Below are 57671 nucleotides of genomic sequence, written 5' to 3'. Positions count from 1 at the left end.
TCGATTTTTTCGTACCCTTGCACGTGAAACGCAGCTTCTGTAGCTTCAAACGATGCTTGAACATTATTCATGTTTGTTGACCTTTATTACAACTAAAAAATTGTGAGATTTCGGTAATAATTCCGATTTACCCTAATGCATGCCCACAAAAAATTATGCTCTTTATCGTTTTAGACTAAAGGCATGACAAAATTAGCTTTCAATAAAAAGCTAACACTTATTGCAGACTAGCAATGTTATTAAACAACATCATCCATTTGAGTAAATTCTGTAAGTGGGTTAACCTCTCATTCGGCTTAACCTCAAGCTAGTCAACTAGTCCCATTAGCAATATCTTGTCATAACACTGCACTCTTCCGGGATTATTGACTTTAAATTTGGGAAATTTATCTGAATTCAGATTTATTCCACTATGTTTAACTCTAGTGGCTTTCCAAATGTACGATTCCGCAAAAATTCTAGCCGACAAAACTTCTCGTATCGTTGATCTCCAAGCTTCAATTTAAGATTAGAACCCTGATTAACCGTTAGCTCGCTGTTTTTTAACATTAGCATCAAACCTTATATCACTAAACTCGCTACATTCTGTTTAAGTCAGAATGACAGTGGATTTTAAGGAAGTTAACTGGAATTTAAATTAACTCCACTCATTAGATTTTGGAAAACTCCTATCTTAAGAAACTATTCATATTGTCTATTTCCAGGCTTTCATTTGAGATTACAGTCATAATTACCCCTCAAATCGCTATTTTTAGCATTAGTCTCGACTATAAAATGGCTAAAAACGAACAGAACTCACTACACTCTATTCAGAATGAGAGTAAAGTTCAGTTACTACTTAGTAAAATTACTGCTCAGTACTCAAATACATACGTCAGTAACTCATAAAAACTCAGAATTTAGATATATTCTGAGTTGTTAGTAATAAAACTTCAACTCTATTAAGGAGCGGTTGTGTGTAAAAAAAAATTTAACCTAGCTGATTTGGCTTTTTCGGTCTAAATTTAAGCTGTTCAAGCTTAAACCAGCAAATAATCTACTGGTTGTTAACTTAGAAGCACAATACAAATCATAACATTAGAACAATACAAATCATAACATATGCAAATTAATTCAAGTCAATCCACCATCTGGAGTGTACTAGTTAAAAATATTTCTTTTCTAAAATGTGTCTATGGCTATATACTTTTATACAATGTTTGTATCTAAAGAAGTATTGGTTAACATTACTAATTGTGATATGTGCGTTTAGTAAATGAAGTGTGAAATTACGGGTCTAAAGGTGTTGGAAATGAAAGAATCCAGGAGTCAGAATACTCCATACTTGATTCAGGGGTTGCAAGTGTGGATATCTTTTTTTTGTTCTCCACGATTCATCCATCCTGCGAGTGACGCTCCTAACTTAGCTACAGCTACGAAGATAGGCAGTTCTTTTATGGCTCTTAACCCGTCTACCGGACTGCTTTACCAGTCGCACAAAATACCTTTCCTGTTATTCTGGCTCAGCTCGGCTGCACCCTTAAGAGCGGGACGCTACGCGTAGCTTGCTTCCCCGGAGGGGTACGGCTAGGCTCAGGACAGGCTTGGTGACCACCTGACTTATAAATTCTTTTTCGGTAAAGAATTACTTCTTTCCCTGTACCCTTTATTTCATTCGTCAGATTAGGATAAGCCTAATTTAGAATTTATGTTTCTAATTTTTCGTAAGAATACGTAATAATTTACACGTTTCTCTTAAACAAGAACTATTATATAAACCCATTAGTTGTCTGAAATGAGGTCTTGCTGGTGTTGCAGAGATTTTTGGCTGAAACTTATTACATATAAGCTATCGTATATAGTTATACAATTATTTTGCAAAGTACCCTGCGAGGTACTGTTCATTCTCAAGAGACCTATTTGAAAATACTGAGTAAGTAATTTACTTTAGACGACAAACCAAGGAGACACCGTTTGTATTTGTTTTTCTACTGCTTGCAAAAGTGGAGTTAAAGCCACGTACACCATAACTTAGTTTCAAAAGGACAATATCTTGGATGGCTCGAAACAAAAAGAAATCAGGTGCATTGAAGTGTGAGCATCCACTGTACTCTAGATGCCCGATTTGTTGTATCGTCCCGCCGCATATGCTGGAGAATGTCGCTGTAAACGGTACTCAAGACCAGCGTACTTGGGCTTTTCACACATTAAATGTGTCGGCACAACTTCGGGGTAGACGAGACGTTGTAGGTAACGTCTCATTTGCACCGTCTCCTGGTGTGAAGCGTCGTACTATCTACGATGCTAAAAATGGTCAGCAACTCCCTGGTACACTCGTACGAGGAGAAGGCGATCCTCCCAGCAGTGATGAAGCAGTGAATGAGGCTTACGATGCTGCTGGTGCTACTTATGACTTGTTTTATGAGTTATTTGATCGCAATTCTATTGATGATAAAGGACTGCGTTTAGACTCTACTGTGCATTATGGAGTCAAGTATGACAACGCCTTTTGGAATGGCGACCAAATGGTTTACGGTGATGGAGACGAACAAATATTCCAGCGTTTTACTAAATGCATTGATGTGATTGGACATGAGCTTGCTCACGGTGTGACTCAGTTTGAAGCGGGGTTACAATATTATGGCGAAGCAGGGGCGCTCAATGAGTCTTTTTCTGATGTTTTTGGCTCCTTGGTAAAACAAAAGGCAAGAAACCAGACTGTTCAAGAGGCAGACTGGCTCATTGGAGAGGGTCTTTTAGCTCCGACTGTCAAAGGTATCGGCATTCGCTCTTTGAAAGAACCAGGAACAGCATATGATGACTCTGTGCTGGGTAAAGATCCGCAGCCAGCCCATACAAAAGAGCAGTATACGGGGGTTGAGGATAATGCTGGTGTGCATATTAACTCAGGAATTCCCAACTATGCCTTTTATTTAACAGCAATTGAGATTGGCGGCTATGCTTGGGAGAAAGCTGGTAAAATCTGGTACATAAGTCTACGCGATCGCTTGCGTGCTAAAGCAGATTTTAAAAAAGCCGCTAATACAACTATCCAAGTCGCTAGCGAACTCTACGGCAATGGCAGTCTTGAGCAGAAAGCAGTACAGAACGCTTGGCAAAAGGTAGGAGTTTTGTAGATAGGGGTCAAGGGTCAAAAGTCAAGAGTCAAGGGTCAAGGGTCAAGGGTCAAGAGTCATTACTTAGTATTTATCTAGAACGGCAAAACTAACTGGAAAGGTGAAACTAAAGGCTTAATTACGTATGCGTCTTAGAAAATATCAAACGAGTTTACTATGCTTCAACCTACCTCTAGCAAGTTTTACCGCTCTAAGTATTTATTACCCTTGTCCCCCACTCTCCCACTATCACGCTCAGCACTGTTAAACTGGCAATTGTCCCCCTTGAAAGCACGACGGAGAGCAAAAAATGCGGATCTCGTTTGAACGCACAGGCGGCTTTGCAGGGATAAGCAAGAAAACAACTGTTGATACAGCCAATCTTCCATTTAAAGAAGCTAAAGAACTGCCTCAATTAGTAGAAGTTGCTGATTTATTTAGACTACCTGAACAAATTACCTCACCTAACCCCCAGAGCGATCGCTTTCAGTATAAGTTGACGGTAGAAGATAACGGTAAACAGCATACTGTGACAGTCAGTGAGGCAGCATTACCAGGAACCTTAAGACCGTTGATTGAATGGCTAAATAACATTGCACAGAAAAAGTAGGGAGATGAGAAAGATAAGGGGAAGAGGAGCAGAGGAGTAAAGGAGCGGAAGGGAAAAAGGCTGCAAGAGAAATTAGCATATTCCCCTTATCTCCTTTGCTTCCTATTCCCCATCTTATTACTGACTCCTAACTCCTAACTCAGCACGCTGCTCAACGTTCCGCTTCCGCTAACAGCACTCTCAACGCCCTTACAAAACTTCCCAAGCGGTTCCTTTGTAGCCGTATTGAAAAATTTCTGGATGCAAAATTTCTGCCAAAATTTCTAAGGAATCTACAAGTCTTGGCCCTGGACGGTTGAAGTAAGAATTGCCATCAGTGATGTAAACTCTACCTTTTTTGCTGGCTTGCAATTTTTCCCACTCTGGAAGTTTGGTTAACAACTCGGCTTCTTGCTGAGTACGATTTAAATCAAAACCGCAAGGCATAAAAATAATTATGTCTGGATTGCTTGTTATGAGTGTTTCCCAAGGCAAGATAGGAGAAGGTTTACCTGTAACGCTAAACAGTGATTGTCCTCCTGCCAAGTTGACTAATTCGGGAATCCAATTCGCAGCAGTCATTAAAGGATCAGTCCACTCGATACAGGCAACGGTGGGCAGTTCATTTAAAGCAAGCCCCTGAATCTTTTGTTGACAAATTTTAACGCGAGCTTCTAAATTTTCTAGTACTTTTACGGTGTCTACCCCGAAGGCGTTCCCCACGCGTTCAATATCAGCCCAAACATCTTTAAGAATATTAGGTTGTAGGGAAATAATTTCGGGTTTGCTGTCGATGAGTGTGGCAACAGCTTTTTCAACTTCGTGTAAACTGACGGCACAGACATCACACTGGTCTTGCGTGAGAATATGGGTAGGTTGCAATTGCTCTAAAACATCTGTTTTGATCTCGTAAATACTCAGTGCAGATTGCAACAAATTATTCACATCATTGTGAATTTCGCTGCTGGAAGCATTGCTGTTTAACCGTGCTTGGGTACAAATAGGTCGATTTTTGATTTCTGGAGGGTAGTCACATTCGTGCGATCGCCCTACAATAGCATTCACTAACCCCAGTGTCGCTAAAATTTCTGTTCCACCAGGAATCAGCGAGACGATTCTCACACTACTATCGGTCATTGCTCCAGCTCCACAACAGCTAAATATTGCCTCAATTTTGGCAAAGTTCAAGTCATTCTGTATCTTTCTTCAGGAGAGTGCTAGGTTTTTGCTAGCCAGTACTGAGCAGCAAATTAACTTTACTGCGAATTAACTGAGTGAGCGTAAGTAAGTAGATATAATTATACCAATTTGAAAAAAGAATGTGACAAATAGACCATCTGTAGAGACGCGATGAATCGCGTCTTCATCCAGGGATGTGTTGCAATCATTAATTGAATTGGTATTATCACAAAAATCAGGCTTAGCAGTCAACAATAGTTGGATTTTTGTAGTAAATATAACTAAAGAAACTTGTTAAAGAAGTTACATACAATTGATATTGTATTCATCGTGGGTTGTAGAGATATTGTTGATAATTAGTTTTTGTACTCAACCAAATCATCCTAATTTACGTTTATAAGAGAATATATTACTTTTCCATCAAGCGGATATGAAGCAGCTTTTTTCCTGAGCCTATTTGTGAAGCTGCTCTATTGGTGACAAGGATGACATATGAATTAATCAAGATTCTGCTATTGTTTGGCAACTATAGAGAAATTGGAGCGACAAACCCAACTGCTCCCAAATTCAGCAGCAATTTTGGTTTAGTGCATTCGATGCTTTCTGAATTAGGGCAGAACGACTCTAAATCCCAGTTCGAGTTTCAGCTGATTCAGGCTGAGGAATTACCGGAGGGAATGTCTGCTTTACAAAGCACATCTATCGATGTAGTTATCTTGAGCTTATCATTCCAAAATGCTCAGGATTTAGAAATTATCTCTTGTGTGCGATCGCTTGCTGCCAATATTGCAATTGTTGTACTGAGTGATATCGAGGATGAAGCTCGCGGCTTACAAGCCATAAGCATGGGTGTACAAGATTATTTAGTTATCAGCGATACAACACCTAATATATTGAGATGGAGGTTGCTTTGTGCAATTAAGCGACAGCGCCATCAACACCAAGAAAAAGAAAACACTCTCGCTCAGCCGCATAGAAGTGATGAGCTAACACATTTATCTAACTTGCATGACAATCAAATTAAGCCACATCGCTTATTGGATGCAAATCTCCCTGGTATATTTCTGCACAAAGAAGGTACTATTTTAGACGCTAATTATAATCTAGCAAAAATGACTGGCTATGAAGTTGCAGAACTGATTGGCAAAAACAGTTTGGAACTCGTTACTCCAGAATCACAGAATTTCTTAAGAAGGAATATACTTTCTGGGTATGAAAAACCCTACGAAGTCATTGTAGTTAGAAAAGATGGTTCTACTTTTCCCGTAGAGATGCAAAGCAAAATTACTTCTGTCAGAGAGCAAGCCATACAGGTATTAGCTGTTAAAGATATTACAGAGCGCAAGCAAGCTCAAGATGCTTTACATAGCAGAGAAAATAGATGGCGAAAACAAAGCCAGACGCTTGTGGAACTGGCAAGAAGCAAAACATTTCAGCAAGGCAATCTCAATGCGGCATTAAGAGAAATAACGGAAACTGCGACTAAAACGCTTTCATTGGATCGAGTTGGCGTGTGGCTATACAACGAAGACCACTCCAAAATTGAATGTATCGATGTGTATGATAGAAGTACTAAGGAGCATACGTCTGGTTCGTCGCGTTTGCGGGCAAATTATCCTGCTTATTTCCAAGCTTTAGAAGAGGAACATAGCATTGCCGCCGAGAATGCCCAAACTGATATAAGAACTAAAGAATTATCTCAGTCTTATCTTTCTGTGTTGGGCATCACATCTCTATTAGAGGCTCCGATTTGGCTGGAGGGCTGTTTAGTAGGTGTAGTGTGTTATGAACATATTGGCAAAGTTCGCCAATGGACTTTAGAGGAAGAGAATTTTGCTGGCTCGATTGCAGATTTTGTGACACTGGCAATAGAAGCAAGCGAGCGCAACGCTGCACAAGAAGCATTGCAACAGAGTGAGGCTCAATTTCGAGCGATTTTTGAGCGTTCCTCTATTGGCATTGGACTTATAGATATGAAAGCACAGATAGTAGATACCAATCCAGCGCTGTGTAATATCTTGGGATACTGCCAAGAAGAGCTACGGGGCAAGCGCTTTATAAATTACATTGCAACACAACGGGGAGATTTAGAGCTTTACAAACAACTGATATCCGGAATTCGCACAGATACAGAGCGGGTTGCCGCAAGACATCGCATTGAGATGGAACGACGCTGCCTGCATCGAGATGGTAGTTTAGTTTGGACTCATATTTCTGTTTCTATCATTCCCGACAAAAATGGTGAACCGGAGTTGTTTCTGGCAATGATTGAGGACATTACTGAGCGCAAGCAAACAGAATTGAGACTGCGTGCGTCTCAAGAGGCAGCAGAAGCCGGAAGTCGAGCAAAAAGTGAATTTTTAGCAACTATGAGCCACGAACTACGAACGCCTCTGAATGCAATTATGGGTTTGTCACAGTTGCTACAAGAAGCAATGGTTGGCTCTCTGAATGAAAAACAAAAAGAATATATAAATTGCATATATAGTAGTGGTGAACACCTGCTGGAACTGATTAACGATATCCTGGACTTATCTAAAATAGAAGCAGGCAAAGAAGAACTATTACTGTTACCTTTGTCAGTGTCAGAGTTATCTAATTATGCTATATCGGCAGTACGCGATCGCGCTTTAGAAAAGGGATTACAACTCACCTGTGAAATTGATCCAAAAGTAGATATTTGCATTGCTGATGAGCGACGTATTAAGCAAATGTTGCTAAATCTGCTCACTAATGCCATTAAATTTACCCCAGCCGGTCAGGTATCGCTGCAAGTGAAAAAAGTAGTGCAAGGTATTGCTTTTACAGTGTCAGATACGGGAATTGGCATCGACTCAAGTCAGTTTCAATTTTTATTTGAACCTTTTCAACAGCTTGACAGCCACTTAAATCGTCAATATGAAGGAACTGGTTTAGGTTTAGCCTTAACGCGTAAGCTAGCACGTTTGCACGGTGGAGATGTGACTGTAACATCGACTTTAGGACAAGGCAGTCAGTTTACCCTATTCATACCCAATTCAGAGCATCAGGTAGAGAGTGAAAGTGAATTGCTGCACTGCTTTCTCCCCTCCTTTTCCACTCCCACGACTCAACGCATTTTACTTATCGAAAACGAGGAAAACACCGCCATATTATTGCAAGATTATCTCCAAACAATTGGCTATCAAACCGAATGGATAGATAATAGTAATAATTTTTTGAACAATGTGCAGAACCTACAGCCTGATTTAATTTTCTTGGATATCGAGTTAGTAGAGGATATTAGCGGCTGTAATTTACTCAATATTCTCAAATAAGAAGCTTCTTTACAACATTTACCTGTGGTAATAATTAGCTCTAGTAACCCATTTGATAAAGATTTTATGCTACTAGCTGGTGCTAATGACTATCTAATTAAACCAATTCGCATAGTTCAACTAGAGTCAATACTGATGCGATATTTAAGCTAAATATTATGTCTTTTTTATTAAATCGGATGAATCTAATTTTCTCCTCATGATCACATGAAGAATACCAGCTTCTTCAAAAACTTCTCCTTCTTCTACGAAATTCAATTTTTGGTATAAATTTTTTATATACTCTTGGGCATGAATCACGACTTCTAGAATATTTTTGCTAGCTATTACCTCTAGAGCCTTTTCCATAATTTTTTTACCAATACCTTGACCTCTAGCTGTATGCAAAACGGCAAGCCTTTCTAGCTTGGCAGTTTTACCATCTAAATATCTAATCCTAGCAGTACCTACAGCTTGTTGATTTAAATAAGCAATCAAATGCTCAGAAATTTCATCTTTGCCATCAAATTCTAAAGCAGGATCTACTCCTTGTTCTTGTTGGAAAACTGATTTTCTAATTGCTTGAATTGCCGGAAAATCTTGAGGTAAATCTGCGACTCTTATAACTAAATTACTCATCTAGCGATATTAGTAGTTGAATTATAAAATTCTCCTTAGTGTCTTCGTGGTTAAAAATAATTTCTACCACAAAGACACTAAGAAAAATTATTTAATCTGCACCTTCAATTGGTGCAAAGCCTTGGCGTTGAATATTTTCTGTGATTGTGCGCGGTTCCAAGAATTGTAAGAGGTAATCAGGCCCTCCTGCTTTAGAACCAACACCAGAAAGTTTGAATCCGCCAAAAGGTTGCCGAGCAACTATAGCACCCGTAATGGTACGGTTAATGTAAAAGTTGCCGACTTCAATCTCTGTTTGCGCTTGCTCGATGTGAGAAGGTGTTCTAGAGTAAAGTCCTCCAGTCAAAGCATAGTTAGTGCCGTTAGCAACTGTTAACGCTTCTGCAAAATCTTGCACTCGAATCACCGCCACCACAGGGCCAAAAATTTCTTGCTGAGAAATTACCGCATCTGGGGGGACTTCGCTAAAAATCACAGGCCCAACAAAATATCCTTGATTTGGTGCAGATAACTCCAGTGCCACTTGTGCTTCTGCTTTACCTTTCTCAATATACTCGCGAATGCGATCGCGGGCATTGGCATCAATTACTGGCCCTACTTGCGTACTTGGTAACTCTGCTTCCCCAATATTCAAAGATTTGGTCGCTTCCACCAATCGCCGCATAAAAGTATCATAAATCGGTTGCAGCACAATCACCCGCGAACAGGCAGAGCATTTCTGCCCACTGTAACCAAATGCCGATTGTACGACACCAATGACTGCTTGGTCTAAATCAGCACTTTCATCGACGATAATTGTATTCTTACCGCCCATTTCTGCAATCACACGTTTCATGTGCTTCTGTCCAGGCTTTAACGTTGCTGCTTCAGCGTAAATTTTACAGCCCACTTCTTGAGAACCTGTAAAAGCAATTACATGAGTATCAGGATGATTTACCAAATAAGCACCGGCTTGAGAACCCTTACCAGGAACGTATTGAAATACACCTTTAGGAATCCCAGCATCTATTAAGACTTCAGTGAGTTTGGCGGCAATTACAGAAGAAGTTTCCGCAGGTTTCAGGAGAGTACAATTGCCAGAAACCAAAGCTGCAACTGTCATTCCACAAGCGATCGCCAGCGGAAAATTCCAGGGAGAAATCACCACAGCAATTCCCCGTGGTTGGTAGATATAACGATTCGTCTCTCCAGGAATGTCGTAATTAACACCTTTATCCAGCCGCTCTATCTCATCAGCATAGTAGCGGCAGAAATCTATTGCTTCCGAAACCTCTGCATCAGCTTCCTTAACTGGTTTTCCAACTTCCAAAACTATCCAAGCTGAAAGTTCAGCCCGGCGTTCTTCCATCAAATCACCAGCCTTCCGCAAAATTCCAGCCCGTTCGCTAGCTGGTGTTTTCCGCCAACCAGGAAATGCCGCCTTAGCCGCCTGCATCGCCTGTTCTGCCTGTTCAACACTAATCAACCCAACTTTCCCAATTACCTCACTGAAATTAGAAGGATTAAGAGAATCAACAAACTCTGGTGTATTAACATACTCTCCATTAATCAACGGCAGATAAGTTTTCCCAAATTGCCGACGAACCCCTTGAAAAGCCAGCCCCGCCTTCCTTCTCTCCTCCTCCTCCGCATAATCAGTATCCGTCGCGCCGAGGAAGAGAGGGGGAGAGGGGGGGGAGGGGGAGAGGGGGGGACTGTTTTAATATTGGTGGTGCTAATAATTCCTCAACAGGTCTATTTTCCAAATTTTGCCGTAAAAAAGAACTATTCGCCGTATTTTCCAACAACCGCCGAATCAGATAAGCCATCCCCGGCAATAACTCACCATAAGGACAGTAAACTCTTACCCGATAACCTTTATCAACCAACGCCTTCGCTACCTTATCCCCCATACCATAGAGAACTTGCAACTCAAAGCGACGACGAGGTACATTTAAGCTTTCAGCGATCGCAATAGCACGAGCGTGCGATCGCACATTATGGCTACCAATGGCAGAATAGACATATTGATGATTTTCTAACAACAACTGAGTTATTGCTTCAAAGTTAGCATCCGTTGCCGCTTTATCGTTATAAACTGGTTGTGGCCAATGTTTCTGTGCTGCTTTGATAGTTTCCTGATCCCAATATGCGCCTTTAACTAAACGAATTGTTAAAGGATAACTACGCTGTTTCAACCAAGAAATTATGTCTTTGGCATCTTGCTCACTGTCGCGCAAATATGCTTGAATTGTGATGCCAATATCTGTACGTTGCCTAAACTCTTCTTCTAATAACAGCTTTTTCAAAATACTCAGAGTTATGTCTTTATAGGCATACTGTTCCATGTCAAAATGAACAGCTGCACCTAACTCTTTGGCACGACGTAAAAGGGTGCGAATGCGATCGCTAACTTTTTCTTCACTACCTTTAGCATCTAGTGGGTCAAATTGGGAATAAAACGCCGTTAACTTAACAGAAACCTGGACTTTTGGCAGCTTTTCGCCATCTGCTTCATCAATAGTCGGGACAGCTGCCCAATTCTTTGATGCTTCCACCAATTGTTGCATCAATTCCAGATAGCGTTCTAGATAAGACTGCGCTTCTGCTTCAGTAATTACCGCCTCACCAAGTAAATCGATGGTGAAAGCCATTTTTTCCTTTCGTAGTCGTTCAACTGTTTTGATAACTTGTTTAATATTTTCCCCAGCAATATATTTATGAGCAAGAGTTTCCACCGCTGTGCCAACAGTTGTTGCAGCAACTTGTCCTGGTATCGAGTCGGGGTTTGCAAAGTTTAGCATTCCCTTCAAGGCTGGCGGTAATTCTACAGATTCCTCTCCAAGATATTCTTGTAAATGCGCCGCAATTTCTGATTTACTTTGCAATGCAGGTAGTGTATCTATAAAGCGAAATAGTTGCACCCGTAATCCAGGATTGCTCATCGCCCAAGCCAGTAATTTATCATCCCAGCGCATTTGATCGCGCAGGGAAGCAAAAAATGAACGATTTTCTTGAGTTACTGCTAGAAGTTGTTTAGCAATTTCTTGGGTTTTAGCTTCGTAGGTGCTTGATTGTACTTGTAATACCACTGATAGTAAACTCCATATTCAAGGCCAAGCTTTTGTACAAAGCCTGTGTCTTCTATTTTGACTTAGCAGCTAGTGAATGGGTTTAACTATGAGCAAGTACAAAAGAGTTTACCAAAGATCACATTATTCGTGGTGAGGTAGTGATGGGAACACCAGAAAACCTTACAGATATCTTATTTTCTTCCTGGAGATACACACTCCAGGCTTTTAATGTTGACCAAGTAACGACAGAGAAAGCCTTTACTGAATTGGTTGTAGCCTACTCTACTCCTGGCCGTTATTACCATACACTCAAACACATTCATCACGTTCTCAGCACAATTGAAACTTTGCAAGCCTATAGCAAAGATTTGGCTGCTGTGCAACTTGCTGCTTGGTTTCACGATGTAGTATATGACACTCAAGCTCAAGATAATGAAGAAAAAAGCGCAGACTATGCTTCTCAGTTGCTGAGTAGTTTGGGGATTCCAGATAGTACTATAGTCACTGTTACTCGTCTGATTCTTAACACCAAACATCACGAAGCTGCGGTAGATGACTATGATAGCCAAGTCTTACTCGATGCAGATTTAGCAATTTTGGCTGCTAATCCAGTTCAATATCAAGAATACGCCGATGCTATTCGGCTGGAATATAACTGGATACCAGAAGCCGAGTATATCGTTGGTCGTCGACGTGTTTTAGAACGATTTTTACAGAGGGAGCGTATTTATTTCACGGCTTTGATGTTCGAGGTTGCTGAACAATCTGCACGTGACAATATCCAGAGAGAAATTCAGTCTTTATTGTCTAGTTAATTTTGAATTGTTTAGCGTTTTCTAATATCAATTCAATTAATTCTTACAACGTGTACTTAAACTTGATTGTGCGATCGCCTGTTGGGCTGATACAGTACCTAGACGCATACCCTGTGATTAAATGTATTCCATGATCAATTAAATAAAATGCTTCATGCGCCGAGACTCAATTTTTTACAAACTATTTCAACAATCTCCAACTTTACTATTTGAACTATTGACAAATTCTCCAACAAATGCGGATGCTTACCGATTTGATTCGGTAGCTGTTAAAGAACCTAAATTTGAAATTGATGGTGTATTTCTGCCGCCAGAAAATGCCAGCCCGGGGATTGTATATTTCTGCGAAGTTCAATTTCAGAAAGATGAACAGCTATACGAAAGGGTATTTGCAGAATCATCGTTATATTTCTATCGTAACCGTGCGAGATTCAGCGATTGGCAAGCAGTCATAATTTACCCATCTCGCAGTCTCGAACAAATTGATATTAATCCCCATCGCTCATTACTCAACGGTGAACAAGTACATCGCATATATTTAGATGAGTTGGGAGACATTCGTCAATTACCTCTATGGGTAGCACTGATGGTATTAACTACATTAGATGATGAACTTGCACCAGAAGAAGCTAGATATTTGCTAACAAGAACCAGTCAAGAAGTGTCTGAAGAGGCAAGTCGCGCCATAATAGAGATGCTGACTACCATCATGGTGTACAAGTTTGAAACACTAACTCGAACTGAGGTAGAGTCGATGCTAGGAATAACGCTCAAGGAAACAAGAGTTTACCGAGAAATCAAGGAAGAAGGACGCGAAGAAGGACGCGAAGAAGGACGGCAGCAAGAGGCTGCTAACTTGGTTATTCGGCTGTTGACTAAGCGGTTTGGAGAATTGTCTGTGGAAATGCGATCGCCAATTTTGGGTTTACCTTTACCTGTTCTGGAAGATTTGAGCGAAGCACTGTTAGATTTTGCTAGTTTAGCTGATTTTTCAGTTTGGTTAGAAGCATCGCTATCCTCTGAAAGTTGATAATGGCTGAATCAGAGGCGCTTGCTTTACGTATTACAAAATCAGCCCGGAAGGATTTAGTCGATTTGCAACCGAAGTTTTCTAAGCAGGTTTGGCAAAATCTTTTAAATATAAATAATTTCTTGAGGTTGTTGCTGCTGTATTTTTCGCTGCGCCAACCGTACACGTGTGCGAACTCCAAGATCCACATCTGTACTGACCATTTGCTGAAAATGCTCTGTAATGCGCGAGATTTTATCAGGTAAAGTAGTTACTATTGCTAATGCTTCCAAACTCGTGACTACTGCATAGCGCACCACCCACTCTGGATCTTCAGAAATTACTAGTAGTGCTTCTAGTACCTGAGTTTTAACAGATTCCAGCTTTTCAGGTGGTAGTTGATGCCAGCGCAAAGTGCCTAATCCCCTAGCAGCAGCCCTGCGTACACTCAAAGAAAAATCGTTTTTTGCTGCCTCTAGCAAGGTATCCAGCGCCCGCGTATCACCAATTCCTGCTAAAGCCCGAACCGCCCAAGCCCTAGCACCATAGTTGTAGTTATCAATTAGTTCTAACAGTGGCTGTACTGCTGGTTCCCCGATCGCAATCAGTCCATCTACCGCAGCTACAGCAGCCCCTGGATTGTTATAACCTAAAGCTGCAATCAGAGTGGGAATAGATTCCTCTAAACCAGATGCTGCTAACTGCTTGACTGCATCTAGTAAGCGATCCGATGAATCTGCTTCTTCTACAGCACGGATCAATTTTTGGGCGTTAATAGTCATTAGTCAATAGTCATTGGTCATTAGTCAATTGTAGGGTGGTAAATACAATTGCGTTTACCACCCTACATATAACTCAGTACTATAAAAGCGAATCCATTAAATTCATTACTTTAATAGCACCTTCTGACAAAGTGTTTGCTGTTGTCAGATTAACTTGGTGTTCTAGTAATCCTTTCAGGGAAATTAGTTTTAGACTGTTCTCAGCCAGAGTCTGGGCGATCGCTTCTGCTGCGGGTAAATAGCCAATCGCTCCTATATCTGCTAATACAGCCCGGCGCAATTGCAATTTATCACCCGCCAAAGCCTGGACTAATCGTTCTCCATAAACTGGCTCTTGGGTTAGCTGATACAAAGCTCGTGCAGCAGCGTATTGCACCAACTCTATTGGATGCTCAAGGAACGGCTTGATTAAAGGAATAAACTCAGTAGCCTGTAAGCTTCCCAAGGCTTCTAAAATAGCCTCGTAGGGTTGAGATAAATCAGGCTGTTTTGATATTAACTGCTCGCCCTCCAAGCCTACTTTTAATAGCTTGATTAAGGCGGGAATACAAACCGGATTGCCTAGCATCTCTAAGGATTGAGCTGCTGCTTCTCGCACATACACATCTGAGCAGTCTAAACACGCAATTAAAGGTAATACTGCTTGGCGATCGCCTATTTTACCTAACGCTCTAGCTGCATTCCGCCGCAGGGGATATCCGCCTTCTGGTGTTCTGTCGGCTTCATCTTCTAACGCTTTGATGAGTTTTGTAACCGCATCTGCTTCACTGATGCGAAACCTACCTAACCACCAAGCAGCATAAAATCGCAGACCTAAATCTGTACTTTCAAGATTAGCGATCGCCTGTTCCAGTGTTAAAGATTCACCACCGATAGCTAACTCTGTCGGTGGTGAATCTTCAATTTTCTGCGGATTGGGATTCATCAGAAGAAGGAGCGTTTTGTTGATTATCTGTGTCACCAGAATTTAATGGCTGAATGCTGACTATTTTGCCACCCAACCGACTAATCCGCTGCATTTCTTGATTCATCCGGTTCTCAGGCACTGTAATAAACACAGTGGCACTAGAACGAATGGGATAGTTTGTTTTATCTGTTTCTTCGTTTTGGCGTATACCAACTACTTCATACCGAAAGTAGCGATTACTAGTTCTACCACCGATAACTTGTCCTAGCATAAATCTATTCCAAATTCTAAATGGTCATTTGTCCTTTGTTATTTGTCATTTGTCATTTGTCATTTGTAAATAACTAATGACCAATGACTAATGACCAATAACACTAAAGTGGAGTCACACTCGCAATTTTACCGCCTTGCTTTTGTACTCTTTGGAAGTAGCCAGATAGCTCTTCATAAGGTATAATCACTGCCTGATTCACACGGCGTGTTTTCGGATATCCAGCACCAAAAACGCCAGCAACTTCAATGCGGTAGAGTCTACCTTCTTTACCAAAAGTTCCTGCACCACCGAAAGTGCTGTTGGGGGTGACGCCTTTTTCGGAAGCAACGTAGGCAAAGCCTGCTGAGGAACTTCCAGAAGGTGGAACAACGGTGGAAGCACTATTGCGACCTAGTTCGCTGGCAAGCCGAGAGGAACTACCTTTGAGTTGGGAGCGATCGCTACTAGCATAACCGCGATAAAGTTGAAATATCCGGCTAAATCCGACAGTTTTCTGTCCTGTTTGAGTTTGAAAGCCCCGATAGTACGGCACAATATTGTCACCAAAGCTACTTTGATACTCTGGCGAATCAATGTAAGAATCAATATCAGCCTCATACCCCTTGTTTTGGTACAAGTCTAAGTGATAAACCACATCAGACTCATCATAGGGAGCGCGACCCAATAAATGTTTATAATTCAGCTCAATTACGCGAGTTTGAAAATTGTCGTAGAAAAACTTCGTTTTGTAGAGTTCCGATTTAGCTACTTGACGCACAAACTCTTGTACCGAAAGCTTTCCATCGCGCAGCAGAGATTCGGCACTAATCAAACGATCAGACTCTAATATATAGTCGTTGCCCAACAACTGACGATATACGGCAGCAATTACCTTCTGTATGTCTTCTTTAGTTGCATTTGCACGCAATTCCACAGGAGCGTAATTGCTAAAAGGTTCTGTCCCCAGACGGGACGCTGCTGTTGTAATAGCCATTGGTAATTCTCCTTTTGTAATTGGTAAGGGAAATGAGCAGCAGGAAGCGGTGAAATTCCCTACTCCCTACTCCCTACTTTCTACTCCCTAACCCGATTCCCTAATTTATACGGCAGTAATACTAATTACCTTACTGCCCTTACGATTAAGCTGCTGCAATTTACTAGAAAGTTGCTCGTAAGGGACTAGCAATTCGGCAGTACCCCGCCGCACTACAGTTAAGTTGGGGGAAGCAGATTGTAAAAACCTGATCCGGTATGATTCTCCGCGACCGCCTGAAGCAGCTCCCGTCAAGGCTCCTGAAGAAACGGGGTAGATGGGTGAAGCGAGATTCTTCGCTACTTCCCAGGTTAGCCGTCCTTGTTTTTGTCCTTGAGCGCGATCGCTATTGGCATAACCACGATATAGTTGGAACAACCGACTAAATCCAACATTTTTCTGCCCTACTTGGCTCTGAAAACCACGATAGTAAGGCACAATATTTTCGCCAAAGTTTTGTTGATATTCTTGTGAGTCAATGTAGGAATCAATTTCAGCTTCGTAACCTCTTGAGTTATAAAGCTCAACATGGTACGAAATCTCTGACTCATCTTCTGGAGCGCGACCCAATAAATGCTTATAATTCAACTCGATAAACCGAGTTTGCGAATTGGAGTAGAAAAACTTCTCCCGATATAGTTCCGACTGAGCAATAGCTAGCACAAAACCACGAACTGAGATTGTACCCTGATGCAACAGTGATTCAGCACTGACAAGACGGTCTCCCTCCAGCAGGTATGCATTACCTAATACCTGACGGTAAGCCGCCCGGATGATCACTTCCACATCCGCTTCTGTCCTATCGGGACGTAGTTCTGCCAGTCCTGAGTTTTCATAGGGTGTAATCCCTAATCTTGCTGCTTGTCCCAAAGCTGCCATCTTTAACCTCCTCAGTTTTAACTGCAAAACTGAAAACTTTTTAGAAATTTTTTTTCTAGTCTTTTGAAAATAAAACTGCCCGGAGAGGAAAATAACTCCTATTACTTACTTGTCATAAGAGCTTATTTCCTCTCCGGGCTAAAGAAACACTCTAGCTCAGAGTATTGATTACGTAGTCGATGTAAGAATTTGCTTCAACGCCTGGGTCACCGCTTAAACCGTGGTTAGCTTTGATGTACTTGAGGGCTTCAATGTACCAGCTAGGAGACAGTTCAAAAGTACGGTTGATTTCAGCCAAGCCAGAAATCAAGAAATCATCCAATGGGCCTGTGCCACCTACAACTAAAGCGTAGGTGATAATCCGCAAATAATAGCCGATATCACGTACACACTTAGCTTTACCACGTGCATCAGCAGCGTAGTTGGGGCCTTGCTGTTGAGTGGTGTAGGGGAACTTATTGTAGACCGCTTGAGCTGCGCCTTCTGCCAACCGTTGACCATTGGCGCTTAACGCTTTTGCTGCTTGCAAGCTTGCAGGCGCTTGGCGAAAACGACCAAAGGCAACTTGAAGTTCGGTGCTGCTTAGGTAGCGACCTTGAGAATCAGCCGCTGAAATTGCTTCAGTTAGAGGTGTTTTTGTCATTTTGGTATTTCCCTATCACAAACTTTTGGTTGAAATTTTGTTTTGCCCTATGGACAATTATTTCAGTCAATAGCAACAATGCTTGGCTTAAGCTACAGCAGCAGCAGCACGATCAAAATAGCTAGCTATTTCAGATGCTAAAGCGCTGCAATCGCCTCTGGTGATGTTGTTTGGATCGTTGACAATTGCCAGGGAAGCTTGTTTTAGCTTCTGAATACCAACAGCAACCGACGCTCCTGGGGTTCCCAGTGCTAGATAGGTTTCACGCAAACCATTGAGGGCGCGATCATCTAGTACACTTGAATCGCCAGCAAAGATAGCGTAGGTGATATAGCGAAGAATGATATCCAAATCACGGATACAAGCAGCAGCGCGACGACTGGTGTAAGCATTACCACCAGGAGCAATCAACTGAGGTTGTTCAGCGAACAAATCACGAACCGCAGCAGCAACCAAGGCAGAGGCATTGCTGGTAATACGGTTAACAGCATCTGTACGCTTATTACCATCTTTGACTAGTTCACTCAAAGCATCCAGTTGTGCATCAGTGAGGTATTCGCCACGTGCATCAGCTTGCGAAACTACTTTGGCAAATGCATCTAAAACCATTGATTTAATCTCCTAAATTTGCTTGTCTAACAGACGTACTTGGGCATCAAACTTAAAAATTCCAGTTAAGTTTGATGTCAGACTGTCTGAGCTACTTGAGAAAGACTAACATCAGACACCCAAGGTATAAGTTTAAGGTTTCCAGGCTTATTTGTTAAATTTTTGTTTACAAAATTTCAAATTTCTAAGAACGACTGGAAAACCTGATTAATAGCTGATTATTTACCTTGGGATCTTGTTTTTCCCTTCCAATAAATCTTTATACAATGCTGCCGCGTCATTTTTTATTACAAATTATTATTATGTATTTTCATTTCCTTTACATAACTTAACGGTTTTGCCTTGAGTTATGAGAACTTAAGTACCTACTTAAATATTTATATACTAAGTATGTCTAAGATAAGTACACAAAAGCCAGAAGGCAAAAATAAGGACTCAAAATTGGAGGTTAGAGAATAATTTTTCCAGTCCCTAGCGATGCACTGAGTTTCGGCTACTTCGGCTGCACTCAACTACCGCTTGTCGTACCCAGTCCCTACTTCACAGGTGTCAATTTTCTTTCTAAATCAAATAAAAAGCCGTGGATATACTCTTCAGTCCATTCAGCACCATAGAAGCGCTTGAACATTCCTCGTGCTGGGTCTTTTTCAGACCGATATCGCAGGTATCGCAGTTGGGCTTGCTCAATGTCTGCTAAATCTTGGGAATCCGTCACAGTTTCTGCCTGTTCTACGAAATCCAGATAAGCTTTTAGATAATCCTGAAAGGCCGCGAACACCTGAGTTTCCACTACAGCAGTTTCCTGGGGACGAGTCCAAAGGAAAGCGGGAGAAAAGAAGGGTCGTGCTTCTTCTGGAAAATCGCCTCCCCAAGTCAGATGCTGTTGATGCGCGTGGAAAATTGGCAAAATTGGTTCGGTATATTTTGCTTGATATGCTAGATCATCTCGAAATAAGGGTTGCATATCCAAGGCGATGAGATGTCCTCCTGGTAACGTCACCAGATCCGCCCCAAAAAAAGGTAAGTTGTAGTTGAGGTGAGGGAAAATCACGAAATTGAGTACTTGTAGCGAATTGCCACCTTGAACATGAGCTGCGCGAATTTGCCGCAATTTATCAGTTTGAAAGGCATAACTAGTGGTGACAACCTCTTCCTGATTCTTTCCTTTGCCTACAGTAGCGCTCTTAGATTCAAACCCAGTGGGGATAGGGTAGGGTTGCAAATCCAAGCGCGATCGCATATGGCCAATAGCATAGTCAAGAAACGGTTGATAGAGCGTCATTTTGTAATTTGTAATTCGTAATTAAGAGGCGTCAAATTTTATCTAGGTGTTCCAGGAAAGTATAAACTTTCAAATTGGCACTGAGAGCCCTGAGTCCTGTTAGCGGAAGCGGGGCGTTTAGCCTGTCCTGAGTTAGGAGTCAAGAATTATATTTGTCTCCCTTGTCCCCCCTGCTGCCCTCGGTCACTGAGCGACTTGCCCTGAGCGTAGTCGTACCCCTCCGGGGAAGCAAGCTACGCGTAGCGTCCCGTAGGGAAGGGAGCCGAAGTGCTACCCCCTGCCTCTTGAATCATCTACTGGCAGGGACTGCTAAAGGAACAGCATCTTCAAATAAAAATTCGTAGAGGAAGCGTTCTGACCATTCATGACCAAAGTAACTGCTAAATAGACCAGATGCTGGATCGCGGTCTGCACTATATTGGTCATAGTCTTTTTGTGCTTTGACAATCCGCTGGATATCTTCTGGATCTTCGAGCGGTTTTGCAGTTTCTAGCATTTGCCAATACAAATTTAAGTAATCCTGAAAAGCTGCAAATACCCGTGTTGATACGGTTTCGGGATCTGTTTTAGCAAACAGTAGATACTTAGAAAAATACTGATTAGCATCGTAAAACTTCATTTCTAAGTTTTGTGCCAGTTCCGGGTACTTATCATGCAGAGATTTCAGCGGTAATATGTATTTTCTCTGATAATCTTCATCCTGAAATAAAGGCTGAAAGTCAAGAACAATTAAGTTTTTGACTTTACCAAAGGATAAAAAATCAATTCCTAATAGTGGTAAATCGTAGTGATGGTTGGGATAAACCACGCTGTTAAAAATTTGGGCGCTCTCTCCGGCATCGATGTAGGTGTAGCGGACTTTCCGCAACTCTTGGCATTGGTGACACCAACTACGAATAGTAGCTGGATTTCTGCCGCGATCGCTAACCTTGAATTCTAAACCAGGGGGAATTGCCCTACTTTCTAAATCAAACCGCTGAAGTAGCTCTTTTTCCAAAAATTCTAGGAAAGGTTTATACATGGAGCATGATTTGTTAATCCTTGGAATGAAAATAAAGGATGTGAATCATGCAAGTCTCATTTCTTAGAAACAAAGCAACATTCTGTAATGGTCAAGAGTCAAGAGTCAAAAGTCCATAGTTAATACTTTTTGACTCTTGACCGAATGGCACTAAGTTAAGCACAAACCCTTGATATAACTGGATGAGAGGGTGTGGGGTGTAGGGTGTGGGGTGTGGGGAATTAAGAAGATGTTAAACTCCGCCGCGCAACTAAAATTTAATTGTCTTAAACACGAACCTGCAACCCTACCCCCAACAAAGAGCCCTGACGAGGTTTTACATGAGTCTTAGTGCCATTCACTCTTGACCCTTGACTTTTGACTACCGTCTAGCATAATTATGATTAATCATCTGCTCTAGCACTTCTTGGGAAACACAGCGGCGCTCTGAGCAATATGTCATCAAGTTGACACCATTCATCATCCGTACGGTGCTGACTCGGACACGAAAATCATCTGTAATAAACCAGCAACGTTCTTGACCTTGGTTATTGTCATAGTTAGTATTAATAGTCAACACTCCATCATCAGCAAACTGATATCGGCTTACAACCGGAATGCTCTCAACATAGCCTTGGTTGCGGATTAGTTTTCCAGAACGCCCTGTTTCGTCGTCGGGAATGTCAACCAAAATGGCAGCATTATCAGTATTTAGCAGCTTCGTGTCCAGGTTAGCCTGCCAGCCAAAGCTAGCACCCCCTGTTGCTTGATCTGGGTCTATTCCTTGCACTTGACAAACTTCTTTGACTCTAGGGTCATCTTTTTCAAAGACTTTAATTGTTAAATTCGACTGTCCCGACTCATCGGCGGATGAGTCAAAGTGATGCACAGAGCGTTCTGTAAACCATGTCCCCTCACTTTTACGGAAGAAGCTCATCATTGTCAAAGGTGGTATTAGATGCATCTTGTTTAAAATCTCATTTTTTAAAATAATACCTTTGCCAAAATCTTTTCCGTCGTTAATTGTCGCTCTTTAGTTTAGAAATTGCATTAATTTTTGCGGCATAACCCATAGCAGACGAGGTGGAAAGTGCGATCGCAATCTTATCGATCAATATCTGCATTCTTCCGCTATGCACAAATATACTCCTTTGTATTAATTATTTTCTCGCGGAAGTATCGTTAATTATTGTATAAAACTACATTGGGAAAAGCCTGAGCTAATTTTGTTGGCTCAGATTTTTCCTAGCATATTCTAGTTGAGTTGCATTCATCCAGTTCTATTTTCTCTCAACCCTTTCAAGTACCGTTAAGGTATTGATTGGTCTTGGAGTATTTTGTTTTAGTCTGGGCAATAAAATGGATGCCTGATTTAGCTAAAGTGTAAAATAACTCCAAAAATTTTATTTTAATCAGCTGATGACAAATAGTGAAATTGAAGTTATTACTAGCGATGCCTTATCCTGGCAGAGAGGCTCCGCGAACAGCAACAGCTTTGGTGAACGCCTCAGTCCCACCAGCCGAGAAATCTTAACAGCCCTCAAAGCAGGACTTTCTCTAGCTCAGGTAGATTTGTACCAATTCAATCTTAGGGGAGCTGATTTACGCCAAGCTAACCTAAGTAAAGCCAAGCTATTAGGAGCCGACCTGAGCGAGGCGGTTTTGAGTGATGCTAACTTAAGTGGGGCGGATTTGCGAGGAGCTAATTTGCGAGGCGCTGATTTAAGTGGAGCTAATTTGCAAGGAGCCTATTTAAACCGCGCCGACCTCCAGCAAGCAAATCTCAGTGGCGCAAATTTGGAAGGAGCCAAACTGCAAGTAGCACGTTATGATCTACAGACAAAATGGCCTCAAGAATATAACTATAAAGCTTCTGGAGCAGTGGGGCCAGGCGCTAATCTCAACGGTGCTTTTCTCAATACAGCTTCTTTACGAGATGCCGAACTGCAAGGTGCTAATCTGCGTGGAGCCTACCTAAGTGGCGCTGATTTGACAGGAGCCAATTTACAAGGTGCAGCTTTGAGCGGCGCTGACCTGAGTAAAGCCTATTTGACAGGAGCTTCTTTGCGGAATGCTCGCTTGACTGGAGCAGATTTGCGGGGTGCAGATTTGCGAGCAGCTGATCTTAGTGACGCAGGGATGGAACATCTTTCTAGTATTGCTGGTGCGGATTTTACCTTAGCTCAAGGGCTTACAGAAGCAACTAAAGCCATGCTTCACAGCCGTCCGTCTTCCGAACTCGATGTTTGGAACGCCTACACCCGCAGAACAACCCGTGAGAGTTTGAGTGGTTGAGCATGGAGGTAGGAGACAGGAGGCAGAAGGCAGAAGTCAGGAATTAGAATTTGTCCCCCTTGTCTCCCTTGTCCTCCTGGTCTCCCACTCCCTTCAGCTTCACAAAGCCTGCCAGTTCTGTTTGAGGAGCGCTAAAAATGTGGCGTATCCTTCAGAAAAACCAGGTGGATCAGGTAGAACATATTGTGGAAACTCTTTATACGATCGCCAAGGTTCTGAAGCATCATGCCGCAAATATAAGGCACATTCTGAAGATTCTGGTAGTCGCCAAATCATTTGACCAGAGGGGATATTATTCACAAATGTCTCCTGATCTTAAAAAACTTTATCTTTTATTCGAGATTTTGGCAGACTAACCAGATATTTTTGCCAAATTTAATACCTTTTTGGCAATTTTTCACATGAAGGATGTATTAGTTATCATTTAAGTGGTTTTTATCAGCTTTTAAGATAGATTATTCATCCGATCGCCAATAACCCACCTACTACTGCGGCAACAAATCTTCTAAGGCTGCTCCCACAACTCGATGTTCCTCATCCTGTCTAAGTTGGTTTAAGGCTAGTTTTGCTTCTAGGTCATCAAATCGTTTGAGGGCATAGGCAACTCGCACGCGCAGCCGCCAAGATTGTGCATTCACCAACGTGAGCAATTGAGATAATGCCGCGCTATGTTGGCTAGAACCAGCTAGTGTACCGAGTGCATCAACAGAAGATTCCTCAACTGTTGGATCTTCATCTTTTAAACCCTCAACGCAGATATCAAATACTTGTTCAGAGCAATCCATTTCGACTAAAGCCGCAAGAATGCTACGCCGGACTAGCCAGTGGTCATCTTGATAAAATGCCAGAACTAAATGAGAAACTGCTACTCTACCAAATAGTGATAAAGAATTTGCCGCCTCAGCTCGGACGTTTGGGGTGTCGTCAAATTTCATAATTTGCATCAAAGCAGCAAATGATTCTGCTGACTGTTGCTTCCCCAAACCCATAGCAACAAAGGAACGCACCAAAAATTCTGAGTCATGCAGTTTACTTTTTAACAGAGGTACTGCAACTTCTGATTCATAATTCTTGAGAGCAGCGATCGCCTTTAGGCGATACTGAAAATCTGGGTTCATCAGTTCAGCTTTAATTTGATCAATTTCCATACGGCCATTTAGTAGAGTTATTTTTTACTTTATTTTACAGATGTCAACAAATGGCGATCATTATTTAGGAAGATTTGCATGGAGCATAGGGTATGGGGCATAGGGCATTGAACATTAGAAAAAAGCTTATTTCCCAATCCCCAGTCCCCAGTCCCCATTACCCCTTATCCCCAGAGGGGGCCCCACCTTCCCCAATCCCCAATCCCCAATCCCCACCAATGACTCAACTAAGTGCAACCGTTAAAGAATTAATCGCCAAAGCCAGAATTGTCAGCTTTGCTGAGTGGGAACAGTCCCATCCAAAAGCTGCGATCGCTATATTCCAAGCTGCGGATGATGCAAGCCGCTATCTAGACGATGAGGATTTACTGCAAATTAGAACCTTGTCACCTAATAATTCGGCTTTGATTCCTGTTGCTCAGTTTTTACGCGATCGCGTCACCGAAATTGTTGATGAGGCTAGAGAACAGGTTTTGGCAACCTATCCGCAAATTGTCCAGCCTGGAGGAAGTCTTTATCCACCTGAACGCGCTCAAGCTTGCTGGCGCGATTTCTGGCATTTTCTCCGCTGCATTACTTATGGCATAGCAGGCGGTCATACTACATATACCAGTTCCATTGGACTTCACTACATGAACTTGCTCTATCAAGAATTACAAGTTCCTTTGGATGCGATGATCTTAGGCTTAGAAAGTATCAAGGCTGCTAGCTTAAAACGTTGCAAACCCGATCAACAACCAACTCTTGCACCCTATTTTGACCATTTAATCACTCAATTAGCTAATTTCTAAGGAACATATTCATCAACAACTACAACATTTAGTTCCTCTCTCAATTCAGCTAAAGGCTTGTGCCAATTGTCTTCCCATTTCTGCGCCAAAAAGGGTTGGGCTTTCGCACCCAGACGATAGCCAATAGCAATTTGCTCCAGAAGCAGCCCTAACTCATCTGGAGCAGTAAATAAGGTACGTAGTAAACCTCCGGCAATTAGTAAGATAGGTAAAGGAATCCGAATTTGAGCTAGGCAAAATGCCTGCAAGCCAAGCTCACCATTGACATTACTACCTAATCCTGTGACTAAATGCCAGATATCGTGCGTTTGACGTAAGCGAGTCAATATATAGCTAGTATCATCAGTAATTGGCAGTCCTCGGTAGTAGTTTGGATCAAAGCCTGTTTTTTCAATATATTCAGCAAAACATCGTCCTAAAGAGCCTGAAGGAAGTTTTGCTAGAGAAGCCAAATCTGGCGGAGGAGCTAGATATCGCTCTTGGACAATTTCTACAACTCCCGGTACAGTTTTGACGTAATCAATTGCTAACTGAGTTGCTTTTAATTTGATCATGCCATCTTCAATGTCTGGTGTAGCATCTGCTCTACCTGGATCAAGTGCTAAAGTGACTGCTCCCTTTAAAGTCTTTAAAAAATCCAGTCTGAGATTGCTATTTTTGCCACTAAGCATAATAAATATTTAGTTCTAGAAATTTACTATTTACCGAGAATACGAGTATAACTAATGACATTATTACTCAGTTTCTTGGCAACACTATAGTCATAATTACTGAAACCAGAAAAAATCTTTGCAACACCTAGCTGTAAATCCTCATGGCTAGGTCAACACCATAAATAGCTAATTCAAATCCTGAAAAAAAGCTGAAATTCCTAATGTAACTTAACAATTTTTAACAAATATGGTTTCAGCATCGTATCAGAATAATTAAAGGCAAAAGATGCAAAAACTTACAAAAACTCAAATCATAAGGCTAAAAAGACTAATTACTCTATAGTCCTTTTTCTGTCAAGTAATGTAAAGTTTTGTAAAATCTGCTGAATATCCTTCTCATAAAAATTCTTGTTGTTAACTGGGAGATAGTTTGAATGGCTTTCGGTTCGGCATCGCGATTAGGCGTCAGCTTGTTTGACGAGACCCCCCCTCTTGAGTGGGTTCCGGGTATCTCAGTAGAAGAAAAAGAAAGCATCATTAAAGCAATTTACCGCCAAGTTTTGGGTAATGCTTATGTGTTAGAGAGTGAACGGCTTGTTGTACCTGAGTCACAACTCAAGCGTGGTGAGATTAGCGTCCGTGAATTTGTGCGTCAAGTTGCTAAGTCAGAACTTTACCGTTCGCGTTTTTTTGAAAACGCTCCTCGTTATCGGGCGATTGAGTTGAATTTCAGACATCTCCTTGGTCGTGCGCCTTTAAATCTAGATGAAACACGCGCACACAGCACCATTCTGGATACAGAGGGTTTTGAGGCTGATATTGATTCCTATATCGATAGCGACGAGTACCAGAGTACCTTTGGCGAAAACTTTGTGCCATATATTCGAGGCTACAAAACCGAAGCTATAGAGGGTTTAGTTCAGTTTACTCACTTTTTCCAACTTGTACGTGGTGCTTCTAGCAGTAGTCTCAAAGGTGACTTAGCTGGCAAACAGCCAAAGTTGAACAGTTTAGTAATTCAAAACATTGCCACCCCAGTAATTTCACCAGCCAGCAGCGGTGCGACATTCCGTACTCCAGCAGGTGCTGCTCGCACTCGTCAAGGTGTGGGAGCAGGTGATGATGGCAAGGTCTATCGCGTTGAAGTTACTGGCTATCGTTCAAATGCGGTAAATCGGATTTCCAAATTTCGCCGCAGCAACCAAGTTTTGTTCGTACCCTACAATCAGCTATCGGAATCTTATCAGCGGATTCACAAGCAAGGCGGTACGATCGCCAGTATTACTCCCGTTAACTAAAAGTTTGTCTGTTAAAAAACATAATTTGGGAGAAATCTAAATGGGAACCTTAGTTATAAATTCCCCGAAAGTGGAACTATTGCAAACTACCTCTATTGAGGAAGTCGAAGCAGTAATTCGAGCCGTCTATAAGCAGGTTTTGGGTAACGCACATCTGTTAGAAAGTGAGCGCCTAATAACTGGTGAATCGCAATTGCGCGATCGCAAAATTAGCGTTCGTGACTTTGTGCGAATCGTTGCTAAATCTGAGATTTATCGCGCCAGATTCTTTGAAACTACTGCTCCCTATCGGTTTATTGAACTTAACTTCAAGCATCTGTTAGGTCGTGCGCCTCTAGATCAAACAGAGGTTTCTGAACATATCCGTCGTAGCATTGAAAGCGGCTATGATGCCGACATCGATTCCTACATTGATAGCGTTGAGTACGAAACAGCCTTTGGCGAAAACGTTGTACCCTACTATCGGGGAAACAGCAGCCAAGTAGGACAGAAGCAAGTCGGTTATAACCGGATTTTTGGACTTGTCCGTGGTGCAGCTGAAAGCTCAAGTAGCATTAAAAATTCTCAATTAGTGTACGCGGTAGCTACTAACAGCGCTACTAAGATTAAGCCACTCAGTACAGTTGGCAGTACTGAAAAGAGATTTAAAATCCTCGTTCAGGGTGGAAAATCTGACAGCCCTCGCCGTCGGAGTACAAATGAGTACATTGTTCCTGCTAGCAAGATGACACCGCAGATTCAGCGGATTCATCGTACTAATGGGAAAATTGTTAGCATCACAGAGATTTTTTAAAAAATAGGATTGGGTACTAGGGACTGGGTATTAGGTATTAAGGATTGGGTTTTGGCAAAGTCTTTTCCTAGTTACTACTTCCCAGTCTCTAGTCTCCAGTTTTGATCAATGGTAAATAAAAAAAATTAAGATATAGTCCGAAATTCCAACTTTCCCAAGATTTTTAATGTATCAAATTAAGTAGATGGAAGTAGAGCTAAAAATAATAAATCGTGAATTAAATAAAGCAAAACAATTAATATAAATTTACAACTGACGCAAAATTACCTCTGTAAGAGGCAGAGCCAATGGAAATTTAATTTAATTAACATTTTTCAGGAGATGCTTCAATGTTACTTTGGGCTACTGATTCACCCAGGGCTAAACTGCTTCCTAAGACTACCGAAGATGAATTACAAACGCTGATTCGGACAGTTTATAAACAGATTTTAGGTAATGAGCATTTAATGGAGAGTCAGCGCTTACTAAGTGCTGAATCATTATTGCGAGTTGGTAGCATGACCGTGCGTGAATTTGTCAAAGCCGTTGCCAAATCAGAACTTTATCAATCTCTGTTTTTTAACTCTTCTTCTCAATATCGGTTTATTGAACTGAACTTTAAACATCTGTTGGGTCGTCCTCCTGGCGAACAGTCAGAAATTGCTGAACATGTGGGCATCTATAATGGACAGGGCTACGATGCTGAAATCGAATCATATATTGATAGCGATGAGTATCAGCAGAATTTTGGCGAGGATACTGTTCCCTATGTTCGCAGTACTAGTAGCCAAACCGGGATGAAGAATGTTAGCTTTAACCGGATGTTTAGCTTGTTAAGGGGAACAGCTAGTAGTGATAGCGATCGCAAAGCCAAGCTAATTACTGATATAGCAGCAAATTTGCCCACATCTATCAAAACTCCCGTTGCTGGTTCCAGCGTCAGCAGCACCAGTAAACGCTTTTTGATTAAATTTGCTAAGGGTTGCACTGGCTTACGTAGCCGCTTAGGCAACACAGAATATGTAGTTGACTACAACCAATTATCTCAGCAAATGCAAAACATCCATAAACTGGGCGGCAAGATCATCAGTATCACTGAATTTACCTAGATTTGTCTAAATTAAAGATGCAGCAACTGAAAGTTGTATCCGACTTTCTGGTTTTATTAATAAATTTTGACCAATTTTTGCCTAAGTAGAAACTATGTCGCGGTGAAAATAGCCTTGAACTGTGTTTAACATATTTCTAGTTAACTGAAAAATTACTACCGTTGTTTGCAAAGGGGCCAGAATAGAGACTGGGGTAGCAAATTTTAATCTAGGATATTTTTCAGATTGTATAGTGTTTTTGAAATCATTAATGTAATGGAAATCACGAAATTTTTTGAACTTTCAATTGGACGATGGCGATCGCAGCGTAGCGCTCATCATTTAGCATTCGCTCACTTTGAAGAAGTCCTTTCTAATATTGACATTGAGTCTCTTGCTACGGACGATCCAGCGGTATTAGATATCTGTAAATTATATGAGATTGACCCCGCAACTATTACCCACCCATTTCGCATGACTTGGGAAGGACAATCAGATTGGGAGGACAAACCGCTTGCTGGTACTACTGTGCTGGTTCCAATTCCTGATCTAGAAAATCCCTCTAAAGGCAAACTTCTGCGAGATAAAGGATACGCCGAAACAATCCCAGCAATTGCTAAATATCACTTAGGTGACGATGGTATTTTCACTCTGTTAACAGAATATGACCTCGCCGCTGCTGAAGAGCGAATTTGGTTTGCTAACCCAAATCTGCGATTTCGGGTAGCGATGATTAAAACCAGTGATGGTAAAGGCATAACCACAGCTTCTTTTTCTTCAGAGATTCGTTCTTTATCGAGTTCGGCTAGTTAGCAATCTCGGATTAAAACATTGAAGAAGAAATCAGAATCTAGAATTCAGAATTCAGGATTCAGAATTTTCTCCCAACTCCTGTAGAGATGCGTAGACGCTCGAAGAGCGGCTTCTCGCAAGAGTATAATCGCGTCTCTACTCCTGACTCCTGACTCCTGAATTCTCATTAAAGAAATCATTTACTTTTCTTGTGTCGCTTCTGAGGTTGAATATGACGATAGCGCCCAGCAGTACTAGCACCAACGCTAGCGATTTGCTCACCTTAGCTTCTTGGATGGCAGGAGATTTTAGCAATTACAAGCAATCTTTTGCAAATCCTCAACTTTACGCTCACATTCACATTTTTTTCCGTCCTTTACCATTTGAATTTTTTTCTGCTGTCGGTTTTTATTCAGAACAAGCATATGACCACGATTTATGGACACCTTATCGCCAGGGTGTGCATAAATTAGTAGATCAGGGCGATCGCATTTACATCGAAAATTACAGCTTAAAAGACCCCATACTTTATGCAGGTGCTGCTCGTGAATTAGATATTCTTAGAACCATCACCCCAGAATGCATTGAACGACGTTATAACTGTTCGATGGTCTTTGTTCGAGACGGGGAAATGTTTCGAGGTAGTGTAGAACCAGGCAATCAATGTCTGATTCAACGCAATGGTTGCCAGACATATCTTGTCAGCGATGTGGAAGTAACAGAGCATACTTGGATAAGTCTAGATAAAGGCATGGATGTTGAAAGCCATCAGCAAGTTTGGGGATCTACTGCTGGCCCTTTGCGGTTTGAAAAAAAGGAAAGTTTTGCTGAGGAATTACAAGTAGTGAGCGTATTATGTTAGTTCAGCTTGAGTCTATTAAAGCCAAAATGTTACCTCCACAGGCTGAAAAAAAAATGCGTTCTTGGATTCGCAGCCGCCACTTGATTTGTTCTGGTAACTTTTTTATATTCGAGACAGTAGAATATACGACAATTGACAGATTCTCTGAATGTGTTGCAGCTCTAGGAGGAACAGTAATATCTGTTAACCCAGTTAATAAAATTTGGATGGGTGATCATCGACAAGTTATTTTATATCAAGCAAAAGCAAGCTTACATACGCCTCATCATGACTTGAAACAATACTGGATAAAATACGGTGGTTTCTATACTAGATTTGATTTACGTGCTTGACCATTGCTTTGCTCCAATTTAAAAAATAAAAATTCAAACAATAACTATTTAATTTTGAATTTTTACTACTCCTAAAGAGTGTAAACGGCTAACAATTAATTGCTGATTGCTAATTTTGTAATACTATTAGCTGTTAGTTATTAGGTGTTAGCCGTCTAAGTTTGTTAGAAAATGTAACTAAAAAACTACCCAAAACTTGATAGCTTAAATCCTGACTGTAAAGGAAATTAGGAAAGGTTAGTGGTTAGTGGTACTAAGAAACGACTGATAACTGCCTAGCTCCCATCACCTTTAAAAATAAATATTTTTTAGGAGGTTGTTGAAATGGTTAGTAGTTTTATCAACCCTGTGATTAGCCGTGCCTCTGAGTTGGGTGTAGGATTGTTTGAAGACTCAGACCCGATCCATCGACAAATAGGTAGTTCTGAAGAAGAACTTGAAATTTTGATTAGAGCCGTTTACAGGCAAGTATTGGGCAATACCTATGTTATGGAGAGTGAGCGGCTGACAGTGCTAGAGTCGCAACTCAAGCAAGGGGAACTTAGTGTTCGTGAGTTTGTGCGGCAAGTGGCTAAATCGGAACTTTACCGATCGCGCTTTTTTGATAATTATCCCCGTTACCGTTCTATTGAACTTAACTTTAAGCATTTACTCGGTCGTGCGCCTGATGACCACGCCGAGATGACACATCACACTCATTTACTAGATGAAAGCGGCTTTGAAGCTGAGATTGACTCTTATCTTGATAGCGATGAGTATAAAGCGGCATTTGGCGAAGATACAGTGCCGTATTACCGTGGTTACAAAACCCAAACAGGCAAAAATGTAGTTGGTTTTACCCACCTGTTTGGCTTATTACGCGGCGCTTCTAGTAGTGACCAAGCCAGTATCAAAGGAACTCACTCTGGACTGAATCGCTCCCTATTGACCAATACTCCAACAGCGATCGTGCCACCTTTAGGTGCAACATCAAATACTACAACAGATGTCAGTAAATTGTTAGCAAATATTTTCAAGCAGAGGTATCAGCCATTGGACACTCCTAAGCGAACCAAGAAAACCCTTTCAGACGATGAAATCAGACAAAGCCAGTATCAAACATTGTCCCAGACAGAACCGATAGAGCTGTGGCCTGGTGCTTCATTAAATGAAATCGAAATTTTAATTCGAGCAGTTTATCGGCAAGTATTGGGCAATGCCTACGTGATGGAGAGTGAACGGCTAGTCGTCCCAGAATCCCAACTCAAGGAAGGTATAATCAGCGTCCGTGAGTTTGTGCGTCAGGTTGCTAAGTCGGAGTTGTATCGCTCCAGATTTTTTTATAACGTTTACCGTTACCGCGCGATTGAGCTGAACTTTAAGCATCTACTGGGTCGCGCTCCCGATGACTACTCTGAGACGATTTATCATAGCAATATTCTGGATGAGTTCGGTTTTGAAGCAGATATTGATTCCTACCTAGATAGCGACGAATATCAAGATGCTTATGGGGAAAATGTAGTGCCATTTTACCGAGGCTACAAAACCCAAGCTGGCACAAAGATATTGGAATTTACCAATATGTTGCAACTGCTGCGGAGTAATTCTAGCAGTGACAAGAACCTAGCAACAAATAATAAACCTCAGTTAGTGCGATCGCTAATTATTAACGCCCCCTACGGCAGACAGAAACCCTCAGATGTGAGTGCAATTCTCGCTGAGGTGTTTAAGCGTAAGCCAGAAGTTGCTGAAGCCCAACAGAATACATACACAGCAGCGCTTGCAGAAGCCGAACAAGTTTTGCGGCAAAAGATTCAACAGCAAGAAAGTGAGATTGCAGCTTTGCAAAAACAATTAGCAGACTTGCGACCCTTTGCCAGCATTGGTACAACACAATTTAGCAACACTGGGGAGTCTAGCACTTCCGTTACAAGTACCGACAAATCTGCATCTTTACAACAGCAAGCCGACGCGCAAGTACAACAGATTGCTGCTTTGCAAGAGCAAATTGCTGATGCTCGACGCTTTGCCTCGATTGGAGAAGCCCGCTTGAATAAGTGGCGCAGTCGCGTTTTTGTTGGTTAACTTACGACTATTTTCTGTAATTTAACGTGAGTTCGATGAACCTCTCCCTCCCAACCTCCCTCTCCGAAGCGGAGAGGGAGGAGCAACGAAAAAATAATGGTTTTACTCCCCTCTCCTCGTAGGAGAGGGGCTGGGGGAGAGGTCAACATAGCACTTGTCGAACTCACGTTAATTTAGACCTTTAATAATCATACGAATGAACCACCCCAAACTGAGATTTTGCTTCAGCTTGGGGTTTCTAAATTGATAAACTTCTTACAATGATATTAGACTGCATCTTTTGCTAAATCATACATAGCTAGAAAGTTGGTTACACCATAATCTCGACCAAGCTGCTGAAGGAGTGTTGTAACTTGGCTGCGGTGGTGGGTTCCATCAAGCCATGATTTTTGTACAACTCACTGAATCGTTGCTTTTGCCCGAATTAACCAATCGGCATCATGAACGCAAATTTCTCGACCAGAGGAGTCACCTAAACGGTCTAGTGCTAATAAACAAGCGTATTTCAAATCCCAAATTGGCGTATTCAAGCAAGTTTTGAGTTCAGGAATTGCTCTTTTATCGCCCAATTCACCAAGTGCGATCGCACAAGCAGCACGAGATTTTTGAAACTGAGGTTCTTTGTTGTACAGGTTTTCCACTAACAAATCATAAGCAGGGGCATATTTGAGCCAGCCCAGAAGTTTCATCACATGATAGTGACCGCCATAATCGTTATAAGCTTTGTTTGTATAAGTTGCTAATAATGCTGCTGGTGCTTCCTCTGGATAAACATCCAGTAAGGTTTTTGCAGCTAAATAGCATCGTCCAAAATCGGTTTGATAGAGTTCCTCAATCACAAAATTCAGTACAGGTGTGACATCGTACTCGTGTACTAAATCAAGGTTGCTGGGATGATCGAGCAGCACTTGCTCCAAGTAGGGTTGAAATTCTGCAAAGGTAATTTCACCACTGGGAACACCTGCATCCAAGAGCATCCGTAAAGCTCGTAATCGAAACACCAAAGAGACAGGACAACGAGCAATTTCTGGAATAGCTTTGTAATAACGTGAATCAATCAGGTCTTGAATACAACCACGCCGCGCATTCACATTGGAACTTTGTAATAACTCCATCACCTTAGTGATTTGGGAGTAGTCACCCGTGAAGCGACATACTGTAGCGATCGCCGCACTGCGGGTAGGTTCATCCTCAGATTCTGTAAATTTCTGTATCCTTTCTAGAGCTGGTTTGTAGTCTGCGTTAGCCAGCGTATGAATAATCACTCGATAGATTTGGCCTGGTTGATCAAGCAGTTGTGCTACGTCTTCAAGGATTTCTGGGTCTTTAGTTCCAATTTCTCCTATCGCCCACACGCAATTTTCTATAGTATAAATATCATCATCTTTAAGACACTCTCTAATCACAGGTAAAGCTGATTCTACCTGTAATCGTCCAAGACTTTCTACAGCCTTGCGGCGAACAATCCGGTGGTCTAGCTCATCTGGGTTACTAGTTTCAATTGCACGTACTAAAGCTGCAATTGATTGCTCTGTTGGAAAATTAATGAGATGTGAAACAGCAATATATTTATCAGAAGGGTCTTCGAGTTGTTCTAATGGGGTATCGATAATTGCGATCGCTTGTTCTTCTGTTAGTCCAAAAATTTTAAAAAAACGTTTATCCATTGATTTATAACTAACTGAGGAGAGTTGCCCAAAGGTCATGTTTATTATCGTACTAGGGACTGGGGACTCTTAAGAAGCAGAGGAGCAGGCGTACAGACGCGATTATACTCTTACGAGAAGCCGCTCTTCGAGCGTCTACGCGTCTGTGCAAGGAGCGTATTTGCTATTTGGCGATATCTACGGTGGTCACTGAGCTTGCCGAAGTGCTGGCTACGCCTACGCATTTGTTACTTCGGCGTTCGCATTTGTTGATTTGGCGTTCGCATTTGTTGATTTGGTGTTCGCATTTGTTGATTTGGCGTTCGCATTTGTTGATTTGGTGTTCGCATTTGTTATTTCAGCGTTCGCATTTGTTACTTCGGCGAACGCATTTGTTACTTTGGCGAACGCATTTGTTATTTCGGCGAATGCATTTGTTATTTCGGCGAATGCATTTGTTGATTTGGCGTTCGCATTTGTTATTTCGGCGAACGCATTTGTTACTTTGGCGATCGCATTTGTTACTTCTGCTGTCTCAGAACCTTGAACTATCTCCTCTGATTCTTTCCCACGCCTAACTTTCCAGTTATGTTAGAGTTTGCGCCAAAATAAAATAAATTTGTTAAGTGAGCTTTTGGGTGATAACTGCGATGCCTACGGCAAGCCGCAGAGCGTCTACGCCCAAGAGGGACTGGTAAAGTCAATCACAAAGATTTGAGGATGATAAAAACATGAGTGAGTACTTAGATGACTACGAACTTAATAACCTCGATTTTTATAGAAAGAATCATGGGTTACAGCTATATTACAATTGGTCTGGAGAAATTTGGTGGCAAGAAACACCAGAGAAACCAAGAGAAAAATTGTTTTCTATTATTGGCATGAATGCCACAAAAGTATTTCTCAAACCAGATTCTGAATTCGGTGAAGTTGGGTATCGTATTAATAGAGAGTTGGGTCTATTTTGTGACCCAGAAACACAAGAGATTCTGCATTTTTGGCAGTCACCAAAAGCTAGTCAACCAGTACCAGTAGTACACATTGCTAACCGAATTGTCCAAGGCGCAGTTAAACCAAAAAAATTTATCATACCTAAAGGCAAAGGATATATTAGCTCTGTAATGGAAATTCCCTTAGAATATCCACATCCGTTAGCAGGAGATAGTAAATTCTCCGACTATTGCCCCGGAGAAAAGTTTAAGGGAGTTGAATACTTTATATCAAATGCTTGCCGTCCTGATGCTGTTGATGTCCCTCCTGCTAAGTGGGCAAGAGATTGTCCTTGGATGCCTTGGATGAAGTTAGGTTATGGTCATCCAGCTAAGTTACGGTTTGAAACCACAATATTTCGAGTAGATGACTTTGAGGAGCTTAATCCTAAATTGGTCAAACTGGTGAGAGAAAAATTACCAATTTATGAATTCACACCGGAAGAAAGTGAGGAACCAAATATTACAAGTATTAAATATTTTAAAAAATACTTTGAATCCTACTTGCGCGGAGAAATTTTTCCACTAGAGGAAACCTCTTAATTGGATAGGTAATACCAAATTTGCCAAGGATGTATTGTTTAAGGAATAGAGAAAATAGCAGATGGAAAACCGCCTGTATCAATCTTTTTTAAGTGTATATTAATTACGAATTACCAAGAGCGCAACGCACCATCAACAATTTAAGGTGCGTTAGCTTACGGCTTAACACATCACTACAGACTACATTAAAAAATTAAAATGTAGGGTGTGTTGTCGCCAAGCGCACACCCTTTGGGTTCAGCAGTCGCCTGCGGAGGGAAACCCTCCCGCAGCGCTGCTTCACCATCAACAATTTAAGGTGCATTACGAACTGGATAATTTATTTTATTGAAGTCCCCAAGAACACATCAGAACTTGGGGATAGGTATGCAGTTGAGTGATTCTCCAGAATTTCTTTAAAAAGGTTTACTACTGGTAACGCAATCTGAGAAGATCAATATCTGTCAGCTATTACTCAGTTGCCTATTGCCAAGTTTTCATTTTTATGCATTAGGTAATCACAGGTTTTTCACGAGTAACCGCAGACAAATAACAGCCAACCTGGCAACAAATCATCATATAAAATACGCATTTTGGAAGCAACATAGTATGGATGAAAATTTAGAACTCAGAGCGACCGATAATACAACCGCTGAAGATTTGGCAGAAGTAATTGCAGAACTTGAGCAATATCGGGAACGTTTAGTCAATGAAACTATGGAAACGGCAAAACGAGCTAAATTGATGAGAGTAAGCGTCATGGCAAACTTGGAGCCTGAGCTTGCCAAGATTGATTCTGCACTCCAAGAACTCCGCAATCAGCAAGCTGCCTTGAGCGTTAGTAACTAGTTAATATAATTCGTAATTCGTAATACTTCGGCTACGCTCAGTACAAGTTCGTAATTCGTAATTGAAGAAAAATTGCGAATTACGAATTGTTTAATCTCAATCTTAATAATTTAGCTATGAGTAATATGCTCAACTCCGAAACTCAGTCTGGGGATAATTTAGTTCAACTGTCCCATACAGAAACTGATGCTTTATTAGAAGCAGTCAGAGAGCAAATAAATTTGAATACATTCAACCCCAATGATCAACATCTGCTAAAGCAAATGGTTGAGAGTCTGGGGGATTCAAGAGGGATGGTGAGGCTGAGTTTCGCGGAGACATTGGGTAAAGTAGGTAAAGCGGCGACTCCACTCTTGCTGGATGCTTTGGCAAATCATCCTAATCCTGTGGTGCGACGAGCCAGTGCTAAAACCATAACACTCGTCGGTGACCCAACAGCAGTTCCTACCTTGGTGAATGCCCTTTTAAATGATGAAGATACAGTTGTCAAAGGCTCAGCAGTAGGCGCTCTTGCTAAGATAGGTAAGCCCGCTGTGCCAGCATTGCTGAAAATTTTAGCATCAACCGAGTATCCAGAAAGCGCTAAAGGACACGCAGTATGGGCGCTGGGATTTATTGGAGCAGAGGCTAAAGAGTATTTGTATCAGGGGATTAACTCTGATTCAGCTGAGGTTCGGGCTGCTGTAGTTGGGGCGATCGCTAAAATTGCTCAGGAAGAAAATGAACCAGGAGCATTCGATATACTACTTAATGCTCTGGCAGATCAAGCTGAAATTGTCCGCAGTGAAACAGCAGCAGCTTTAGGAAATCTCACCTATCAACCAGCGATTCCCAACCTCGTTGAGTTACTGCATCATTCTGAGTGGGAAAGTCGCAAAGCAGCGGCTTTGGCTTTGATGAAGATTGGGCTTAGTGAAGTACAAGAGGGTCGAACTGTATTAGAACCTCTGCAAACCGCATTGCTTCAAGAAAAGGAAGCACCAGTTCAGGCGGTGATCAAGTTGGCGATTTCTCAAATTGAGAAATTCTTAAAAGAAGATGCTTGGTAATAAAGCGATCGCTCTTGCTTTCCCACTACTTATGTTGCATCTGACCAAGGTGATTGAAACAGAAGAGGAGTGCGATCAATTGAGAGTTTAAGTTTAAACGCAGAGGGGCGCAGAGTTCAGCGCCAAGGAGCGCAAAGTTTGTATTCGCAAGGTGTCGCCCAGCCTATTCATTTAATTCACCTGTATACACCGATTTGCTACGCTCTTTTATAGTTAATTACCAGATCCAATCGCGGTAATGCACTCACTGCTGACTCACGAACGTAAGGGTCAACTGATTCATCATTGGTCAATGCCGTTAGCACTTCTACGCCTCGAACATCACCCATCGAACCGAGTGCATTCACAATCGCCACAGCCACCGCAACATTATCCGTGGTTTTCAGAGCTTCAGTTAAAATCTCAAAAGCAGGCGAACCAATCTCACCTAGTGCCATCACAGAGGCAATATAAACAACACCATTTGGGTCATTGAGTGCTGTTTTTAATCCCTGTAATCCTTCATCTGGGAAGGGAATATCTGGATGGTTAGCGGCGACTTGTGCCAAGGCTTTAGCACAACTGCCCCGAACAGTCGCATTATCACTATTTAGCAATGACTCTACGAGTGGCGGTACAGCATCTATACCAATTGCACCTAGTGCCTTTACCGCAGCTCGACGGTAAGTCACATCCTCTTCATCCAAAATACTCATTAGGCGAGGAATAGTATTTTCATCACGAGCATCAGCCAGTTCCCACATAGCTCTTTCGCGGAGATTGGGATTGGGATGTTTTAATTGTTGAAATAGAGAATCTGTACTCATCAGCTTAATTAATATAGGAATAGGGGAGTGGGGATTAGGGAGTAGGGCTAATTTATTACTATACTCCCAACTACTGTGGAGACGCGTAGACGCTCGAAGAGCGTCTTCTCGCAGAGTATAATCGCGTCTCTACTCCTGATTACGAATTACGACCAAAAACTAAGGGACTCTAGGTCAATCACTCAACCACTATAGGCAAAGCAACAGACTGAGAGTCCCTGAGTTCTAGAGTATGACTAACCCCCGTCTAGTCAACCCGCGTCATTATGAAAGGGAGTTGATTACGTAATCGAGCAGATTGCGGAATTCAACCAACGCTTGGGGAGAAAAGTCGCGAGGAGCGCAAGCGCGATCGCGGGTATAAGTCAACGCGGTTACATAGGGAGCGGTAGGCAGACCTAATGAGCGATATACTTCACGCGCACCTGCAATACCCCACTCATCCAATGGGCCAGTACCGCCTACAACCAAGCTGTAGTTGATCAAGCGTAGGTAGTGCTTGATGTCGCGGAGGCACTTGTCTTTTTTACCTTGGGTGTCGCCAGCTTCACCGTCTTGGTTCAAGTAAGGATATTTCTTAAAAGCAGCATCATAAGCTTCTTTAGCTACAGCATCGATACCGGAAGCTAGCTTTTCAGCAGCTTCTAAACGAGCGTTAGCACGTTGAATGCTACCTTGAACTGATTCTAGGTCAGAGGTGCTGGGAAAACGACCTGCTGCATCAGCAGATGTAATAACTGTGGTGATAACTGATTTCATTGCTTTTTATACTCCAGGTGGGATTTGATCGGGTTTTAATTTCAGTTTGTTTGGCTAATAGCCGTTAGCTATGAGTTATTAGCTCAGAGCAGAAATAACGCGATCGAAGTAGCTAGCAGCTTCAGCAGCTAGAGCAGAGCAGTCACCTTGAACAACTTCTTGCTTGCGGAATTTCTTACCAGCGTTAGCTTCAGTGTTGGTGTTGGTGATGTGGGCAACGCTGATAGCCTTCAGAATTTGGAAAGCGCGGATAGCAGAGCTGGTGGGAACTCCCAAAGCTGTGTAGGTTTCTTTCAGCCCATTTAGAGCGCGATCATCTAATACAGAAGAATCACCCGCTAACAGCGCATAGGTTACGTAGCGCAGAACGATTTCAGCATCACGCAGGCAAGCAGCATGACGACGAGTGGGGTACAAGTTACCGCCAGATTGTAGCAAACCAGTGTTTTCGCAAGCAATCCCAGCGATCGCATCAGAAACCGCACAGCTAGCGTTGCTAGCGATCGCGTTTACTGCGTCCAAGCGCTTGTTGCCTTCAGCAATGAAGCTCTTGAGGGCTGCCAAATCAGCACCACCTATAGGAGCGGTTTTAGCGTCTGCTGTCAGCACAGCTCTAGAAAAAGCGTCAAGAACCATTGAGTTCTCCTTAGATATTCACAAATGGTGGATATTATTTTTGGCGTGTTCTCGATTAATTGCGAGTAGCCAAGGAAAAACATAGGGGATTAACTGTACCCTAGTCTTTACTATGAGAGACAAAGTAATAATCTGTAATATTCCCTAGCGGCTGGTGTGATAAAAGTGCTGGTTGAGAAGAGTTCCAAATCAGGGTCAGAATGACCCTATGCATAAAGCCGGGGAAGTCGAGAGTGCGTAACTCCTGAGCTTTTCAAGAGAGGGGTTTTTTAAAACCGTTGAACTCAAGTTGATTTACAAGCAAATACTCACTAACAAGCCTGGGTGAGTTTTAACTACTTACACCCAGGCTAATATCAATTAAAAAACGATAGAATTTTGCACCCAAATAAAATTTTAATTAAATGCTTAAAAGCCCTTAATTCTTTGCGTAACCAAATCAGTTAGCACTCATAACCAAGAAAAGCCAAAATACTTTTCCTCGCGTTCATTGCTTACTCCCCGTCTTTATACAGCAATTTTTAGTTAATCGAGTACCACTACAAAACGACGGAAATAAACTTACCATCGCCTTGAGTAAGCCGCTTTGGGTTGACAAAATTATCCAAAAGGTTACGTCATCAGCTTTTTGAATTCCAAAGTAGCGGTGTTAGTTTTCAAGCTTGTTTAATTAAATGCTTGACTAAGTTGTCTTTTACCATCATCTGCCGTAAAACTTCTAACAAACATTCCTGAGCTTCTTCTTTACTCAAATCTTTAACTTGGTCTTTCAAGTTTTGTAAGCGGAACTGTTGTTCTAAGCTCAGTTCAATGGGGAAGTCCATAATTCACTCCTCTAATTGACTAAATCCAAAGGTGTTTGATTGCTACTGCTGATGCAAACGCTATTTTTACTATTTTAGCACTGAGATATTAGAAAGGTTGCATTGTCAAGTCATAAAGAATTGACACAATAAAAATTTACAATTGCATGACACTACACCTAGCTTTTCTCTTGATGGTGAACATATTGAAGGCTAACCACCGAACACTGTAATGTTTAGAATGTTTGTATACCAATAAATCTAAACAGAAAAAACCTGTAAAACATCATCCGCAGGAGCAATAAGTAGGAGTCAGAAGATTGATGGACGCGATGGAATTTTTTCAGCTAAGTGCAGGTAGGTGGCGATCGCAGCGGGCAACACATCACCTTGCTTTTAAGCGCTCAGAGACGGGAGAATCAGACATTCAGGTAGAAACGTTGGCTAGTGATCATCCAGAAATCATAGAATTATGCCAGTATCACCAAATTGATCCGAGCCTGTCAGTGGGAGGATCACGGGTACGTTGGCTAGGTACTATGGCTTGGGATAGAGATAACGATGAGAACCATGAGGGTAAAACCATATTTGCGATCGTGCCTGATGCTGATAACCCCAGACAAGGCAGATTACTCCGCGAAAGAGGTTATGCAGAAATTGTGCCTGTAGTTGGTTTGTTTCATCTCGATGATGAAGATGGGCTAGTGCTGACAACAGAATACGAAACAATGAGTTCTATCGAGCGATTCTGGTTTGCCAGTCCAAACCTGCGGCTGCGAACCAGTACAGTCAAACGATTTGGTGGCTTTAGCACAGCAACCTTTTGTAGTGAAACCCGCGTTGAGGCATCTGAAGAAGTAACTTCCAAACAAGCGCAGGATGTTTTGGAAGCAAGCCAATTTCATGCTGTTTTAGGATGGTGAATCAGCTCAATCAAACTGATGCTTTGACTCGCGGTCTAGAGTATCTGCGTCTGGTACAGGGACTGGCCTTAGAACCAGGGATAGTGGATGTGTTCAATAATCTGCGCGATCGCATCCCCATTTATACTTGGATTGGTGAGAATATTGACACGGTTAACGCTCAGCTAAACGCCTGTCTACAAGCGTGTCACGAGTGCTTTCATCCCCAAGAACGTCGCTACATCCAAATTTTTGCAGTACCCATTGCTCAATCCTTTGGCATCGATGGTTTATGTAATATTCTTACAACCCCAATTACTATTTTGGTAGATGTCGGTCGAGTTGCACCTAATGACTGGTTGGGCATTGTTGCCCATGAATACGCCCATGCCCATGTAGGCCACTCTGGACATAACCAGCAGTTTGCCAGCATTCTATCTCATCTGTCTTTAGGACTGGGAATGGAACCGCCTTACTGGGAGTCAGGGATGGAAGCAACATTACGTAACTGGCCGCACTGTAAGTCAACCATAGACCCCCTGGAATTTTGGATAGGGCATGGGGCATGAGGGCTGGGGACAAGGGGGGCAAGGAGGAGGAGGATAAGGGAAGAATAACTAATGACGAAATAACATAGCGTTTCCAACTCCAGTGAGGTACAAAATAACCCCTCCCCAATCCCCACTCCCCACTCCCCAATCCCCAGAGGGGGCCCCACCTTCCCCAATCCCCACTCCCCAGTGTTAAGGATTATTGCTTCAGTTCAAAAAAGTGAAACTGAATCTCCTAATCTGATAGGGTAACGCGGCTTTTAGTGATTAATAGTCATTAACTCAAAGCCACGGTCAGTTTACTAATGAGCTGTGAGCCGAATCCAGTAGGCTAATCATTGTTTTCCCTAAAACTTAACTGCCTTAGTTAAGTTTCGTGAAACTTTATCAGAATCCTGAAGTTCTGATCCAACTACTCACTTAATATGTGATTTAAAGTTGTTAATTTTAATTAAGAACATGGAGGCTTTAGAGTGTCACTTCCTCTGTTAACATACGCCCCTTCAAGTCAAAACCAGCGTGTAGCTAGTTATGAAGTACCGGGAGATGAACAACCCAGAATTTTTACTACAGACAATCTACTCTCGCCCTCAGATTTAGATGATCTGATCGAAGCAGCATACCGTCAGATATTCTTCTACGCGTTTACTGCCGATCGCGAACGCTACCTAGAGTCTCAACTCCGTAATGGACAGATTACAGTACGGGACTTCATTCGTGGTTTAGTGCTTTCTAATACCTTTAAGAAAAGCTTCTACGACCTCAACAGCAACTATCGGTTTGTTGAGCAAGTAGTTCAACGTGTATTAGGACGCGACGTTTACAACGAACGGGAAAAAATCGCGTGGTCAATTGTAGTTGCGACCAAAGGGATTAGAGGCTTTGTTGATGAATTACTCAACTCGGAAGAGTACCTGAGTAATTTTGGATACTCCACAGTACCCTATCAGCGGCGTCGAATTCTACCATCCCGCGCTGAGGGTGAGTTACCTTTCAACATCAAATCTCCACGATACGAAGCATATCACCGTGCCAAACTGGGCTTTCCCCAAATCATTTGGCAGACGGAAATACGTCGTTTCACCCCACAAGAGAAGAAGCCCAAGGCTGGCGATCCATCTCTATTCCTGTCTATGGCGCAGGATATCAATGCAACTGGCAATACTCCACAAAGGATTTCGTCGTACAACATTGATATCGAAAAATCTGTACCTTATCGCAAACTAGCAGGTATCAAGTAACGATTTTTTGTCTGTGACTGGCTAATACTTCGCTTTAAATCATTTTCTAGCGTGCATAAGTCTTGGGTTATATAGGAGTTTCATTTAGATATAACTAATGAAACAGACTTTATCCCATGTCTAATGCACGCTAGTTGTTGGGCATGGGGCAGGGGAAGCAGGGGAAGCAGGGGAAGCAGGGGGCAAAGAAGACAGATATAATTTTTGACCCTTGACTTTTGACCCTTGACTCTTGACTCTTGACTCTTGACTCTTGACAAACCATTACTTTGGCGGTGCAATTCGTCTTTGCAATACTTCTAATAGCTTTGTAAATGTAACGGGAGGAGGAGCTGTCACCTCAATCAAATCCCCTGATACCGGATGCTGCAACTTTAATCGCCAAGCATGGAGTGCTTGACCAGGCAAATTTACGCCTAGCGAACGACCAGAACCATAAACAGGGTCGCCGACAATTGGATGACCTATTTTGGTGCTGTGGATGCGAATTTGATGGGTGCGTCCAGTTTCTAATTGGAAATGGATTAATGTGTAGTTACCCAAGCGTTTTAGTACTTGCCAATGAGTGACGGCTACTCGTCCACCTTGTTCAACGGGTACAATAGCCATTTTTTTGCGGTCTTGTGGATTGCGGCCAATGGGTAAGTCTATAGTGCCACTTTCGGTTTTCGGCGCACCGTAAACCACGCCTAAGTATTCTCGTCGTGCGGTTTTTGCTTGGAGTTGTGCTTGTAAACTTTGATAGGCAATATCTGTTTTGGCAATAGCGATCGCTCCTGTGGTATCCTTATCCAAACGATGCACAATTCCTGGACGTTGGACTCCGCCAATTCCTGGTAAGTTAGGACAGTGTGCCAACAAAGCATTGACTAAAGTGCCATCATAATGGCCGGGAGCAGGATGAACAACCAAGCCTGCGGGTTTATTGAGAATGAGTAACTGGTCGTCTTCGTAAAGGATATCTAAAGGGATATCTTCTGCTTGCAGTTCTAAGGGTTGCGCTTCTGGTATTTCTAAAGTGATGCGATCGCCTGCTTTAATATTTATCTTCTTAGATGTGCAGACTTTGCTGTTTAATTGAACATTACCCTGTTCGATTAACTGTTGGATGCGAGAACGGGATAAATCTGGTAATTTTTCAGCAAGGTAACGATCAAGGCGAGCGCTATTTTCTTCGACTTGTAAATTAAATTCCGTCACAATTTCTCTGGATTAATTCCCCGTTCTTTAAGTAAAGCGCGGAGTGCTTCTAGTTGAATTTCCGCTTGTTCTGCGCGTTGACGTTCTTGTTCTGCGCGTTGACGTTCTTGTTCGGCTGTGGCTTCAGCTTGATCTGCTCGTTGTCTTTCTTGCTGTCGTAGTTGGTCTAATTCTAGATAGTTGAGAAAGCGCTGTCCATCTGGACGGTAAATTTGCAGTTCTTCTTCAGATAATTCAAAGCGTATCCCCAATCTAGGACTCACCCAACCTGCCATTTGGTCAATAACTTCTAATTTGGAGTTACGACGATGCCAACCTGTTAAGTCTACAACATCCGGTTCATATAAGTAATATTCTTCTACGCCGTGGCGCTCATAAAACTCAAATTTCTTTGCCATTTGGGAGATGCGGTTTCCTGGCGACCAAATTTCAAACACCACTTGCGGGGAAATATTTTCTTCAAACCACTGTTGATAAGAACCTCGATATCCTTTAGGTCTCCCAAATACTACCATCACGTCGGGAGCTTGGCGCAGTTTGTTATCACCTTCCACCGCGTACCACAATAAATCCCCAGCAACAAACACATTATTATCGTTGGCAAATAGCAGTTCTAAATTATCTTTAATCCAGACAATTAATTCAAACTGCTTGGTATTATCTGCCATTGGTTGTCCGTCACTGTCGGGGTAGATGATGTCTTTTTGGCTGGAAGATGGTAACTGTGTGACCATTTTGGTGATTCCCATGCGATGGGTAGCATTCTCAATTTTAACGAATTACCAGGGGGGAAAAATTTAGCGGCGAAAGCGAGATATCAAAGAATATAAACGCAGGATACTCCAAAAGATTAGACTTGCAACTATACCAGTTGCAAGACTCCACCAAAAAGCCGTAGTTTTAAAAAATGGTAAGTATTGGGGTGGCGGCTCTTGGGCAATAATTATAGAAGACGCGATTTGACTGGTGGCTAATCCTACACCGACGATCGCTACAGTATTGTTGAGATTGCGATCGCGTTGTGCCTGTTCCAGTTCTACCATGCCGCGAATAGTAGTAGTAATATTTTCCAGTACTGCTAATCCTGGATTCAAACTCAAATAGTCTTTTTCTAACTGGACTTTATATGTCTTTTCAACTATGTTGCTGAAGTTTTTCAACAGTTTATTTTTTAAAAAGTATGCATCTAATAGTTTTTTATAGTTTGTTAAATTTACTTCTACAGTATGCTGTTGAGTAGCCAGCAAATTTATATTTTGAACATAGCTACTCATTTTATCAATGTTTTTTTGTAATTCGTTTTTTAGCTCTAACAAATCTTTTTGTGATAAGTTAGGTAAACTTGTATTATCTATTACACTCTTTTTGTATTCTTTTAAAAGCGATTGTTTAAGCTTTTTACCTTGCTCATAAGCCCAAATAATCTTGTTTCTACAGCAAAATAAATCACGCCAACTATTATAATATCTAGCACCATTAATACACGCAGCTTCATCAGGATAGAGAATTATTAATACATGACTGTCTTTTTCAATTCCTTCCCACTTCTCAGAACCACGCCACATTTCCAAAATAGTAGAGCCTAAAAAATTTCCTAATTCTTTATGTTGATGTTCTTTTTTGATTAATTCTTTATAAATTTGACCAGCTAAATTTTCCTGATCTGGAATTGGGCTATTAGCTGGGAATCCCCAGCCTGATACCATCCAAGTTTGTCCAAAATAACTAGGAAACGGTTGTATATCTGGATTTACTTGCGGCAATACCAGATTATTTTTGAGTTCACCTACTTTCGATGCTATATCAGTTAATTCTATTTTCTGATCAATATCACATTTAAACCACAGGCAATCACTATCATCATATAATTTCTCCCAAATATAATGACCTGTGACAGGAACAGAAGCTGTTGTTGTATTTTTGAAAGTTCGCCATTTGGAGTTATTAGTTTTTATTTCCGTAGATAAGTTTTTGCTTTTAAGTTCTGACTCTAAGATATTTAACCAATAATTTTCGTAAGTATTAGGTACGCCATTTTGATTTCGTGGCAGTCCTTCTGTGATATTGTAAATAAATAAATCTAGATTAAGATACTCTATTTGATTCATTAAAATTATCAGCCCAACAAATTTTCTATCTCTCGTTTATATCTTTTAGCTTCTATACAAGAATCAGCAGAAATCAGAATTTTAATCGCTAGGATTTCCAAGGGATCTAGGGGAATAGTAACTACAATATTATCAATAGCATCTGGGTGAGTAACTGTAGGTTGAACTTGGTTATCTGGGTCATAGTATCTATTGAGTTCTTTCGTTTCATATCTTCCTTGAATATTTCGTCGTGCCTGCTCATACAGTGCTTTTATTAAATTATTCTCTGCCAATTTTTCTAAGTCTGATATGGCAGCATCACCTTGTTGTGCATACTTTTGACCAACATCATTGATTTTCTGTTGTAATGGTGTTGGTAATGCATTTAATTCAGACAAAGCTATTAAAAATGCGCCAAGAGTGATTTTATCTAGTGCGTCGAGCATAACATTTATGGAGTAGTGTAAATAATTTTAGAGTAGCATTAGCAAACCTAGTTGAAAACAGGCTTACCAGTGATGATAAAACCAGCCCAATGATAAGGATGTGCAAAGGGAGGTTCGCTTGATTCCAGCTTATTGCGGTTATTTTGAATGTTTTCTACCTCGGTTTTCAAAAAAGCGATAAATTTATTATTGTACCTTGGCAATTCCTTTGCTAATTCCTGATACCATTTAGCTAAATCTTGATAGATCAAAACACGTAACCAGTCTTTAGCTTCCTTTAGTGCAGTAGCCGGAGATTTTCCTTGCTTAAATAACTGATAAAATTTAATTATTAACAGAGCGCTAGACCGTTCATCTACTCGCCACAGGCTACTAAGAACATAGTTCGCACCTTTGGCAAGAAATCCACTTACCAAGCCGACATATTCATCAGTCAAAGTTTCGGAACTAGTAATTCCGGTTTCGCACGCGGAAAGGCAAATTAGTTCATATTTTTGTAAGTCTAATTGGTCATCATCAACTATATTGCCCAATGTCAATTGCTCAGAATTCGTTAACAGCAAAAATGACTCACGCGGATTTTCTGGGATATGGTCAGCATGACCAGCAAAATGGAACAAACTCCCATTATTGCGTAAAGCTGTGATTAGTTCTTCTTGTCTAACAGGCGATCGCAATGGGTTATTATCTGGATACAGTGAAGAAAGTGCAGCCGATTCAATAGCAGCAAAAGGTAACTCTCTAGCTGCTACGTTCACGATGTTTTCAGGAGCATATTTTTGTAGCAATGATGATTCTTGCAATAATAGCTTGAAACCAATATGGAAACTTGGCAAATATGTAATAGTGAAGCGTCCTGGAAACAGGTAATCGAGGGGTAGTAGGTGTAATTCTCGGTGGGGAATTAATATTAAGTGGTCAATATCCTTGAGCTCTTTTCCAATACGGTCGATTTCTAAAATGTTGCGGAGTTTATTTTGCAACATCAATTCCATATTCTGCCGCCAAGGGGCTGTTTCTTTCGCTGTACCTGAATAATTTCCCTGACAGTAATCTTGATAAGCTTGTTTCCATTCTTCCATCCATGTTTGGAAAGACCGGAGTTGATGAAGATGACGATGACATTCTTGCTTTTTAAATTCGGGTGGTAATTTTGATTGCAGCACTAAAGGCGGCTGATTATGTTTGATAATAAAAGTGGTAATGGCATTGGGGCTAATGTGCCAGTATACTGCCGCAGTTTTAGAATTAAGCAGTCTTTGCATATCCTGGTATTTAAAGTTGGACGGCTGATAATCCCAACCTTCCCGCAGCCAAGCAAGACAAGTATTTTTCCGCGCTTCGGCTAATTCTAAAGCTTCGATGTGTTGCTGTTTATTTGGTGACTTGAGGTGAATATCTACGCGCAATTGGTCAAAAGCAGCAAATTTGCGTCTGAGACTGATTTCTTGTCCTTTAGATTGACACTTTCCTACTAATTCTTCTACTCGCTGCGTCGCCTCTTCTCGCTTTCTCTGCAATGTCTGAGTGTCACCTAAAGCAGAACACACTTGCAACAATTCTTCCAGAATTTGCAAATGTTGCTGAGGAAAGTTTTCAAAACTCAGGAAATTGAGGGCTTGCTCATAGCTGGTTTTGGCTGCGAACCAGTCTGGGAAAGGGTCAAGTTGCTTCTTTCCGTAGTTATATAAGGTTTTACCTTTGTGACGATGCAACTCCCCGCAACCTTTTTCAAAGTCAGGAGCTTGGGGTCGCAGCACCTTTATACCATTATTCAAAGTTTCAATAGCAGCTTTGATATTTCCTGATTTACTCAATGCTACACTTCGACTATCCCAAGCTTGCCAAAATTGCTTATCTGTGAGAAAAAGAACTTGATCAAAGTTGGCGATCGCTTCTGGATAACGTCCTAAAAAATCACAAAGAATCACACCCTGTTGATACCAAGCTATGTGGTCGTCTGGTTTGATTTCTATGGCTTTGTCGTAGGATACTAGTGCTTGTTCATATCGCCCCAATTCCTTCAGCGTATTTCCTCGGTTGCTCCAAATTCCGTAGTCATCTGGTTTAATTTCTATGGCTTTGTCGTAGGATGCAAGTGCTTCCTCATCTCGCCCCAATTTACTCAGCGCAATTCCCCTACATAACCAAGTTCCGTGGGAATCTGGCTTGATTTCTATAGCTTTGTCGTAGGATGCAAGTGCTTCCTCATCTCGCCCCAATTTACTCAGCGCAATCCCTTGGTAACACCAAGCATAATGGTCGTCTGGCTTGATTTCTATGGCTTTGTCGTAGGATACTAATGCTTCTTCATATTGTCCTAAATTATACAGCGTAACCCCCCTATACAACCAAGCATAGTGGTCGTCTGGTTTGATTTCTATGGCTTTGTCGTAGGATACAAGTGCATCTTCATATCGCCCCAAATTAGCCAGCGCAAGTCCCCGCATGAACCAAGCATCATGGTCGTCTGGTTTGAATTCTATGGCTTTGTCGTAGGATGCTAGTGCATCTTCATATCGCCCCAAATTAGCCAGCGCAGTTCCCCGGTTGTTCCAAGCTGAGTAGTCGTCTAGTTTGAATTCTATGGCTTTGTCATAAGATACAAATGCATCTTCATATCGCCCCAAATTAGCCAGCGCAAGTCCCCGCATGAACCAAGCATCATGGTCGTCTGGTTTGAATTCTATGGCTTTGTCGTAGGATGCTAGTGCATCTTCATATCGCCCCAAATTAGCCAGCGCAGTTCCCCGGTTGTTCCAAGCTGAGTAGTCGTCTAGTTTGAATTCTATGGCTTTGTCGTAGGATGCTAGTGCATCTTCATGTCGTCCCAAATTAGCCAGCGCAAGTCCCCGATTGTTGCAAGCTGAGTAGTCGTCTGGTTTGAATTCTACGGCTTTGTCGTAGGATGCTAGTGCATCTTCATATCGCCCCAAATTAGCCAGCGCAGTTCCCCTGTTGTTCCAAGCCCAGTAGTAGTCTGGTTCCATTTCTATGGCTTTGTCGTAAGATATGATCGCTTCTTCGTATCGTCCCAAATGATACAGTGCATTTCCACGGCTGTACCAAGCATCGTGGTCGTCTGGTTTAGATTCTATAGCTGTGTCAAAGGATGCAAGCGCTTCCTCGTATTTTTTTAGGAAGTCACATAAGATAGCACCTCTTCTGTTCCAAGCTAAGTAGTCGTCTGGTTTGATTTCTATGGCTTTATCGTAGGATACGATCGCTTCCTCATATCGCCCCAGATTACCCAGCGTAATTCCCCGGTTGTACCAAGCTGAGTGATCGTCTGGTTTGATTTCTATGGCTTCATTGTAAGATACGATCGCATCTTCATATCGCCCCAATTCATCCAGTGCAATACCTCTACCTCGCCAATCTTCTGCATCTTGCGGGGTAAGTGCGATCGCTTGCTCAAAATCTACTTGTGCTTCCTGCGTTTGCTTAAGTTTTTGATAAACCAAACCCCGCCGCGCCAATGCCAAAATGTAATTTGGTTGAATTGTCAAAGCTTGGTTCAGGTGTACTAATGCCTCTTGATATTGTTCTAGGCGATCGCAAGTTAAACCCAACCCATACAATACCTGCGGGTTTTGCGGTTCTAATAAAGCCGCTTGGTGAAAAATCTCGAAAGCTGCTTGGTAATTTCCCCGATCCAGTTGATCATGTCCTTGTTCAAGTAAAACTTGTGCGTTGGCGTTTGGGGTCATTTTTCTAGATTAGGAACGCATTAGTTACTATTATTACTTATACACAAGGTAGGGCAGCATTTCTTGATACAATGCCTTCGTCAACACAATAAGTCAAATTTACTCTAGCTTTTAATGTACAAGTGTAAAATTTAGCGTTTCTACTTTTATTAGAAAATTTCAAATACTATATTTATTTTTATCTGTCGCTTTTAAAACTTTAAGTTCTTGTAGTAAATTACTAGTAACAAATAATTAATAATTTTTTAGATGTAATCTAATTAACATATAAAAACACACTATTCTGTACATTTTTAGTCTAACCGGACAGCTAAAAAATAAACATTTACGATAATTTTCTGAGCCAGTGTATCAATTGGATATTTATATTTTCTTTAATTATTTATCTTGAATTTTACAGATTATTTTTAGTTTTAGTTTAAATTTATAGTAACCTGAATTTTAGTAGGTAAGTAATTTACCATCTACCATTTATCTAAAAAATAGTTATTTTTAGATATGCACTATAATTTAATTTCACTACAAATTTAAGAATTTGTCACTCAAAAGTGTGCAGGGCTACTATTTCATCGCCACACAAATCTAGAGCGTGTTTCCACTACTTATGAACAGATTACCTTTTGCTGAGTCGGTTGTTTTTGTATATCACTACACACCATCACTACATCAATTATCTGTTGACTCACTGCTAATTAGAGTTTCCTAGTTCTTATTGCTCAAGCCTTGTAAAGAAAAGCTCTACAATCTAAAACTTGGGTAAGACCTTGAACTATATAGAAATTCTCAGGCACATGAAATACACCCCACCCGCGCTGTCACGCACCCTCCCCTTACCAAGGGGAGGGTTGGGGAGGGGTTATTTTGTACCTCACTGGAGTTGGAAACGCTATATAACAACTTGGTAGCGACAGATACTTTTATTTTATCTCAGCTACCTTGAAGAAAGTGTATAAGCTACTAAGCATTTAATTTGCGCGTTTGGGTTAATCAAAAGAGGGATTAACTTCCTGTTCTTTAACCAAATACGATGTTAATTACAATTAGTCTATATGCAAGTTCAAAGCACATCAGCTTACAAAGCGCACCACTTTTACGCTAATAACTGAGTGTAATCTCACATCGCCAAACACCAAAATCACCTCATATGGAAAGTTTTCGCGCTACATCGGCTAGATACATTACTCTAGTTTAGTAGTTGAGTTTCTGCTAGAGCAATCAGATTAGCGAAAGATACAGAAAATCAATCTGATTGTTGAAATACTATTTCTTGGCAGCCAATTAGGTCATTTTGCTATTCGGTAAGCAATAGTGGCTGAGGTCGAGTTCTAATTTGTGCATTCTAGCTTAACAGAGATTGGGGAATTAGGCGATGAGGGGTGTGGAATCTCTGTACTAACTTAAATGTGACCGCTATATTTAATTGACGTACCTCCTACAATGTCGCAGTGAATTCCCAAAAGGTATTCACCGATTTCGCCTACAAACAAATATTAATCTTATTGCAAAAACGTCCCGATGAAGACACTCCCTATAAGTAGATATAGATTTTTTCAAAAAATCCAGCCCCTATCTCTGTTGAAAAAAATCACTGGTAAGACTGTTACTGGTTGTTTGCAAGTCTTCAGCGCGTCAGGTTCTTGGTCAATATACATAGACGAAGGTAAGCTGATTTACGCCTGCTACTCAGAAAAAATGTTTGAACCGCTTTACAGGAACTTGCAGCGCTTGAGTCAGCAAGTCTCTACCCTACCTCGCGGAATTCATGAACAGTTACGGGCAATATTTGAAACGGGTATTGAAAATCAAGCCATCCCAAATCCAGATTATCTGGCCATTTGCTGGTTAGTTGATCAGAAATATATTAGTCCATCTCAAGCTGCGGCACTGATTGAGCAATTAGCACTAGAAGTTCTAGAGTCATTTTTGAGGTTAGAAGAGGGGAGTTATGAATTTATTCCCGAAAGCTTTTTGGATGATATGCCAAAATTCTGTCATCTGAATCTTCGTTTACTCGTTGAAAGGTGTCAAACGTCTAGATGCGACGCAGCTTATCCTGAGACATCGCCATTTTCTCCAGCGCACCTCTCCGAATCTTTGCAGACAAACCAGTCACAATCTCAAACCCAACCTGCGGTAAAGTTGCCTAATCTAAATAAAGGCAATCAATCAGTGACATACTCTAATGGTATTTTAACTGAGAACATTAGTACTGTAGACAATAGTAGGCAGCAAACCATACCGCTACCTGCTGAGAAAAAACTCTACACAATCTTTTGTATTGATGATAGCCCGACGGTTTTGACTTCTATCAAAAGCTTTTTAGATGAGCAAATGTTTTCGGTTGTGGGAGTTACCGATTCTTTGCAAGCTTTAATGAAAATTATTCGCACAAAACCAGATTTAATTTTGTTGGATATTTCTATGCCTGACTTAGATGGGTATGAGTTATGCTCTTTGCTACGTAAACACACTTATTTTAAAAACACTCCTGTAATTATGGTGTCAGGAAAAACAAGTTTTGTAGATAGAGCTAAAGCTAGGATGGTTAGAGCGTCAGGATTTTTGACGAAGCCTTTTACACAAGGGGATTTACTAAAAGTAATATTTCAACATATTGTTTAATTTCCAATAAACCAAATCCTAGACTTAACCAACTTATTTTTTTGGAGATTTCAGGTTGAGTATTACTTGGCTTGGTACTATTCTGGTTGTAGAATATCCTCACAATGAATTGGAATTAATCAGACATTATCTTACAGAGCATGGTTACAACATTATCAAAGCTACTAATGCTAAAGAAGCTCTTGAAATAGTCTTAGAAGAGAAACCAGATGCGATTGTTACTGATGTTGTAATGCCAGGAATGAGTGGATTTGAACTGTGTCGCTTCCTAAAAAGTCATTCAACTCATCATAAAGTGCGGATTGTAATTTGTAGTACTAAAAATCAGGCAATCCATCACTTGTGGGCAAGAAAGCAAGGTGCTGACGCATACATAAGTAAGCCTTACACACTGGAAGAGCTACTGAGTGTGATTCAATCAGTAGCTATTTAAATTTTTGATTTTACATTGGACAAATACGCTTCACCAAACTTGTCCCATCTGCGCTAACTATCAAACTGGACGACAACCAGAAAGTATTTCGTGCATTTTCACTACTGATCCGATTACTGCGATCGCAGGCGCACCAAATCTGGTATGCTCTACTTGTTCGACAATTGTCTTTAAAGTCCCAATCAATTCTTCTTGTTCTGGGCGTGTACCCCAGCGAACTAAACCAATCGGCGTTTCTAAACTCAACCCAGCTGTAGTTAACTGTTCTACAATGTAAGGCAAATTGTGAATTCCCATGTAAATCACAATCGTTTCAGAACCGTGGGCGATCGCATTCCAATTTACTATCGGTTTATACTTACCTGCGGCTTCATGTCCCGTAACAAAGGTTACTGAAGAGCTATATAGCCGATGCGTCAACGGAATACCTGCATACGCCGCCGCCGCAATTCCCGATGTGATACCTGGCACAACTTCTACAGGAATTCCAGCTTTTACCAATTCTGCCATCTCTTCACCACCACGACCAAAGATAAACGGATCACCGCCCTTAAGCCGCACCACAATGGCATTATCCTGAGCTTTATCAATTAGCAGTTGAGTAGTTTCTTCCTGTAATAGCGAATGTCTACCCATGCGCTTGCCAGCATTAATTTGCTCTGCTTGGGGATTAATCATCGCCAAAATTGCTGGACTTACTAAGGCATCATAAATGACGACATCTGCACATTCCAACAAACCTTTTGCCTTCAGGGTAATTAATCCTGGATCTCCTGGCCCCGCACCAACTAAATAAACCTTTCCCAAATACTTTTCCCTCTCTATTAGTGTGCGGCTCATCTATCTACATAAATCCCAGATTAGCTGGGCTAATTCTCTACTCGCTCCCAGAGGTTGCGCCAGTTGGAAAGTCACCGCCGGAAACTGTAATTTTAGCTCCTCTATTGACTGAGCGATCGCATCAGTTATTCCACCTACGAATAGAAAATATGGCAAAATTGCAATTTCCCTATAGCCAGCGCCTACAAACTCTTTCACTCGTAATTCTAAACTAGGAGGTCCAGCCCAATAAGCAGCAACTGCTCCCAGACTTTTCGCCATTGCTTCTACTGGTTCTTGAGATTTAAGGCGACGGCTACCATGAGCTAATAGAATCCGGGCTTCTGCTTTTATAGTAGCCAATGATTTTGCCAGCAATTTTTCTAAATTTGGGTGACTACCTAAATATGGTTGTAGCTCAATGATCATATTTTGCCCAAGAGCCTGTTGTGCTAGTACTACTTCTGCCGGAATATCTGTCATCGCATGAACTCCTGGCAGCAGAAATAACGGTATAATTTTTACACAATTACACTCACAACCAACGCTCTTAGCAAATTGTTTAATCTGCTCGTGTAACGGCTCAGAACTCATTTCCAAATAAGCTACACCTACGAGCTTTTCGTAACTTAATCGAGATACCACCTTATCAGCAATAGCTGCTTGGTTGGGGTTTTTATCGAACTCGCTTTGCAGTATGCAACGTAATAGCTCTGCTAGCTGCTGCATAGCAATTTCGGGACGCGGATCGCGACTTCCATGAGATACCAGCAGATACGCAGATGGCATTGGCAAGACTTTAACTTTTACTTGGTATTGTTTTATCTTACAAAAGAAAGGGAGTAGGGAAGAATAATTAACTCCTGTACAGACGCGTAGACGCTTGAAGAGCGGCTTCTCGTAAGAGTATAATCGTGTCTCTACTCCTGACCTTATTTTTGCTCAGTGGCCTTGTAAGTATAAAATTGATCAAATGCTCCCACCGTTTCAAATCTGTAAGAAGGTATCCAAGAATTTAGTTTTAAATCTGTACGGTAGATACTAAAAATAATGTAATTTTGTCTTTCTGTGGTTCTGGCTATAACTTCTTGGATTTGCGGGTTCGCCGAATCAACTAACTTTCCGCAATTGAATTTTATTAAATTTTCTATAAAATTCGTTGTTTTTATACATACATCGTTTTTTAAGTATTTTGTCAGGCGTTGGACTGCATACTCCTCATATCCAGCCTGACTGGGATTTGTTTTCGCCATTGTCACACCCAAGGCGACGAGTCCTGCTGCTCCAACATATGCGATGATGGTTGAGGGTTTCATGTTTACCAAGTAAGGTTCGCTATACTCGTTAGACTTTAAATCAATTAAGTCCGTTCCTTGAACAAAAACTCTTGATCGCTTTTCCAAAAATTGCTATAATTCAAATTGTTGAATGGCGAGCGTAGCCAAGTGGTTAAGGCAGTGGTTTGTGGTACCACCATTCGTGGGTTCGATCCCCATCGTTCGCCCTGTATAATAATTTACATATTTTCATAGTCTACGTTTGTCTTTATGAAAGGCATAGCTGTTACTTCCAGCTTAATTAACCTAAAAAAGTAGTAAAAGACCCGTCTATTAGACTAGCTTATATATAATTAGATGTATATAAGCAAATCTACTTTACTAATTTGGATAAAGCTTTCTATTCCAACTCCTATTAGTTAGTAAAGCTTGAATGTTGTCTATTGGTTAATTTAGCAATAGGAGGATTTCCAATTCTCCATTCTCCTGCTAGAGCATGAATAATGGAAGCAGATTAACTATAACCTGCTTCCAAAGGAGTTTTGAACGCATATTGACTGTTAGAAAAGACCTAAAAGAAAAATAAAAGTCAGCCCACAGAAGGCAAGGAAGGTGATAATCATAATGTTGCCTATACTGTGGTCAGGAGCTGTTAATTTTGGTGTATTGTCAGCCATATAAATCGACCCGATTTAAACAACTATTGCTGACATTATAACTATTGCTACTTATAATTATTTAAGATTTAATTAAAAATTAATTTTAATTTATTTAAATTTACCTGATAGTTATATTTAACTTAAACTAATTAAATTTTGTTTCACTATTTGGGAAATAAAAAATAGAAATCCTAATGTTACATCCTTTAATTCATTAGGTTATGAGCAATCTTAACATAGCAGAATTTTTTATTTACACCTCTAAAAAAATGAGTGCTAACATTCTAAAATATTTACAAAAATAAGTACTGTCTTACAAGTGCTATCGAGGAGGACAGGAAAGTTTGACATTATTAATTTTCTGGTAATAGAATACACGCAAAGAAGCGATACAGTAGATATAACATCAAGGAATTAAAGGCTAGATAGGCTTCGTCCTCGGCAACTTTATGTCTCCTATTTATCAACCTCTATCATAAGAAACAAAAATTGTATTCCCTTAGTTAGAGTCAAAAATACTGAGTT

At 41.3% G+C, this 57671-nt stretch carries 53 protein-coding genes, 1 tRNA gene and 1 pseudogene (1 of these 55 only partly in view); 24 read left to right on the top strand and 31 right to left on the bottom strand.

The genetic code is table 11. The features are described 5' to 3' along the window. Window positions 1-71, bottom strand: the start of a protein-coding gene (locus tag WKK05_RS07950; protein ID WP_341529206.1) for a sedoheptulose 7-phosphate cyclase. The gene continues 1159 nt to the left of window position 1, outside the view; only the first 71 of its 1230 coding nucleotides appear in the window; its start codon is at window positions 69-71; its stop codon lies beyond the left edge, outside the window. A 1965-nt stretch (window positions 72-2036) separates the two neighbouring features. Here WKK05_RS07950 and WKK05_RS07945 point away from each other — a divergent pair. Then, window positions 2037-3116, top strand: a complete 1080-nt coding sequence (locus WKK05_RS07945) for a M4 family metallopeptidase (protein WP_341529205.1) — start codon at window positions 2037-2039, stop codon at window positions 3114-3116. Between the two features lie 289 nt (window positions 3117-3405). Next, window positions 3406-3705, top strand: coding sequence for a protealysin inhibitor emfourin (locus WKK05_RS07940; RefSeq protein WP_341529204.1), 300 nt, complete (start codon window positions 3406-3408; stop codon window positions 3703-3705). A 189-nt stretch (window positions 3706-3894) separates the two neighbouring features. Here WKK05_RS07940 and WKK05_RS07935 read toward each other — a convergent pair whose 3' ends face one another. Next, window positions 3895-4821, bottom strand: coding sequence for a cobalamin-binding protein (locus WKK05_RS07935; protein ID WP_341529203.1), 927 nt, complete (start codon window positions 4819-4821; stop codon window positions 3895-3897). An 887-nt stretch (window positions 4822-5708) separates the two neighbouring features. On the opposite strand from WKK05_RS07935, the pseudogene WKK05_RS07930 reads away from it, so the two are divergent. Further along, window positions 5709-8312: pseudogene (locus tag WKK05_RS07930) on the top strand (PAS domain S-box protein). 3 nt (window positions 8313-8315) lie between these two features. On the opposite strand, the gene WKK05_RS07925 reads toward WKK05_RS07930, so the two are convergent. From WKK05_RS07925 to WKK05_RS07915, 3 genes are all read right to left on the bottom strand, one after another. Continuing rightward, window positions 8316-8777, bottom strand: a complete 462-nt coding sequence (locus tag WKK05_RS07925) for a GNAT family N-acetyltransferase (protein WP_341529202.1) — start codon at window positions 8775-8777, stop codon at window positions 8316-8318. Window positions 8778-8868: 91 nt separating this feature from the next. Beyond that, on the bottom strand, window positions 8869-10377 hold the full coding sequence (pruA, locus tag WKK05_RS07920) for an L-glutamate gamma-semialdehyde dehydrogenase (RefSeq protein ID WP_341531047.1): 1509 nt from the start codon (window positions 10375-10377) through the stop codon (window positions 8869-8871). 34 nt (window positions 10378-10411) lie between these two features. Continuing rightward, window positions 10412-11848, bottom strand: coding sequence for a proline dehydrogenase family protein (locus WKK05_RS07915; RefSeq protein WP_341529201.1), 1437 nt, complete (start codon window positions 11846-11848; stop codon window positions 10412-10414). A gap of 143 nt (window positions 11849-11991) precedes the next feature. Between WKK05_RS07915 and WKK05_RS07910 the strand changes: the two genes are divergently transcribed. Beyond that, window positions 11992-12645, top strand: coding sequence for a hypothetical protein (locus WKK05_RS07910; RefSeq protein ID WP_341529200.1), 654 nt, complete (start codon window positions 11992-11994; stop codon window positions 12643-12645). 154 nt (window positions 12646-12799) lie between these two features. Next, on the top strand, window positions 12800-13675 hold the full coding sequence (locus tag WKK05_RS07905; protein WP_341529199.1) for an Rpn family recombination-promoting nuclease/putative transposase: 876 nt from the start codon (window positions 12800-12802) through the stop codon (window positions 13673-13675). 104 nt (window positions 13676-13779) lie between these two features. Here WKK05_RS07905 and WKK05_RS07900 read toward each other — a convergent pair whose 3' ends face one another. The 10 genes from WKK05_RS07900 to WKK05_RS07855 all read right to left on the bottom strand — a co-directional run bounded on the left by WKK05_RS07900 (window position 13780) and on the right by WKK05_RS07855 (window position 22006). Then, complete coding sequence (locus WKK05_RS07900) at window positions 13780-14436, bottom strand: HEAT repeat domain-containing protein (protein ID WP_341529198.1); 657 nt, start codon at window positions 14434-14436, stop codon at window positions 13780-13782. A 79-nt stretch (window positions 14437-14515) separates the two neighbouring features. Further along, window positions 14516-15361 (bottom strand): HEAT repeat domain-containing protein, encoded by an 846-nt coding sequence (locus tag WKK05_RS07895; RefSeq protein WP_341529197.1) that lies wholly within the window; start codon window positions 15359-15361, stop codon window positions 14516-14518. Then, entirely contained in the window at window positions 15336-15614 is a 279-nt protein-coding gene (locus WKK05_RS07890) for a phycobilisome linker polypeptide (RefSeq protein ID WP_341529196.1), read from the bottom strand. The genes WKK05_RS07895 and WKK05_RS07890 overlap by 26 nt, the downstream gene beginning before the upstream one ends. A 103-nt stretch (window positions 15615-15717) precedes the next feature. After that, window positions 15718-16590, bottom strand: a complete 873-nt coding sequence (locus WKK05_RS07885) for a phycobilisome linker polypeptide (protein ID WP_341529195.1) — start codon at window positions 16588-16590, stop codon at window positions 15718-15720. Between the two features lie 105 nt (window positions 16591-16695). Beyond that, window positions 16696-17508, bottom strand: a complete 813-nt coding sequence (locus WKK05_RS07880; protein WP_341529194.1) for a phycobilisome linker polypeptide — start codon at window positions 17506-17508, stop codon at window positions 16696-16698. A gap of 151 nt (window positions 17509-17659) precedes the next feature. Beyond that, window positions 17660-18151, bottom strand: a complete 492-nt coding sequence (gene cpcA, locus WKK05_RS07875; protein ID WP_341529193.1) for a phycocyanin subunit alpha — start codon at window positions 18149-18151, stop codon at window positions 17660-17662. A gap of 87 nt (window positions 18152-18238) precedes the next feature. Next, complete coding sequence (locus WKK05_RS07870; RefSeq protein ID WP_341529192.1) at window positions 18239-18760, bottom strand: phycocyanin subunit beta; 522 nt, start codon at window positions 18758-18760, stop codon at window positions 18239-18241. A 535-nt stretch (window positions 18761-19295) separates the two neighbouring features. Further along, window positions 19296-20042, bottom strand: coding sequence for a phycoerythrobilin:ferredoxin oxidoreductase (locus WKK05_RS07865; RefSeq protein WP_341529191.1), 747 nt, complete (start codon window positions 20040-20042; stop codon window positions 19296-19298). A gap of 289 nt (window positions 20043-20331) precedes the next feature. Beyond that, window positions 20332-21063 carry a 15,16-dihydrobiliverdin:ferredoxin oxidoreductase gene (locus WKK05_RS07860; RefSeq protein WP_341529190.1) on the bottom strand — a complete coding sequence of 244 codons (732 nt, stop codon included), beginning with the start codon at window positions 21061-21063 and terminating at the stop codon, window positions 20332-20334. A 361-nt stretch (window positions 21064-21424) separates the two neighbouring features. Further along, window positions 21425-22006, bottom strand: a complete 582-nt coding sequence (locus tag WKK05_RS07855) for a phycobiliprotein lyase (RefSeq protein ID WP_341529189.1) — start codon at window positions 22004-22006, stop codon at window positions 21425-21427. Between the two features lie 455 nt (window positions 22007-22461). On the opposite strand from WKK05_RS07855, the gene WKK05_RS07850 reads away from it, so the two are divergent. Then, window positions 22462-23337 (top strand): pentapeptide repeat-containing protein, encoded by an 876-nt coding sequence (locus WKK05_RS07850; RefSeq protein ID WP_341529188.1) that lies wholly within the window; start codon window positions 22462-22464, stop codon window positions 23335-23337. Window positions 23338-23436: 99 nt separating this feature from the next. Here the strand turns inward: WKK05_RS07850 and WKK05_RS07845 are convergent, their stop codons facing one another. Continuing rightward, window positions 23437-23637: a hypothetical protein gene (locus WKK05_RS07845; RefSeq protein ID WP_341529187.1), complete on the bottom strand. Its 201-nt coding sequence runs from the start codon at window positions 23635-23637 to the stop codon at window positions 23437-23439. 185 nt (window positions 23638-23822) lie between these two features. Continuing rightward, complete coding sequence (locus tag WKK05_RS07840; RefSeq protein ID WP_341529186.1) at window positions 23823-24485, bottom strand: HEAT repeat domain-containing protein; 663 nt, start codon at window positions 24483-24485, stop codon at window positions 23823-23825. Between the two features lie 218 nt (window positions 24486-24703). On the opposite strand from WKK05_RS07840, the gene WKK05_RS07835 reads away from it, so the two are divergent. Continuing rightward, complete coding sequence (locus WKK05_RS07835) at window positions 24704-25276, top strand: phycobilisome protein (protein ID WP_341529185.1); 573 nt, start codon at window positions 24704-24706, stop codon at window positions 25274-25276. Here the strand turns inward: WKK05_RS07835 and WKK05_RS07830 are convergent. Next, window positions 25273-25947: a Coq4 family protein gene (locus WKK05_RS07830; RefSeq protein ID WP_341529184.1), complete on the bottom strand. Its 675-nt coding sequence runs from the start codon at window positions 25945-25947 to the stop codon at window positions 25273-25275. The two genes, WKK05_RS07835 and WKK05_RS07830, sit on opposite strands and share 4 nt — an antisense overlap. A 416-nt stretch (window positions 25948-26363) precedes the next feature. On the opposite strand from WKK05_RS07830, the gene WKK05_RS07825 reads away from it, so the two are divergent. The 7 genes from WKK05_RS07825 to WKK05_RS07795 all read left to right on the top strand — a co-directional run bounded on the left by WKK05_RS07825 (window position 26364) and on the right by WKK05_RS07795 (window position 33137). After that, a complete protein-coding gene (locus WKK05_RS07825; RefSeq protein WP_341529183.1) occupies window positions 26364-27227 on the top strand; it encodes a phycobilisome linker polypeptide in 864 nt (287 codons plus the stop codon). Window positions 27228-27267: 40 nt separating this feature from the next. Next, window positions 27268-28020 (top strand): phycobilisome rod-core linker polypeptide, encoded by a 753-nt coding sequence (locus WKK05_RS07820; RefSeq protein ID WP_341529182.1) that lies wholly within the window; start codon window positions 27268-27270, stop codon window positions 28018-28020. Between the two features lie 329 nt (window positions 28021-28349). Next, entirely contained in the window at window positions 28350-29108 is a 759-nt protein-coding gene (locus WKK05_RS07815) for a phycobilisome rod-core linker polypeptide (protein ID WP_341529181.1), read from the top strand. Window positions 29109-29363: 255 nt separating this feature from the next. Beyond that, window positions 29364-29900: a phycobiliprotein lyase gene (locus tag WKK05_RS07810; RefSeq protein WP_341529180.1), complete on the top strand. Its 537-nt coding sequence runs from the start codon at window positions 29364-29366 to the stop codon at window positions 29898-29900. 211 nt (window positions 29901-30111) lie between these two features. Further along, window positions 30112-30741 carry a chromophore lyase CpcT/CpeT gene (locus WKK05_RS07805; protein WP_341529179.1) on the top strand — a complete coding sequence of 210 codons (630 nt, stop codon included), beginning with the start codon at window positions 30112-30114 and terminating at the stop codon, window positions 30739-30741. After that, window positions 30735-31073: a CpeR family transcriptional regulator gene (locus WKK05_RS07800; protein ID WP_341529178.1), complete on the top strand. Its 339-nt coding sequence runs from the start codon at window positions 30735-30737 to the stop codon at window positions 31071-31073. Before WKK05_RS07805 ends, WKK05_RS07800 begins: the two co-directional genes overlap by 7 nt. A 324-nt stretch (window positions 31074-31397) precedes the next feature. Beyond that, complete coding sequence (locus WKK05_RS07795) at window positions 31398-33137, top strand: phycobilisome rod-core linker polypeptide (RefSeq protein ID WP_341529177.1); 1740 nt, start codon at window positions 31398-31400, stop codon at window positions 33135-33137. Between the two features lie 398 nt (window positions 33138-33535). Here WKK05_RS07795 and WKK05_RS07790 read toward each other — a convergent pair whose 3' ends face one another. Further along, entirely contained in the window at window positions 33536-34804 is a 1269-nt protein-coding gene (locus WKK05_RS07790; protein WP_341529176.1) for a HEAT repeat domain-containing protein, read from the bottom strand. Between the two features lie 379 nt (window positions 34805-35183). Between WKK05_RS07790 and WKK05_RS07785 the strand changes: the two genes are divergently transcribed. From WKK05_RS07785 to WKK05_RS07770, 4 genes are all read left to right on the top strand, one after another. Further along, window positions 35184-35330 (top strand): hypothetical protein, encoded by a 147-nt coding sequence (locus tag WKK05_RS07785; protein ID WP_341529175.1) that lies wholly within the window; start codon window positions 35184-35186, stop codon window positions 35328-35330. A gap of 184 nt (window positions 35331-35514) precedes the next feature. Next, window positions 35515-36315, top strand: a complete 801-nt coding sequence (locus tag WKK05_RS07780) for a DUF1838 family protein (protein WP_341529174.1) — start codon at window positions 35515-35517, stop codon at window positions 36313-36315. A gap of 588 nt (window positions 36316-36903) precedes the next feature. Further along, window positions 36904-37143: a hypothetical protein gene (locus tag WKK05_RS07775; protein ID WP_341529173.1), complete on the top strand. Its 240-nt coding sequence runs from the start codon at window positions 36904-36906 to the stop codon at window positions 37141-37143. Between the two features lie 116 nt (window positions 37144-37259). Continuing rightward, window positions 37260-38192 carry a HEAT repeat domain-containing protein gene (locus tag WKK05_RS07770; RefSeq protein ID WP_341529172.1) on the top strand — a complete coding sequence of 311 codons (933 nt, stop codon included), beginning with the start codon at window positions 37260-37262 and terminating at the stop codon, window positions 38190-38192. A gap of 197 nt (window positions 38193-38389) precedes the next feature. On the opposite strand, the gene WKK05_RS07765 is transcribed toward WKK05_RS07770, so the two are convergent. The 4 genes from WKK05_RS07765 to WKK05_RS07750 form a co-directional block, all read right to left on the bottom strand. Then, entirely contained in the window at window positions 38390-38998 is a 609-nt protein-coding gene (locus WKK05_RS07765) for a HEAT repeat domain-containing protein (RefSeq protein ID WP_341529171.1), read from the bottom strand. Between the two features lie 264 nt (window positions 38999-39262). Continuing rightward, on the bottom strand, window positions 39263-39757 hold the full coding sequence (locus WKK05_RS07760; RefSeq protein ID WP_341529170.1) for a bleomycin hydrolase: 495 nt from the start codon (window positions 39755-39757) through the stop codon (window positions 39263-39265). Window positions 39758-39835: 78 nt separating this feature from the next. Further along, a complete protein-coding gene (locus tag WKK05_RS07755; protein WP_341529169.1) occupies window positions 39836-40393 on the bottom strand; it encodes a bleomycin hydrolase in 558 nt (185 codons plus the stop codon). A 656-nt stretch (window positions 40394-41049) separates the two neighbouring features. After that, complete coding sequence (locus WKK05_RS07750) at window positions 41050-41217, bottom strand: NblA/ycf18 family protein (RefSeq protein WP_341529168.1); 168 nt, start codon at window positions 41215-41217, stop codon at window positions 41050-41052. Window positions 41218-41519: 302 nt separating this feature from the next. Here WKK05_RS07750 and WKK05_RS07745 point away from each other — a divergent pair, with 302 nt between their 5' ends. From WKK05_RS07745 to WKK05_RS07735, 3 genes are all read left to right on the top strand, one after another. Continuing rightward, window positions 41520-42119: a phycobiliprotein lyase gene (locus tag WKK05_RS07745; protein ID WP_341531046.1), complete on the top strand. Its 600-nt coding sequence runs from the start codon at window positions 41520-41522 to the stop codon at window positions 42117-42119. Further along, window positions 42113-42667 carry a hypothetical protein gene (locus WKK05_RS07740; RefSeq protein ID WP_341529167.1) on the top strand — a complete coding sequence of 185 codons (555 nt, stop codon included), beginning with the start codon at window positions 42113-42115 and terminating at the stop codon, window positions 42665-42667. The genes WKK05_RS07745 and WKK05_RS07740 overlap by 7 nt, the downstream gene beginning before the upstream one ends. Window positions 42668-43122: 455 nt before the next feature. After that, a complete protein-coding gene (locus tag WKK05_RS07735) occupies window positions 43123-43890 on the top strand; it encodes a phycobilisome rod-core linker polypeptide (protein WP_341529166.1) in 768 nt (255 codons plus the stop codon). A gap of 264 nt (window positions 43891-44154) precedes the next feature. Here WKK05_RS07735 and WKK05_RS07730 read toward each other — a convergent pair whose 3' ends face one another. The 5 genes from WKK05_RS07730 to WKK05_RS07710 all read right to left on the bottom strand — a co-directional run bounded on the left by WKK05_RS07730 (window position 44155) and on the right by WKK05_RS07710 (window position 51336). Continuing rightward, window positions 44155-45093, bottom strand: coding sequence for an RluA family pseudouridine synthase (locus WKK05_RS07730; RefSeq protein ID WP_341531045.1), 939 nt, complete (start codon window positions 45091-45093; stop codon window positions 44155-44157). Beyond that, window positions 45087-45824, bottom strand: coding sequence for a Uma2 family endonuclease (locus tag WKK05_RS07725; RefSeq protein WP_341531044.1), 738 nt, complete (start codon window positions 45822-45824; stop codon window positions 45087-45089). The genes WKK05_RS07730 and WKK05_RS07725 overlap by 7 nt, the downstream gene beginning before the upstream one ends. Window positions 45825-45887: 63 nt before the next feature. Then, window positions 45888-47198 (bottom strand): hypothetical protein, encoded by a 1311-nt coding sequence (locus WKK05_RS07720; RefSeq protein ID WP_341529165.1) that lies wholly within the window; start codon window positions 47196-47198, stop codon window positions 45888-45890. 8 nt (window positions 47199-47206) lie between these two features. Next, entirely contained in the window at window positions 47207-47626 is a 420-nt protein-coding gene (locus tag WKK05_RS07715) for a hypothetical protein (RefSeq protein WP_341529164.1), read from the bottom strand. Window positions 47627-47673: 47 nt separating this feature from the next. Beyond that, complete coding sequence (locus tag WKK05_RS07710) at window positions 47674-51336, bottom strand: tetratricopeptide repeat protein (RefSeq protein WP_341529163.1); 3663 nt, start codon at window positions 51334-51336, stop codon at window positions 47674-47676. A 1515-nt stretch (window positions 51337-52851) separates the two neighbouring features. Between WKK05_RS07710 and WKK05_RS07705 the strand changes: the two genes are divergently transcribed. Both WKK05_RS07705 and WKK05_RS07700 read left to right on the top strand, forming a co-directional pair. Then, the gene (locus WKK05_RS07705; RefSeq protein ID WP_341529162.1) at window positions 52852-53958 is read left to right on the top strand and encodes a response regulator; all 1107 of its coding nucleotides are present in this window, start codon (window positions 52852-52854) and stop codon (window positions 53956-53958) included. 55 nt (window positions 53959-54013) lie between these two features. Then, a complete protein-coding gene (locus WKK05_RS07700) occupies window positions 54014-54391 on the top strand; it encodes a response regulator (protein ID WP_341529161.1) in 378 nt (125 codons plus the stop codon). Between the two features lie 60 nt (window positions 54392-54451). Here WKK05_RS07700 and cobA read toward each other — a convergent pair whose 3' ends face one another. The 3 genes from cobA to WKK05_RS07685 form a co-directional block, all read right to left on the bottom strand. Next, a complete protein-coding gene (gene cobA / locus WKK05_RS07695; protein ID WP_341529160.1) occupies window positions 54452-55231 on the bottom strand; it encodes a uroporphyrinogen-III C-methyltransferase in 780 nt (259 codons plus the stop codon). Further along, a complete protein-coding gene (locus tag WKK05_RS07690; protein WP_341529159.1) occupies window positions 55232-55999 on the bottom strand; it encodes a sirohydrochlorin chelatase in 768 nt (255 codons plus the stop codon). A gap of 143 nt (window positions 56000-56142) precedes the next feature. Then, window positions 56143-56526, bottom strand: coding sequence for a DUF4359 domain-containing protein (locus WKK05_RS07685; RefSeq protein ID WP_341531043.1), 384 nt, complete (start codon window positions 56524-56526; stop codon window positions 56143-56145). Between the two features lie 115 nt (window positions 56527-56641). Here WKK05_RS07685 and WKK05_RS07680 point away from each other — a divergent pair. Further along, window positions 56642-56714, top strand: a tRNA-His gene (locus WKK05_RS07680). Window positions 56715-57671: the final 957 nt, after the last annotated feature.

Source organism: Nostoc sp. UHCC 0302 (assembly GCF_038096175.1).
In the GTDB taxonomy this organism is placed as follows: Bacteria; Cyanobacteriota; Cyanobacteriia; order Cyanobacteriales; family Nostocaceae; genus UHCC-0302.
Note: the sequence above shows the minus strand (reverse complement) of the source record. Positions and strands in the feature narration are given on the sequence as shown.

Coding starts and splice junctions, on each gene's coding strand:
- WKK05_RS07945 (WP_341529205.1), top strand. CDS start 2,037: ATGGCTCGAAACAAAAAGAAATCAGGTGCATTGAAGTGTGAGCATCCA.
- WKK05_RS07940 (WP_341529204.1), top strand. CDS start 3,406: ATGCGGATCTCGTTTGAACGCACAGGCGGCTTTGCAGGGATAAGCAAG.
- WKK05_RS07935 (WP_341529203.1), bottom strand. CDS start 4,821: ATGACCGATAGTAGTGTGAGAATCGTCTCGCTGATTCCTGGTGGAACA.
- WKK05_RS07925 (WP_341529202.1), bottom strand. CDS start 8,777: ATGAGTAATTTAGTTATAAGAGTCGCAGATTTACCTCAAGATTTTCCG.
- WKK05_RS07910 (WP_341529200.1), top strand. CDS start 11,992: ATGGGAACACCAGAAAACCTTACAGATATCTTATTTTCTTCCTGGAGA.
- WKK05_RS07905 (WP_341529199.1), top strand. CDS start 12,800: ATGCGCCGAGACTCAATTTTTTACAAACTATTTCAACAATCTCCAACT.
- WKK05_RS07900 (WP_341529198.1), bottom strand. CDS start 14,436: ATGACTATTAACGCCCAAAAATTGATCCGTGCTGTAGAAGAAGCAGAT.
- WKK05_RS07895 (WP_341529197.1), bottom strand. CDS start 15,361: ATGAATCCCAATCCGCAGAAAATTGAAGATTCACCACCGACAGAGTTA.
- WKK05_RS07890 (WP_341529196.1), bottom strand. CDS start 15,614: ATGCTAGGACAAGTTATCGGTGGTAGAACTAGTAATCGCTACTTTCGG.
- WKK05_RS07885 (WP_341529195.1), bottom strand. CDS start 16,590: ATGGCTATTACAACAGCAGCGTCCCGTCTGGGGACAGAACCTTTTAGC.
- WKK05_RS07880 (WP_341529194.1), bottom strand. CDS start 17,508: ATGGCAGCTTTGGGACAAGCAGCAAGATTAGGGATTACACCCTATGAA.
- cpcA (WP_341529193.1), bottom strand. CDS start 18,151: ATGACAAAAACACCTCTAACTGAAGCAATTTCAGCGGCTGATTCTCAA.
- WKK05_RS07870 (WP_341529192.1), bottom strand. CDS start 18,760: ATGGTTTTAGATGCATTTGCCAAAGTAGTTTCGCAAGCTGATGCACGT.
- WKK05_RS07865 (WP_341529191.1), bottom strand. CDS start 20,042: ATGACGCTCTATCAACCGTTTCTTGACTATGCTATTGGCCATATGCGA.
- WKK05_RS07860 (WP_341529190.1), bottom strand. CDS start 21,063: ATGTATAAACCTTTCCTAGAATTTTTGGAAAAAGAGCTACTTCAGCGG.
- WKK05_RS07855 (WP_341529189.1), bottom strand. CDS start 22,006: ATGCATCTAATACCACCTTTGACAATGATGAGCTTCTTCCGTAAAAGT.
- WKK05_RS07850 (WP_341529188.1), top strand. CDS start 22,462: ATGACAAATAGTGAAATTGAAGTTATTACTAGCGATGCCTTATCCTGG.
- WKK05_RS07840 (WP_341529186.1), bottom strand. CDS start 24,485: ATGGAAATTGATCAAATTAAAGCTGAACTGATGAACCCAGATTTTCAG.
- WKK05_RS07835 (WP_341529185.1), top strand. CDS start 24,704: ATGACTCAACTAAGTGCAACCGTTAAAGAATTAATCGCCAAAGCCAGA.
- WKK05_RS07830 (WP_341529184.1), bottom strand. CDS start 25,947: ATGCTTAGTGGCAAAAATAGCAATCTCAGACTGGATTTTTTAAAGACT.
- WKK05_RS07825 (WP_341529183.1), top strand. CDS start 26,364: ATGGCTTTCGGTTCGGCATCGCGATTAGGCGTCAGCTTGTTTGACGAG.
- WKK05_RS07820 (WP_341529182.1), top strand. CDS start 27,268: ATGGGAACCTTAGTTATAAATTCCCCGAAAGTGGAACTATTGCAAACT.
- WKK05_RS07815 (WP_341529181.1), top strand. CDS start 28,350: ATGTTACTTTGGGCTACTGATTCACCCAGGGCTAAACTGCTTCCTAAG.
- WKK05_RS07810 (WP_341529180.1), top strand. CDS start 29,364: ATGGAAATCACGAAATTTTTTGAACTTTCAATTGGACGATGGCGATCG.
- WKK05_RS07805 (WP_341529179.1), top strand. CDS start 30,112: ATGACGATAGCGCCCAGCAGTACTAGCACCAACGCTAGCGATTTGCTC.
- WKK05_RS07800 (WP_341529178.1), top strand. CDS start 30,735: ATGTTAGTTCAGCTTGAGTCTATTAAAGCCAAAATGTTACCTCCACAG.
- WKK05_RS07795 (WP_341529177.1), top strand. CDS start 31,398: ATGGTTAGTAGTTTTATCAACCCTGTGATTAGCCGTGCCTCTGAGTTG.
- WKK05_RS07790 (WP_341529176.1), bottom strand. CDS start 34,804: ATGGATAAACGTTTTTTTAAAATTTTTGGACTAACAGAAGAACAAGCG.
- WKK05_RS07780 (WP_341529174.1), top strand. CDS start 35,515: ATGAGTGAGTACTTAGATGACTACGAACTTAATAACCTCGATTTTTAT.
- WKK05_RS07775 (WP_341529173.1), top strand. CDS start 36,904: ATGGATGAAAATTTAGAACTCAGAGCGACCGATAATACAACCGCTGAA.
- WKK05_RS07770 (WP_341529172.1), top strand. CDS start 37,260: ATGAGTAATATGCTCAACTCCGAAACTCAGTCTGGGGATAATTTAGTT.
- WKK05_RS07765 (WP_341529171.1), bottom strand. CDS start 38,998: ATGAGTACAGATTCTCTATTTCAACAATTAAAACATCCCAATCCCAAT.
- WKK05_RS07760 (WP_341529170.1), bottom strand. CDS start 39,757: ATGAAATCAGTTATCACCACAGTTATTACATCTGCTGATGCAGCAGGT.
- WKK05_RS07755 (WP_341529169.1), bottom strand. CDS start 40,393: ATGGTTCTTGACGCTTTTTCTAGAGCTGTGCTGACAGCAGACGCTAAA.
- WKK05_RS07750 (WP_341529168.1), bottom strand. CDS start 41,217: ATGGACTTCCCCATTGAACTGAGCTTAGAACAACAGTTCCGCTTACAA.
- WKK05_RS07745 (WP_341531046.1), top strand. CDS start 41,520: ATGGACGCGATGGAATTTTTTCAGCTAAGTGCAGGTAGGTGGCGATCG.
- WKK05_RS07740 (WP_341529167.1), top strand. CDS start 42,113: ATGGTGAATCAGCTCAATCAAACTGATGCTTTGACTCGCGGTCTAGAG.
- WKK05_RS07725 (WP_341531044.1), bottom strand. CDS start 45,824: ATGGTCACACAGTTACCATCTTCCAGCCAAAAAGACATCATCTACCCC.
- WKK05_RS07720 (WP_341529165.1), bottom strand. CDS start 47,198: ATGAATCAAATAGAGTATCTTAATCTAGATTTATTTATTTACAATATC.
- WKK05_RS07715 (WP_341529164.1), bottom strand. CDS start 47,626: ATGCTCGACGCACTAGATAAAATCACTCTTGGCGCATTTTTAATAGCT.
- WKK05_RS07710 (WP_341529163.1), bottom strand. CDS start 51,336: ATGACCCCAAACGCCAACGCACAAGTTTTACTTGAACAAGGACATGAT.
- WKK05_RS07705 (WP_341529162.1), top strand. CDS start 52,852: ATGAAGACACTCCCTATAAGTAGATATAGATTTTTTCAAAAAATCCAG.
- cobA (WP_341529160.1), bottom strand. CDS start 55,231: ATGAGCCGCACACTAATAGAGAGGGAAAAGTATTTGGGAAAGGTTTAT.
- WKK05_RS07690 (WP_341529159.1), bottom strand. CDS start 55,999: ATGCCATCTGCGTATCTGCTGGTATCTCATGGAAGTCGCGATCCGCGT.
- WKK05_RS07685 (WP_341531043.1), bottom strand. CDS start 56,526: ATGAAACCCTCAACCATCATCGCATATGTTGGAGCAGCAGGACTCGTC.